Origin of the sequence: Leisingera sp. UBA4491 (assembly GCF_002388965.1) — a bacterium.
Taxonomy (GTDB): Bacteria; Pseudomonadota; Alphaproteobacteria; order Rhodobacterales; family Rhodobacteraceae; genus Leisingera; species Leisingera aquaemixtae.
Map to the genome: position 1 here is coordinate 1 of NZ_DGNN01000019.1, position 47,796 is coordinate 47,796.

General features: G+C 61.8%; 46 protein-coding genes, 2 tRNA genes and 1 riboswitch. Of the genes, 25 read left to right on the forward strand and 23 right to left on the reverse strand.

What is annotated here, in order from left to right:
• Positions 1-112: 112 nt before the first annotated feature.
• Positions 113-1,291 carry a DUF6538 domain-containing protein gene (locus B2P87_RS10375; protein ID WP_244940784.1) on the reverse strand — a complete coding sequence of 393 codons (1,179 nt, stop codon included), beginning with the start codon at positions 1,289-1,291 and terminating at the stop codon, positions 113-115.
• A gap of 229 nt (positions 1,292-1,520) precedes the next feature.
• Between B2P87_RS10375 and B2P87_RS10380 the strand changes: the two genes are divergently transcribed.
• The 5 genes from B2P87_RS10380 (at position 1,521) to B2P87_RS20055 (ending at position 9,506) form a co-directional block, all read left to right on the forward strand.
• Positions 1,521-2,717, forward strand: coding sequence for a tyrosine-type recombinase/integrase (locus B2P87_RS10380; RefSeq protein ID WP_141889879.1), 1,197 nt, complete (start codon positions 1,521-1,523; stop codon positions 2,715-2,717).
• A gap of 537 nt (positions 2,718-3,254) precedes the next feature.
• On the forward strand, positions 3,255-3,449 hold the full coding sequence (locus tag B2P87_RS10385) for a helix-turn-helix transcriptional regulator (protein WP_167510242.1): 195 nt from the start codon (positions 3,255-3,257) through the stop codon (positions 3,447-3,449).
• 145 nt (positions 3,450-3,594) lie between these two features.
• Positions 3,595-4,515 carry a hypothetical protein gene (locus tag B2P87_RS10390; RefSeq protein WP_141889881.1) on the forward strand — a complete coding sequence of 307 codons (921 nt, stop codon included), beginning with the start codon at positions 3,595-3,597 and terminating at the stop codon, positions 4,513-4,515.
• Positions 4,516-4,793: 278 nt separating this feature from the next.
• Positions 4,794-8,312 carry a hypothetical protein gene (locus tag B2P87_RS10395; RefSeq protein ID WP_141889882.1) on the forward strand — a complete coding sequence of 1,173 codons (3,519 nt, stop codon included), beginning with the start codon at positions 4,794-4,796 and terminating at the stop codon, positions 8,310-8,312.
• Positions 8,313-9,119: 807 nt separating this feature from the next.
• Positions 9,120-9,506: a terminase small subunit gene (locus B2P87_RS20055; protein ID WP_141889883.1), complete on the forward strand. Its 387-nt coding sequence runs from the start codon at positions 9,120-9,122 to the stop codon at positions 9,504-9,506.
• Between the two features lie 229 nt (positions 9,507-9,735).
• Here B2P87_RS20055 and B2P87_RS10400 read toward each other — a convergent pair whose 3' ends face one another.
• From B2P87_RS10400 to B2P87_RS10420, 5 genes are all read right to left on the reverse strand, one after another.
• Positions 9,736-11,598, reverse strand: coding sequence for a hypothetical protein (locus B2P87_RS10400; RefSeq protein ID WP_141889884.1), 1,863 nt, complete (start codon positions 11,596-11,598; stop codon positions 9,736-9,738).
• The gene (locus B2P87_RS10405; protein ID WP_141889885.1) at positions 11,591-14,077 is read right to left on the reverse strand and encodes a sensor histidine kinase; all 2,487 of its coding nucleotides are present in this window, start codon (positions 14,075-14,077) and stop codon (positions 11,591-11,593) included. The genes B2P87_RS10400 and B2P87_RS10405 overlap by 8 nt, the downstream gene beginning before the upstream one ends.
• 5 nt (positions 14,078-14,082) lie before the next feature.
• A complete protein-coding gene (locus tag B2P87_RS10410; protein ID WP_141889886.1) occupies positions 14,083-15,468 on the reverse strand; it encodes a hypothetical protein in 1,386 nt (461 codons plus the stop codon).
• A gap of 367 nt (positions 15,469-15,835) precedes the next feature.
• A tRNA-Thr gene (locus B2P87_RS10415) sits at positions 15,836-15,911 on the reverse strand.
• Positions 15,912-16,122: 211 nt separating this feature from the next.
• Positions 16,123-16,611, reverse strand: coding sequence for a hypothetical protein (locus B2P87_RS10420; protein WP_141889887.1), 489 nt, complete (start codon positions 16,609-16,611; stop codon positions 16,123-16,125).
• 168 nt (positions 16,612-16,779) lie between these two features.
• Between B2P87_RS10420 and B2P87_RS10425 the strand changes: the two genes are divergently transcribed.
• A complete protein-coding gene (locus tag B2P87_RS10425) occupies positions 16,780-17,769 on the forward strand; it encodes a hypothetical protein (protein WP_141889888.1) in 990 nt (329 codons plus the stop codon).
• A gap of 149 nt (positions 17,770-17,918) precedes the next feature.
• On the opposite strand, the gene thiD is transcribed toward B2P87_RS10425, so the two are convergent.
• The 7 genes from thiD to thiC are packed head-to-tail and all read right to left on the reverse strand — an operon-like array spanning position 17,919 to position 23,892.
• Positions 17,919-18,623: a bifunctional hydroxymethylpyrimidine kinase/phosphomethylpyrimidine kinase gene (gene thiD / locus B2P87_RS10430; RefSeq protein WP_141889889.1), complete on the reverse strand. Its 705-nt coding sequence runs from the start codon at positions 18,621-18,623 to the stop codon at positions 17,919-17,921.
• Positions 18,620-19,588 (reverse strand): HesA/MoeB/ThiF family protein, encoded by a 969-nt coding sequence (locus tag B2P87_RS10435; protein WP_141889890.1) that lies wholly within the window; start codon positions 19,586-19,588, stop codon positions 18,620-18,622. The genes thiD and B2P87_RS10435 overlap by 4 nt, the downstream gene beginning before the upstream one ends.
• Positions 19,585-20,178 carry a thiamine phosphate synthase gene (locus B2P87_RS10440; protein WP_058284489.1) on the reverse strand — a complete coding sequence of 198 codons (594 nt, stop codon included), beginning with the start codon at positions 20,176-20,178 and terminating at the stop codon, positions 19,585-19,587. Before B2P87_RS10440 ends, B2P87_RS10435 begins: the two co-directional genes overlap by 4 nt.
• Positions 20,178-20,945: a thiazole synthase gene (locus B2P87_RS10445; protein WP_141889891.1), complete on the reverse strand. Its 768-nt coding sequence runs from the start codon at positions 20,943-20,945 to the stop codon at positions 20,178-20,180. The genes B2P87_RS10440 and B2P87_RS10445 overlap by 1 nt, the downstream gene beginning before the upstream one ends.
• A 1-nt stretch (position 20,946) precedes the next feature.
• Entirely contained in the window at positions 20,947-21,144 is a 198-nt protein-coding gene (gene thiS / locus B2P87_RS10450) for a sulfur carrier protein ThiS (RefSeq protein ID WP_141889892.1), read from the reverse strand.
• The gene (locus tag B2P87_RS10455) at positions 21,113-22,081 is read right to left on the reverse strand and encodes an FAD-dependent oxidoreductase (protein ID WP_141889893.1); all 969 of its coding nucleotides are present in this window, start codon (positions 22,079-22,081) and stop codon (positions 21,113-21,115) included. Before B2P87_RS10455 ends, thiS begins: the two co-directional genes overlap by 32 nt.
• Positions 22,078-23,892, reverse strand: coding sequence for a phosphomethylpyrimidine synthase ThiC (thiC, locus tag B2P87_RS10460; RefSeq protein WP_141889894.1), 1,815 nt, complete (start codon positions 23,890-23,892; stop codon positions 22,078-22,080). Before thiC ends, B2P87_RS10455 begins: the two co-directional genes overlap by 4 nt.
• Positions 23,893-24,030: 138 nt before the next feature.
• A riboswitch (TPP riboswitch) is annotated at positions 24,031-24,159 on the reverse strand.
• Positions 24,160-24,372: 213 nt separating this feature from the next.
• Between thiC and bioB the strand changes: the two genes are divergently transcribed.
• The 12 genes from bioB (at position 24,373) to B2P87_RS10520 (ending at position 36,800) form a co-directional block, all read left to right on the forward strand.
• On the forward strand, positions 24,373-25,350 hold the full coding sequence (gene bioB, locus B2P87_RS10465) for a biotin synthase BioB (protein WP_058284384.1): 978 nt from the start codon (positions 24,373-24,375) through the stop codon (positions 25,348-25,350).
• Positions 25,350-26,489 carry an 8-amino-7-oxononanoate synthase gene (locus tag B2P87_RS10470; protein ID WP_141889895.1) on the forward strand — a complete coding sequence of 380 codons (1,140 nt, stop codon included), beginning with the start codon at positions 25,350-25,352 and terminating at the stop codon, positions 26,487-26,489. Before bioB ends, B2P87_RS10470 begins: the two co-directional genes overlap by 1 nt.
• On the forward strand, positions 26,486-27,112 hold the full coding sequence (bioD, locus tag B2P87_RS10475) for a dethiobiotin synthase (protein WP_141889896.1): 627 nt from the start codon (positions 26,486-26,488) through the stop codon (positions 27,110-27,112). Before B2P87_RS10470 ends, bioD begins: the two co-directional genes overlap by 4 nt.
• Positions 27,109-28,407: an adenosylmethionine--8-amino-7-oxononanoate transaminase gene (gene bioA, locus B2P87_RS10480; protein ID WP_141889897.1), complete on the forward strand. Its 1,299-nt coding sequence runs from the start codon at positions 27,109-27,111 to the stop codon at positions 28,405-28,407. Before bioD ends, bioA begins: the two co-directional genes overlap by 4 nt.
• A 3-nt stretch (positions 28,408-28,410) precedes the next feature.
• Entirely contained in the window at positions 28,411-29,028 is a 618-nt protein-coding gene (locus tag B2P87_RS10485) for a pimeloyl-ACP methyl esterase BioG family protein (protein WP_141889898.1), read from the forward strand.
• Positions 29,029-29,033: 5 nt separating this feature from the next.
• Positions 29,034-29,816, forward strand: a complete 783-nt coding sequence (locus B2P87_RS10490; protein ID WP_286852457.1) for a methyltransferase domain-containing protein — start codon at positions 29,034-29,036, stop codon at positions 29,814-29,816.
• Between the two features lie 182 nt (positions 29,817-29,998).
• Positions 29,999-30,967, forward strand: coding sequence for an ABC transporter substrate-binding protein (locus tag B2P87_RS10495; RefSeq protein ID WP_141889900.1), 969 nt, complete (start codon positions 29,999-30,001; stop codon positions 30,965-30,967).
• 400 nt (positions 30,968-31,367) lie between these two features.
• Positions 31,368-32,333: an ABC transporter substrate-binding protein gene (locus B2P87_RS10500; RefSeq protein WP_141889901.1), complete on the forward strand. Its 966-nt coding sequence runs from the start codon at positions 31,368-31,370 to the stop codon at positions 32,331-32,333.
• A gap of 10 nt (positions 32,334-32,343) precedes the next feature.
• Positions 32,344-33,396, forward strand: a complete 1,053-nt coding sequence (locus B2P87_RS10505) for a quaternary amine ABC transporter ATP-binding protein (RefSeq protein ID WP_141889902.1) — start codon at positions 32,344-32,346, stop codon at positions 33,394-33,396.
• On the forward strand, positions 33,396-35,432 hold the full coding sequence (locus B2P87_RS10510; protein WP_141889903.1) for an ABC transporter permease: 2,037 nt from the start codon (positions 33,396-33,398) through the stop codon (positions 35,430-35,432). The genes B2P87_RS10505 and B2P87_RS10510 overlap by 1 nt, the downstream gene beginning before the upstream one ends.
• 124 nt (positions 35,433-35,556) lie before the next feature.
• Complete coding sequence (locus B2P87_RS10515; protein ID WP_141889904.1) at positions 35,557-36,219, forward strand: NnrU family protein; 663 nt, start codon at positions 35,557-35,559, stop codon at positions 36,217-36,219.
• A 62-nt stretch (positions 36,220-36,281) separates the two neighbouring features.
• Positions 36,282-36,800, forward strand: coding sequence for a DUF2478 domain-containing protein (locus B2P87_RS10520; protein WP_141892044.1), 519 nt, complete (start codon positions 36,282-36,284; stop codon positions 36,798-36,800).
• 133 nt (positions 36,801-36,933) lie between these two features.
• Here B2P87_RS10520 and B2P87_RS10525 read toward each other — a convergent pair.
• Positions 36,934-37,017: transfer RNA gene (locus tag B2P87_RS10525), tRNA-Tyr, on the reverse strand.
• A 120-nt stretch (positions 37,018-37,137) separates the two neighbouring features.
• Here B2P87_RS10525 and rlmB point away from each other — a divergent pair.
• The 3 genes from rlmB to B2P87_RS10540 all read left to right on the forward strand — a co-directional run bounded on the left by rlmB (position 37,138) and on the right by B2P87_RS10540 (position 39,159).
• Positions 37,138-37,914 carry a 23S rRNA (guanosine(2251)-2'-O)-methyltransferase RlmB gene (gene rlmB / locus B2P87_RS10530; RefSeq protein WP_141889905.1) on the forward strand — a complete coding sequence of 259 codons (777 nt, stop codon included), beginning with the start codon at positions 37,138-37,140 and terminating at the stop codon, positions 37,912-37,914.
• 98 nt (positions 37,915-38,012) lie between these two features.
• Positions 38,013-38,483 carry a YHS domain-containing (seleno)protein gene (locus B2P87_RS10535; protein WP_141889906.1) on the forward strand — a complete coding sequence of 157 codons (471 nt, stop codon included), beginning with the start codon at positions 38,013-38,015 and terminating at the stop codon, positions 38,481-38,483.
• Between the two features lie 205 nt (positions 38,484-38,688).
• Complete coding sequence (locus B2P87_RS10540; protein WP_141889907.1) at positions 38,689-39,159, forward strand: CoA-binding protein; 471 nt, start codon at positions 38,689-38,691, stop codon at positions 39,157-39,159.
• A gap of 232 nt (positions 39,160-39,391) precedes the next feature.
• Here B2P87_RS10540 and B2P87_RS10545 read toward each other — a convergent pair whose 3' ends face one another.
• Positions 39,392-39,709 (reverse strand): phosphoribosyl-ATP diphosphatase, encoded by a 318-nt coding sequence (locus B2P87_RS10545; RefSeq protein WP_141889908.1) that lies wholly within the window; start codon positions 39,707-39,709, stop codon positions 39,392-39,394.
• An 11-nt stretch (positions 39,710-39,720) separates the two neighbouring features.
• The gene (gene hisF, locus B2P87_RS10550; protein ID WP_141889909.1) at positions 39,721-40,482 is read right to left on the reverse strand and encodes an imidazole glycerol phosphate synthase subunit HisF; all 762 of its coding nucleotides are present in this window, start codon (positions 40,480-40,482) and stop codon (positions 39,721-39,723) included.
• Between the two features lie 211 nt (positions 40,483-40,693).
• Here hisF and B2P87_RS10555 point away from each other — a divergent pair, with 211 nt between their 5' ends.
• Positions 40,694-41,140 (forward strand): DUF302 domain-containing protein, encoded by a 447-nt coding sequence (locus B2P87_RS10555; protein ID WP_141889910.1) that lies wholly within the window; start codon positions 40,694-40,696, stop codon positions 41,138-41,140.
• Positions 41,141-41,142: 2 nt separating this feature from the next.
• On the opposite strand, the gene B2P87_RS10560 is transcribed toward B2P87_RS10555, so the two are convergent.
• On the reverse strand, positions 41,143-41,430 hold the full coding sequence (locus tag B2P87_RS10560) for a hypothetical protein (RefSeq protein ID WP_244940785.1): 288 nt from the start codon (positions 41,428-41,430) through the stop codon (positions 41,143-41,145).
• 35 nt (positions 41,431-41,465) lie between these two features.
• Positions 41,466-42,188, reverse strand: a complete 723-nt coding sequence (gene hisA, locus B2P87_RS10565) for a 1-(5-phosphoribosyl)-5-[(5-phosphoribosylamino)methylideneamino]imidazole-4-carboxamide isomerase (protein WP_141889911.1) — start codon at positions 42,186-42,188, stop codon at positions 41,466-41,468.
• 135 nt (positions 42,189-42,323) lie between these two features.
• On the opposite strand from hisA, the gene B2P87_RS10570 reads away from it, so the two are divergent.
• Entirely contained in the window at positions 42,324-42,710 is a 387-nt protein-coding gene (locus B2P87_RS10570; RefSeq protein ID WP_141889912.1) for a DUF2147 domain-containing protein, read from the forward strand.
• A gap of 18 nt (positions 42,711-42,728) precedes the next feature.
• Here B2P87_RS10570 and B2P87_RS10575 read toward each other — a convergent pair whose 3' ends face one another.
• Both B2P87_RS10575 and B2P87_RS10580 read right to left on the reverse strand, forming a co-directional pair.
• Positions 42,729-42,980, reverse strand: coding sequence for a WGR domain-containing protein (locus B2P87_RS10575; RefSeq protein ID WP_141889913.1), 252 nt, complete (start codon positions 42,978-42,980; stop codon positions 42,729-42,731).
• A 110-nt stretch (positions 42,981-43,090) separates the two neighbouring features.
• Positions 43,091-43,627 (reverse strand): peroxiredoxin-like family protein, encoded by a 537-nt coding sequence (locus B2P87_RS10580; protein WP_141889914.1) that lies wholly within the window; start codon positions 43,625-43,627, stop codon positions 43,091-43,093.
• 100 nt (positions 43,628-43,727) lie between these two features.
• Between B2P87_RS10580 and B2P87_RS10585 the strand changes: the two genes are divergently transcribed.
• The gene (locus tag B2P87_RS10585) at positions 43,728-44,459 is read left to right on the forward strand and encodes an AraC family transcriptional regulator (RefSeq protein WP_141889915.1); all 732 of its coding nucleotides are present in this window, start codon (positions 43,728-43,730) and stop codon (positions 44,457-44,459) included.
• 66 nt (positions 44,460-44,525) lie between these two features.
• Here B2P87_RS10585 and hisH read toward each other — a convergent pair whose 3' ends face one another.
• Together hisH and hisB are read right to left on the reverse strand one after the other, a co-directional pair.
• Positions 44,526-45,164, reverse strand: coding sequence for an imidazole glycerol phosphate synthase subunit HisH (gene hisH / locus B2P87_RS10590; RefSeq protein WP_141889916.1), 639 nt, complete (start codon positions 45,162-45,164; stop codon positions 44,526-44,528).
• A gap of 1 nt (position 45,165) precedes the next feature.
• On the reverse strand, positions 45,166-45,753 hold the full coding sequence (hisB, locus tag B2P87_RS10595; RefSeq protein ID WP_141889917.1) for an imidazoleglycerol-phosphate dehydratase HisB: 588 nt from the start codon (positions 45,751-45,753) through the stop codon (positions 45,166-45,168).
• Between the two features lie 203 nt (positions 45,754-45,956).
• On the opposite strand from hisB, the gene B2P87_RS10600 reads away from it, so the two are divergent.
• Positions 45,957-46,196, forward strand: coding sequence for an Lrp/AsnC family transcriptional regulator (locus B2P87_RS10600; RefSeq protein ID WP_058284408.1), 240 nt, complete (start codon positions 45,957-45,959; stop codon positions 46,194-46,196).
• A gap of 75 nt (positions 46,197-46,271) precedes the next feature.
• Here the strand turns inward: B2P87_RS10600 and B2P87_RS10605 are convergent, their stop codons facing one another.
• A complete protein-coding gene (locus tag B2P87_RS10605; RefSeq protein WP_286852458.1) occupies positions 46,272-47,630 on the reverse strand; it encodes an aminotransferase in 1,359 nt (452 codons plus the stop codon).
• Positions 47,631-47,796: the final 166 nt, after the last annotated feature.

Here is a 47,796-nt window from a genome sequence, read left to right on the forward strand (position 1 = left end):
GAACTACCGTGTGGGGGCACCACCAATTTTTCTAAAGCATTGTGCCGCATCAGCTTTTGCAACGAGCAAGGCGAGGCGTAGTCGTCAGCCGGAGACGTACTGCTCCAGCCGTCTAAGGTGCAATTCTATCCAGCCACTTTCTGAGGACTTCCAGCGGGTACCCTCTGCCGTATCCCTGACCAACCCCATCCGTGTGCCACCCGCCAATTTGGTCAGCAACATCCGCTGGGCATTCCACTGCACGGAGCCGGTCTCGCATGGAGTGGCGGAACCCGTGCATAGTAGCCCCCTTTGGCACATAGGCCTTTAGCCACTTGTTCAGGGCGGCGCTGGCCGAATTGGCGCTGGTCTTGTCTGAGGTGTTGTAGCGGGGAAAGGCGAACTTGTTTCCGTCCTGCTGGGAGTGGATGCGCCGGGCTGCCCACTCTGCAGAACCAGCCAGCGGAACAACCCTTCTGCTGCTGTCAGTCTTCAGGCTTCTCCACGGGTGCGGGGTAATCTTGGCCGCCCATCTGCCATCCTCCAGCTGGAAAATGTCTTCACGCAGCAGACCTGCAGCCTCCGCCAGCCGCATTCCGGTGTCGGCCACCAGCGCCACCAGCCAGCGCATTTCATCGTCCATCTGGTAGCACTGCTGTTGCACGGCACGGACAACATCCACTGGGATGGGGCTGCGGAGGGCCACGCCTGCACTCCGATCATAATAGACATTGGCAAAGGGGGAGGAGATGGAAAGCCCTTCTTCCGCCACGGCAAAGTTGAACACGGCGCGGACAGTGCCGAAGATCCGGGTAATGCTGCTCCCGGCAAGTCCCTTCTTGATCAGCGCATCCCGGAAGGCATTAGCGTCTGCCTTGGTGTAGTCCGGCAGAGGTTTGTCTCCGCAGACGTCGATTACATAGCCGCACGAGCGGTGTGCAGCCCGGCGGAAGGTCTCCGGCCTGCCAAGTCCTTTCAGGCGCAGGTATGTCAACACAGCCTCAGATAACTTCAGAGCATCAGTGGTGACATCTTGCCCGTCTCCCGGCGTCGGCACGGGACGGGGGAGGCCATGGCGCAGAAGATGCTTGCCGGGAAGGTCCGCGTCCTGGGTCCGCAGGTGGTACCAGTATTCGTCCAGCTTGAATGCGGCGCTGGCCGCTCTTGCCAAGGCCACAGGACGCGATCTGGTTCTCAGGGAATAGGAGATCCTGGCGGAGGAATAGTGCTTCCGAAGGTCCGCCGGGACACGCCGGGTGAAGTAAAAGATGCCCTCTTTCACGAAGACATGCTGGGAAGATTTGTACTCCAAAATGTACTACGCCTCGCCTTGCCAAGTGCAAAAGCTGATGCGGCACAATGCTTTAGAAAAATTGGTGGTGCCCCCACACGGCATATGGGAATCTAACAACAAAACCAAACAACACGAAAGTATAAATAAATTCAATATTTTGAACTTGCAGACAGGCCCAACTAGCTCCATGTTGGCACAGCCAAATTGCGGGCAAATAGCGTAACAACATTTGAGGGGGCGGCTAAAGATGCCGGGCATCCACAGGCTAGGTAAGAAAGAGGTTGAGCTTGCAAAACAGCCCGGGCAGCGCCTCGGTGACGGCGGCGGTCTCTTCCTGCACGTTAGGGAAAAGGGGGCGAAGTATTGGTCGGTGCAAGTCACCATCAAAGCCGCTTTTGGGCGCGGAAAGCGGGTGGAACTCGGCCTCGGCCCCTATCCAGACGTAACACTTGATCAAGCCCGCGATTTGGCAGCGGCAGCGCGGGAGCTGGCCCGCAGCGGCACTGATCCGCGTGAAGAGCGGCGCAAGCAGCTCCAAAAAAGTCAGACCTTTGAGGAAGTATGCGCGCTCGCATTCGAAGCCCGCAAAGCAGAACTCAAAGGCGACGGAGCCGCCGGGCGCTGGATGTCGCCCTTGAACCTCCACGTGATCCCCAAAATTGGGGACCGTCCAATCACCGAGATCACCCAGAACGACATTGTGGATGTACTGAAACCGCTCTGGCACACGAAGGCCGATACCGCGCGCAAGGGCATGAACCGTATCGGTATCGTAATCAAGCATGGCGCTGCGATGGGCTTAGACGTAGATCTTCAGGCCACCGACAAAGCCAAGGCACTTCTTGGAAAAAGTCGCCATGTTGCGAAGAATATGCCTTCAATGCCGTGGCAAGAGGTTCCCGCCTTCTATGGGAGTTTAGGTGAGGCGACAACAGAGCTTGCTTTGCGCCTGCTAATCCTAACCGGTGTTCGCAGCGGACCATTGCGCACGATGCACGAAAACCAAATTGACGGTGACGTATGGACCATTCCTGCCGAGGACATGAAAGGCAACAAGGGGAAGACCCAAGCCTTCCGCGTCCCACTCAGCGCAACCGCCCAGCTTGTTGTTGCCAAAGCACTGGAAGGCAGCCGGGACGGATACCTATTCCCCAGCCCGCGCAAGGGCGTGATCAGTGACATGTCCATGACTCAATTCATGAAGCGCCAAGGTCTTGAAGCGCGTCCCCACGGATTTCGCACCAGCCTCCGGACATGGCTGAACGGCACCGACGCCCCTTATGAGGTTAAGGAAATGGTTTTATCTCATAAATTTGGGAACTCCGCCGCTAAGGCGTATGACCGCGACGACTTCCTTGAGAAGCGTGCTGTATTGCTAGAACAATGGGCCAACCATGTGACGGGCGGCACCGGGCAGAAACTTCACTTGGTGGAGGCAGGCTGATGGTCGCACTGCCTTTTACATTCAGCGCCGAGGCTGGCGGCTTTGTGTACCCAACTGACCCCAAAGAGTTTGCACACCGCCTTTGGCAGTTCGTAGACGCAGAAAACGATCTATTTGCTGCTTGCGAACTGGCACATAGTGACCGCGAATATTATGACGAGCTACGGAGTTGGGCAACTAACTGCACCGACCTAGAAGGCTTCCCTCCGACCGCCTTAGCCACGCTGTGCAGGACGCTGGCCGCCCCAAGGCCGCCCCTGTGCAAAGGCCCGAAGCAACGGCGGAACGCTCGTTTGCAGGCAGTGTGGAAAGCTCTTTGTCGTGAATTCCCGGACCACCCTCGAAAGGCCCCCGGCGGCTTGGCAGACATCGTGGCTAGCTTGCCCGGCGTCCATGGCTCTGCTGATAGCCTCTACAATAACGTTCTTACCAAGCCGCAATAAATGCGGCTTGCGCTTATTGCTTACCAGCAAAGCCCAACACCTTAAGCCTGTGCCTGCCAACGCCAAAGCGGCATCAAACAGGAGGCTTAAGGCCATGAAGTATCTCAATATTCATCAAGTCTGCGAAAAACTTGGCGGTCGGTCCGCCAACTCCATCTACACGGATATCGGGCGCGGCCAGTTGCCGAAGCCCATCAAGCTCGGCAACCGTAATGTCTGGCCTGAAACTGCCATTGATGAAGCCATGGCGAACCTTGCCGAAGAACAGGGCGTAGATCTGCCCGTTTGATTTAGCAAACGCTGCTGAAACGGCATACGCCCTACTGGGGCACCCCGATCAACCATTCATCGCTATAGCAACAAAGGCTTTGCGGCAGCGCCCCGCAATACAGTTACGCTATTTGCCTTCAATTCAGGCCACAAAGGCACGTTCCATGGACGATAAGTACAACACCCTTCGCAGCATGAAAGCTGCGAATGCGCTGGCCATGTCAGCGCAAGAACTAACAGATGCGGCCGAGCGCGGCGAAACAATCGTGACGTCTGGTCTTAAGCTGCTTGAAGTTTGGGAGACCACCCCAGAGGTGTCGCCAACTATTTCAATAGACACAGGCGGCAAGAAGCATATTTTTGCACTCCCCGTTGCCGAACGCCACGTCGAAACAGTAATCGAAACCAAAGTGGATCACAGTAAGTTTGTGACAAAAGAGGGGGCTGGCGGCTTGCCTTGGGTTTGCCTTCCGGTCGAAAATGGTCAAGACATCCCGCTGGTCCCAATCATGCCCGGCACGGACGGTCTAGCGACTGCCAAGCGTCATGCGGTCGAGGCACTGCGCACAGTATTGACAAAAACCACGACCGCCAAAACAGCGCCGCCCAGCGCCACTATTGCCCCCGCGCCCCCACAGCCCCCGGCAGCGCCGCAAAAGCCACCAGCGGCCAGCACAAGGCCTGCCAGCACGGGCGCAACAGTACCGCCCCCGGCAGCACCGCCGCCGCCAGCCGCACCGATAGCACCCCTGCCGACCCAGAAAGGCATCTACAAGGTCGCAGCAACCGCCATTCACGGCCCGGCCCCCTCAAGTGACCAGCAATACCTTCACGTGACGCTGGTGAGCGACGACGACGAAACCGACAAGGTGGTGCTCCGTTTCTACCGCAACGCTAAGGGCGACTTGGCCCAAAAGTGGGACAATCTGCTGGCGCAGTTCTTGATCAAGCTTGGCATCCCAGAGATCAACGATACAGAGCAATTGCATGGGCGGGAAATCGCGCTGCACTGCAACTTCGGTAACCGCACCACCATCGCAGGCTTGGACACAGTAGCAGCTACGCTGGGCGTTTCGGCACACTGAGCGCCCTCAAGGGATTCAAAATCATTAAATATCAAAGCCTTAAATAAGCGCCGTACTTGCAAACCCGCCCGGCCTGTGCTAACTGTGGTGCGTTCCAAAGCGTTCTGGGTGTTGGCACAAAGGACTGGCGGCTGTCTACCGCCAATGTTCTGCCAACACCCGGCGATTTGCCTCGCTTGGAACCGGGAATGCAGCGCCCGCAAGACACAAAAGGAGTGAACTCACCGCCAGCCCTAGACAGGTTGGTTTCTTGCAACGCTTAGGAACGAATACCCCCAATGCTACCGACCACGACCCAAGCTGCTCAGGCGGCAAACAATACCGGCTTGCCTGCTTCTGTCACCCTCGTTCGCTCGACAAAGGGCGATCTTAACAAACGTATCGAACTACTGGCTGACGGGACAGTTAAGAAAACGCACCCCCTCCCTATGTCCGAAGGCTGGTCGAGTTGGCACGCGGCCCCTGATGGCGAGGCCCTTGCCGCTCTGATCTCGGATATGCCCAAGGATCATGCACTAATCCTTGGGCAACTGAAAAATACAACGCAATATCAATTCCCCGTACTGTCCAAGCGTAAGGCTCTGTCATTCTTGGGCCCGTCTGTTGTGCGTTCCAAAGAGTTCTTCCACTTCGACAACACCCAAAACTCTTGGGCACTGCTGGACCACGACACGAAGGACATGCCCGCCAGTGTGCAGGCCAACATTGAGCGCGCCGGGGGCTGGCAGCAGGCCGCGTTGCAACTGTGGCCTGACTTGGCGCGCGCCGAGGCAGTAGATACAGCTTCAAGCTCGAGTCACATTACAAAGCCTGACGGTCAGTCCTTGCAAGCGGCTGCCTCGCACAAATACGTGCTGTATTGGCAGCGCAACCTTTCGCAGAAAGATCTACTGGCCGACCTGCTCCTCCGCGGGTGGCTTCACGGCCTCTCCTACTGGGTAGTCGGAGCGGCAGGGCAGCTCCTAGAACGAGGGCTATTTGACGCCGCTGTGGGTTCGCCAGAGCGGCTTTCGTTTGAGGCACCTCCCACACTTTCCGGAGGTCTCACACGGTGTGCGCCTGCGCCTACCGTTACCAGAGGCGAGGCGGTCGGATATGCTGTCCTAGCGCCCAAAGAGCGAGCAAAGGCCCTCAAGACCCGCCGTGTCGCGAAAGACGCCATGCGGGCGGAAGCGGCGCGGGTAAAGGCAGCGTGGGTGGAGGACCGGGCGCGTGAACTTATGGCCGAACGGGGGCTTACCTACGATCAAGCCATGGCCACGGTTCGCGGGCTGTTCCAGCGCAAGGGTCAGCTCTTCGGCGAATACAATATCCAGCTTTCGGACTACACGTGGGTCACGGTCAATGACATCCTAGACGATCCTCACAAGTACCATATGGTTGACGGCCCCGGCATTCTTGACGGGGTGGAATACGGCATGTCGCGTATTCAGATTGTAACGCTAGGCAAGGATGGCGACCCGCTGAGACGGCCTCATGTTATCGACTACGCTCACGGCATCAATGCCCGCTATGAACTGGTGGGGGTGAACAAAACGCCCTCCGTAACACTGAACCGGCCTGCCCGATTCAGCTTTGCCACCAGCGCCACGAACCGCGCCGAAAGCTGGGAAAAACAGAAGGCGAAACTAGATGCTCGCAACCAATATCAGTTCGATCAGCAGATTCACTTGTGGCGTACGAAAGGGTTGCCGTTCCTGGAAGGCCGCAAACGAAAGCCGCGCACTACGGGCGACACCGAAAAAGACACCGAACAACTGGGCCGGTGGCAGGCAACTGAAGACGCTCGCACACCGCCTGTCTGGTGGGATGCAAGCCAGACAGGTGTGGGGAAATCCTATGCTCGCGATAAGTTTGTCCGCTGGATTGTTTCGGACCCGCATAGCGGCTGGAACCGCAAGAAGCACGGCCCGGTGGTGATAGTGCTAGAGCGCCACGAACAGATTGAAAAAGCGCTAGACGTGCTTGACGGGCTGAACGTTGTGGCCACCGTTGGTCGGGCGAAGGTGTGCAAATTCCCGAAGCAGATAGCAGCGCTCAGCGGGCTGGTATCGTCTGTGGAGCGCTCCGCGTGCGACAACTGCCCTCTACGGGAGCATTGCGAATATTACGAACGTCGGGACGCTGCCCAGACAGCCGACGTGGTAATCATGCCCCGCGAGCAGGCGTACTACAAACCTGAGAACATCGTCGGTAAGAAGGTCGCTTTGTGGCTGTTTGACGAAGACCAAATGGATGTTCTGCTAAGCGAAGAACTGCACATTACGCAAGCCGACCTCACAGTTACGCAGCTTCTTGACGCACTCCCGCCGCCCCTCCAGGCGATGGTGCAGCTTCCAAATGTGTCACAGACCTTAGCAGCACTAAGCGCGTCCATCCCATGGCCGTCCCGTGGTGCGGCGATTGCGCCAGTGAAGATTGAGCACGCTGAGGAAGTGCTAGGGTATCTTCAAAAGCCGCAAACAATCAACGTCACAGCAAGCGAAGATGCGGAGGAGTTTGAAAGCCTGCTGGGCGAGGCGGTGACTCGCCATGAGTGGGGCAGCCGGTGGTGTCAGCGAGTAGCTGCACTGCTGCGGGCTGTTATGCAGTCTCAGGGGCAGAACCACCTCATTGGTTGCACCATGAGCACCACAACGTCGCAGGGTATGATTCCCGCCTCTTGCGTCACCGTCAGCACCAGACAGGACATCAGCGGGTTCAACACCTGCCACAAAGCACCCCGCGTCTTGTACAGCGCCACGGCAGACCAGACCCTGAATAAGCTAGGGCTGGATTTCGGCGCGCCCGACCGGGACAACATTTCACTGCCTGCCTATGTCACCATACGGTATATGGACTGCCACACGGGTTCTGCGAACAGCCTTACCGACCACAACGGGCCAACGGCGCTGTCTCTGAAACTGGCGGCGCATTTCAACGATCAGGCAGCGGATGGCCCCGGCCTTTGGGTATCGCAGAAGGCGGTCAAGGAGGCGGTCCTGCCGCATCTCTCTGCGGAGACCCTGACATTGCACTATGGCGCTGTCACCAGCGTCAACGCGGCGGCGGGTGTGCCGTACACTATGATCTGCGGGCGCCCTCTGCCAAACCCTGGCGTTTACGAAGCACAGGTGGAGGTGCTACTCGGGCGCTGCGTCCAACGTCTCCCCGCTGGCGAATATTGGCCGCTAGCTGATGGCTACGTCCGATGCGGCGCATACCACGAACTAAGCACACGGGTTTATACGCACCCTGACCCGCACGTGAACCATTATCTGGGCTACAAACTGCGGACGCATGTTGAGCAGGCAATCGGCAGGCCGCGCGCCATCCGCGCAGAACATCCGATGGTTATCGACGTGTTCGGCAATGTCCCGATCGGTTATCCCGTGGACCAACTCGGCGCGCTAGATGAATTTGCAGCAGGGCCGGAAGAGCTGATCTGCCGCAAAGGTCTGGTGCCGCTCACCGGTGAGGCGGTTAACAAATTGGCACCGCTGCTGTTCCCGGACCTTTACCGCAACGCAGCGCAGGTTCAGAAGGCACGCGAGTATGTGGCGACCCACGCCAAGGCAGAGGCGGATCAGGCCCGCGACCGTGAAAGGGCGGGCTTGAATGCACTGTTACGCCTAAACCCGCCCGTGGGAGGACACCTACCTGCCGATGCTGTGGAATGCCAACTGACACACGCGCAGTTTGGAAAACGTGCCGTCAAGGTCGGTGTTGCCGACATTGAGGCTGCTCAAGCAGTTTTGGCTGGAATTTTGCCGGGTTGCACCCTGAAAAAGTCCCGTAAACGGTACGGAGCAAAATAGCCAAAGCACCCTAAAACCGTATAGGTATCTATGTAGGCAATTGGGGTACTTTGGCTATGCAGGTTTAGCATTTACGCCGCAATGCCGCACACAAGCCAAATGCCTCGTCCACCACGCGGGGAGCAGAACCCGGCACAGTATTACCTCCGGCCTGAGGCACCCAAAACTGCCGAGCACAATTTTACGAGCACAGGGTCGCCATTGGCCGCCGGCACATGTTGGGCCGCGCCACACCCAAGCAAGCCCCTGCTCCCACCACAGCGGCGTGCAGGCACATTTCCGGGCCGTCGCCACCGCACCACTTCCAGGCGGGCAGCAATACCCGCTGCATCACCTGCCATCAACCGCGCGTCAATCATCACCGCCATCAATATGCGAACAAGCGACCTCAACGCTTTTTGATTGCAAAACTCAAACTGGATAAGGGTGTTAAACTAGCGAGCAGGACTTTTCCGAACAAAGCAAAGCACACGAATTTAGCGTAACAGTCACAAATAAATCAAAACATTTTGCTACGCTATCAATGAGGTAGCCTAGAAACATAGTGCCTTAAATGGGCACCAAGGCGCATTACCCTTCAATTCTCCGTCGAGCATCGTGCAGTTGCATTGCCGACACCAAGCGGAAGCAGCCTAGGCGTGTTGCTCTCACCCTTACCACCGGCCTCAGCAGAACATAGCCCAACTACGCTGGAAGCAAATTTGACCGCAAAAAAGTAGCCAAATAGCTTGCTTCTGCGGCGCTACCCCTTGCTTAAGCCCCCTTAGCGGCCCATGCTTACCAAGTGCAAAAAAAGGGGGTAACCATATGAAAAGTAACAGAGCGCAACCACTCAATCCGCCCTGGAGACCCCGCAAGATCAAAGCGCCCCATCATCTAGGGGAGCGTTTTGTCGAGTATGCTGAGCACGTGGAAAGTAATCCACTTTTCGAGAGCAAATTGTTCAGAACTGCAAACGGAACGATGATCGCAAAACTGCGGAAAGATCGACCAATGACAATCGCTGGATTCTGTTTGTTTCTCGGAATCACAACACAGACATGGCGGCACTGGCGAAAGAACAGGAAAGATCTAGTCGAGACAATGGAGCTCATTGAAAATGCTGTGTTTGCGCACAAGTTCGAGCGATGTGCTGCAGGCATTTTCAAAGCCAATATCATTAGCCGGGAATTAGGCCTTATGCGAAAGGCTTGAGCTAATAATCCTTTGCTCCACTTGTCCGAAACGATCTGTCCGCTTTCATCAATTGACCTATATGATGAATGACTACGCGACCCGCTGCAAGAGACTGGGAATAAACGGTTCCTGAAAGAAATCGGAAGCTAAGTCACCCTGCTTACCAGTAGGCCAATTCACTGTTGCAGCAACCATAGCAACTTCGCATCGAGATCCAGTACAGGTTATAGAGATTGATTTCCAAAGCCTAACCTGCTTTCGAAAAGTCGTGCTCATAGGCATCCCTCGCCAAGAAACGACTGTAAGCCGAAAGCAGCGATGTAGCTAATGGGTCCCGGATTCGCCCGCAACGACGGATAGAATAAGTGAATGAACCGTCATCGTAAGAGCCGTATTGAGAAAACGACTTTTTTGGCGCCGCCCGAGGAATGACTGCGTTGGCCAATAGTTTGGCAACTTGGTCTTTGTGAACCCTCCGAGCGTCTTCAATCTGCTTGGAAAACTTTCCAAAGTGCTTTCTCAACACGTCATCCCGATTCTCCCAAGCCCTACTCGGAAGGTTGAGGTTCGAGTCAGGAGAGGCTGCAAGATGGCAACGCCCGTCTTTGTTGAAAACTGCTAGGTCGAGAACCTGCAAGTTCGCTGGTGTTGCATCTGCGAAAGGAACGACAGCAGACTGAGCGCCACCATGATCGTAGTGCTCCAAAAAAAATCGTAACCCGTCCTTAGCACCCGCCTCCTTTCCAAGAGGCCTGCTCTTAACAGGTGCCAGAACCGCAACTTTGAAGTTTTCTTCGCGTACACGCTTGCCATCGCTCCGAACCATGAGATCGCAAGGCTGTGCAATGAGCACCCATAGTTTCGTTTCCCTACCCTCGCCGATCTCGAACAGGTCGCCGTTTCGGAGGGGGTCGTTGTAGTTGTTTACGAGCTGTTCGCTTTCGTAGAGTTCCTCACGGCGAAGCTGAAATAGACGTTCTTGCGAAGTCGAGGACATATCACGGCCGACATCGGCGATTTCTTTTACCGTGCGCGCAGCAGAGGTAAATTCGCCGACCCTCTTCTCTTGAAGTATCTGTGATTTTACCTGGTCTTTCTGAATAATCCCGTACAGGCGTATCAGCGTTTCCAACTCCGAGACACCCTCCATCTCAGAAGACTTCACCACCATGTGCTCAAAGTCGATCGGATCTAGACCAGCAAATTGCTCTAACGCATCATTCAAGGCCTCCTTGAAAGCGGCCTGAGCCAGTTTTTTCATTGTCTGGCTGTAGGTAGTGATAAGGGTACGATATACAGCTCCGTAGAAAGTAGTCTCTTCGTCTAAGGCAGTTTTGGCGATCGGCATAAAGTACTGGAGATCAAGTCTCTCTGATTTCTCCAATTCCAGCCAAGCTTCGACTTCGCTTCCCAGCGAAACGGTATGTGTTAACATTCCGCAGAACCAGCGTGTTCCAAAACCGGCTTTTTCTTTCTTAATCAAGTCACGAATGATATCGGAGCCCTTGGAGAATCCCAAAGTTGCCTGATCAGCCTCTAGTTCCTGGTCGAAAAAGAATAAAGTACGTCGCTCTTCTGTGCACTCTTTGATTAATGCATCCCTTTGTTCGAACCATTCGTGTGGTGTTAGCAAATGAATGACAGCCTTCTTAGGCACCAGGTCCTGTAGACGTACTAGAGCCTCACGCTCGTGGACTTCCTCGCTGTGAGCCGATAGCACCTTGCCTAGTTCCAAAAGCTCTTCGCGTTCGAGCTCCCGCAGCTTGAAGTCCAGCTGCTCCATAAGTGCGTCGTTCTCAATGGACAGCTCAATACCTTGGAAGAATTCTGCTAAGGACTCCTTAGAAGCATCGTTCTCTATCAAAACTGTATATACAGTTCCAGCATCAATTTGCGGCTCGGCCTTGTCGTCAACAAAGACGACTTTAACAATATTCAATTTTTCAAAGAGTTGGGCAAGCTTACCGTCGAAGCTATCCACAGGATGCCTATCTTCCTCTTTAGTTTCTGCTTCAATATCAGGCTTAGCCGGGAGAGAAGCAGCGGCCAAATTATCTTCAATCGATGCATCTGCGGCAATCGAATTATCAGGCATTGTTGTCTTATCCATCCACGATCCCCGAAAGATCCAGTTCAAAAATGTACCTACGGTTGTGTTCATTGCGTACATTAAGAAGCGAAATAGTGCCACCCATTGACTCCAGAATTTGAGCGCAGATAAATAGACCCAATCCTCGCCCTTCCCCTTTCGGCTTAAGTGTGATGAAGGGTTCGAAAAGCGCGTCTTCAACAGCGGGATCAATTCCACCTGCATTATCCCAAATTTGCAACCTTGGTGGCTTGTAGCTGATATTCAGTCTAGGGGAAAAATTTGGATTATTGGCTTGCGCTTCCTTGAGCCAATACTCAGCATTCAATACGATGTTGTCGACTACCTGCGTCAATCTCCCGCGATTAGTTTTTACAGAGAAATCAGCGCTATCAAGTGCAATATCGGTTTGAATGCCGGTTTCAGCCCATCGGTCTTCAAAGTGCGACCGAATATCCTCTATGAGCCTAGAAACTGGAAATGTCTCGATCTTGTCGCGCTGGTACCGCAGCGAAGGAGATAGGTGACCAATCTGCCGACGCAGAGCCGCCGCCGCCGTAGTGACTTCCTGTCCTAGGACTAGGAGATCCACATTCGGGGGGGTTGTTTTTTTGGCGCGCGCCACAGCCTTTGAAGCCTTTTGCATCAAGCGATCGGTTTGGTTTTGAACTTCATGTGAAAGTGCCTCAGCCAGCAGCCCCAATCCAGCAAGTTCCGAAAAATCCTGTAGTTGGTCGGACAAAACGTCCAATCGCGGCGAAAGCACGGTAACAATATCCGCGAGATCCTTGGCCTCTGCTGCGTATTTAGTAAGGTCAGAAAATAGTGCCTGAGATTCTTCAAGTGCTTGTTGCGCGTCGGTGAGCAGCTCCGCCATTTCCCGTTCTGCGGAACTTGTCAGTAGGGGTGTTTTCTGGATGCGGCTAGTCACGGTTGCAATCTTCTGCCGGGCGACAGCTGTGTTGGCGTCAAGCGACTTGGCAGTATTGCTGTAACTCGCCAAACGACTTGCTACATTCTCGGCATCGGCAATCGCCTTGCGCCCGCCTTTGAAGGGCTTAGAGTTCTCCGGTCGGTTTGCTTTAAACGTATTAAAATTTCGCCTGGTCCATTCATAGAAGCTACCGATCATTTCAGTCGCGTGGGTTACTAGGCGTCGGAAGTTCTGAGAATACGGATTGGAAACAAAACCTTCCCTGTCCGTCTTCTCCTTTAGGTTGCCATTTTCCGCCTCACTAATCGACACGAACCCAATTACATTCTGGGGGCGCAATCCGTACCAGGAACTTCCGCTCGTTTGCTGAGCGCTTAGGCGAAGCCAATCTTCGCCATTTAAACCATAAGGTTTTATTGCGAAGCCGTCGCGGAATACTTTTATACCCGCATGTAGCTTTACAATCTCTCTGACCTCGTTTGTGTTTGCAAGCCCGCCAAGCTTGGCTCCAATCTCATCACCGCGCAGCATAAATTCATCGATTTCAGCGTGAAAAGGACCAGGATTGGCATTAACCAGCGGAGCGTCTGGTTCGTTAGATGGCTCTTTTTCTGCGCCACCGAGCGCTGACAGTGGAACACGATAGTCAAACTCAATGAAGAAGTTCGGGTCATCACTAAGTTTAAAGTTAACCGGTGCCTTCTTGCTCTTTAAGTAATCAAAGAATGAGCGCCCATTATCTCTTGCTAGCAAATTCTCGTAGGAATCATGATCCTGGTTTCCGCGGAGCTTCATGAGCCGGAATTTTCCGGTCATCGCTAGCGCTCCGTCAGCGAAATCAATGTTGAACTTGGCCACCGCCGCGCCACGGACCTTCGAAGAAACCTGCCCCAAGTCAATCGGGCGCCCATTAATGCGTAGCGTCACCAAGAAAGGGCGAGCTTCAGCAAAGGGGGAAATGACCTGCGAAAGATCAGCGATTAGCTTTTCGACCGCTCTCCCGCCCCAAACCTCGGCATTTCGCAACCCAGAGACAACTAGCTTTGTACCTTTATTTCGTGTAGATGTTTTCGCTGTGTCAATTGATACCGGCACTTCGCTTAAGCTTTTGTCATCGGTAAACGCGTCCCAAGCAAATGCGACGTGCAACGTATCATCTTGTCCGTCCTTGCGCGTATAAAGCTCCAGGTTTTGACCCAGTTTCTGGGTGCTTAGACGCCCCAAGCCTTTATCACCCAAAGGCGTTCGCCCCTTAGGTGTCTTGCGCCCGGAAGCCTTCATGATCCGCTTTCCTGATAGCGAAATCATTAACCAACCACGTTCGATATCGGCGCGGTTCATTCCCATGCCGTCATCTTCAATTGCAACGTAGCCGACGGCCTCGGAAAACTTACTCCCCTCACCGGGCGGCGCGTCAGTCGTGTTTACAACAACGTGTGCGTAAGTCGCGTCGGCATCGTAACAATTCTTAACGAGTTCAACAATCGCCGTGACTTCGTCTGACACCAGTTCGTCACCCAATTGACGGACGACAGCCGCGCTGATGTCGAAATGCGGATTGGCCATACGGGTTAAACCTCAGCCTTGCGGATCAAGAGAATTTTCTCTTCCCGCATAGTCGTCGAACTGGCGTTCCTATCAGGCATACGCTTGTGATGAATTCGCCGTGTCAATGTTGTGACCACCTTGCAATTTAGACCTTCAGCAAGTTCGCCGAGGACGAGATCAGTTGGAACTTGCTGTCCGGCAATGCTACGATTTCCGACAGTCCAAATCATGTAACTATCGAGCTTCATCACATCTAGGATGCTTTCCAAGCTTGCTCCTACATCTTTATAGAAGCGGACCAGCCTGGCACGCCCATCCGTTGGCTTCGCTGGCAATCTATCAGCAAAACGTGCCAAGCGAGGTGAAGCTTCAAACAACTTTTCTTCTGTCCATACGTTGTCGCTGGTGGCGCCTCCGAGGCTACGCCGATCGATTTCTTGGGTCGTACGAAGGGTCGCTTCGTCCGCAGCCGGATCAATATCTTTAAAGTCGATCCAGTGCAGTGGAAGGTAGGAATGCTGCCCATAGGTGACTGTAGTCAGATTGTCTCCATATGGGGGGGAGGTCATTAGCAGATCGAATGGCGCAACATCCGCCCAGTGATCCTTTGCACTGCGCGTATCACCTACACGTACAACAGTATCTGCGACGTACTTACCATCTTTAAGTCTACCGGCGTCATCGAGACGTTGCCTGAAGGAAGAGAAGCTTGCAGAGTTCTCACGCGCCAGGTCGCGGAAAACTGCGATTGGTGACAACTTTCGTTTTGCGATTTCCGACAACGGGCGAGCATGAAGTTTATAGGTCGAAGTTCGATCGTTGCTGGTCAGCCGGACAGTTTCGGCCAGTGTAACCCAAAGGAATTGCCGAACCCAAAGATCTTTACATTTGCGAATTGCGCGGCGCAAACGGGACAGTTCCAAAAACACCCCCTCCTGGAACCACTTCTCTAAGTTGGCCATGGAAGTTTCAATAGTGTTCCTCGGATCAGCAGCAGCATCGTTTGCTACTTGCTCAGCAAAGACGCCTACTTCTGGCTCAATTATTCGGGCAGTTCGAACCCGTCCGATCAAAATCGCCAAGGGGTTTATGTCATTCCCGTAGGTCTGCAAGCCATAGTGCATCCCGCTAACCAGCGAGGTACCAGACCCCATAAAAGGGTCATAAACTGATTGGATATCTGGCCGAGCCTCCAACACTGCACCAAGCAACCGGCGCTGGACAAGCGGAACCATCATCGCAGGGTATTGGAAGATGCTATGGGCGCTGTCGGACCTATCTCGATCCTTAGATGACCAAAAGTCGGGGTCTACCCCTCTGGAATCTAGCAACTTAATGAGCTGCGCATCAACATTCTGCGGTGATTTCATCTTAAGCGGATCAGGATCGGTGCGCGCTACAAGAGGCATTTAGCGCTCATCCTCCGCTAGAGCTAAATCTTCACAGTTCATGTGATGCGAGCGACATGCTAAATCAGAAGCCTTGCTCGTAACCACCATATCTTGTGGTGTAGCTGTATCGTTATTCCATAGGTTCGTAAAGGCGTATTCTCCTCTCTGATTGCGGCACATTCCGCAAGCCACAGGTCCGCTTCGAATTGTCAGCCGTTCTCACCACCAGGTGGCATGGCACGCAAAATCAACGAACCATACCGCTGAATCCCCCCCTAAAAAGCCAGGCGCTGCCCCCCCCCAAGCGGTTTGCGTGAAAATAGCGTAAGAAGCCCAGATGGGCTGGGGGTAAGGATTTGATTTTGAGTGATTTTTTTAGTGCAAATGGTGCCCCCACACGGACTCGAACCGCGGACCTACTGATTACAAATCAGTTGCTCTACCAGCTGAGCTATAGGGGCACTTAGCTGTGAAACCGCGCTTAACATCCTTCGCGGGTCCCTCGCAAGAGGTCTTTTCAGCAAAAGAACAGGCTTGCGGGCAAGCAGGGTCTCAGCGCGCTTGGCGGGTGCTGAAGGGCCCCGGTCCAAGGGGGCTTTTTGCAGCCGTGCCGGTATGGCCGGACAGCGGCTGCACAGCACCCGGCGGACAGGCCGCAAGGCCGGTTCAGGCTTACTGCAAGGGCTGGCCATTGCGCCCGAAGGTCAGGGTTTCGCGGCTCAGGTCGTCGTATGTCACCTCAACGGCAACATGCTGGATCGAGCCCGGCGGATAGCTGCGGTACGGCATCCCGTCCTCAGCCTTGATCATGTTCGGCAAGCCTTCGTCCAGATGGCACTCCGGCAGCGGCCAGAGTTCCGGCGCGGCGCCGTTTACCCCCAGCCTGACCTGCGCCAGGCCGCAGCGCCAGGACCACAGGTGGGTGACATACAGCAGGTCCTGGCCGCCGAACTCGCGCACGTGGATCCAGCTGGCCCGGGTTGCCGCCAGAATCGGCTTCACCTCGGCTGCGGTGGTGAACCGGCCGGCGGCCTCCTGCGGCTCCGCTGCCAGCACGGGGGCGGCCGGGGCAGGCGCAGACAGCGCCGCAGCCTCGGGCGCTGCGCCGCCCTGGCCCGGCTGTGCCGATGCGGCGATGATCGTCAGGATCACGTCAATCATGTTCTCGCTCCATTTGAGGGCCCGCGCGCTGACACAGGGGCGCCCGAAATTCCCAACGGCCTGTTGCACGGCATCCTGCCGCCTTGTAGCTACCTTAGCAGGCAGGTCTGCCTGCGGCCTTAACAGGCAGTCCTAACCGCCCGGCAGAGACGGAAAACGGGGAAAACAATGGCAAATGCCCCCTTCAGCGTGATGATCATCGGCCAGGCGGGCCGGCTGCAGTATGAGGCCGTGCTGTTTGCCGCCTCGCTGCGCCGCTGCTCCCCCGGATTTTCCGGCCGCCTGTTTGTGGCGGTGCCGCAGCCGGGGCCCCTGTGGGACAAGGATCCCAGCATCCGCAATCCGGAGGTGCTGCAGGCGCTGGCGGAACTGGATGCGGAAATCCTGCCGTTTGAGAACCAGGTGTTCGGCGCCGCATACCCCTATGGCAACAAGATCGAGGCGCTGCAGGCCCTGCCTGAGGGGGAGCCGTTTGTCTTTTTCGACACCGACACACTGATCACCGGCGAGCTGGCGGAGGTGCCGTTTGATTTCTCCCGGCCCTCGGCGTCCCTGCGGGTCGAGGGGACCTGGCCCGAGCCGACGCTGTACGGGCCGGGCTATACCGGCATCTGGCAGTCGCTTTACACCCGTTTCGGCCTGGATTTCCCGTCCAGCCTCGACCTCAGCCAGCCGGATGAATACTGGAAGCGCTACCTTTATTTCAACGCGGGCTTTTTCTACGGCGCCTGTCCGCGGGCCTTTGGCGCGCGGTTCCTGGCCTATGCGCAGTCGGTCCGGGACGATCCGCCAGCCGAACTGACCGGCCAGAGCCTCGACCCCTGGCTCGACCAGATCGTGCTGCCGCTGGTGATCCATTCCTTCGGAGGCGGCCGCGACGCGCTGCCCGCGGGCTATCTGGATGGCGGAACCAGCTGCCACTACCGGCTGTTTCCGCTGCTTTACGCGCGCGAGAGCGACCGGGTGGTGGAGCTGCTGCACGAAATCACCGCGCCGAACCGGATCAAGAAAGTGCTGAAAGCCTATGAGCCGATCAAGCGCATGGTCTATCAGGGCCGCGGCGCGAAGGTGCGGGCGCTGTTTGACCGCGAAAACCTGCCGCGGCGCGAGCAGGCAATCCGCAACCGGATCAAAAAGGAAGGCTTCTGGATGCGCTGAGGCCGGCGTGTCTTTCTGCTCACTGAAATGCGCGCCACATGCCGCGGGCATATGGCAGCAGCCGGTCCGCCGAGGCATTGGGGAGGGGCGCCGGGGAGGTTCCGTCCCGAAACCGGCCCTAAAACCGTCTGCCAGCGGCCCTTTGCGCTTCAGCGGCGCAGCCAGCGGTGCACGTCTTCTTTGCCGTTGCGGCAGGCTGCTAGCAGGCTGCTGCCCTTGGCCAGATGGCAGGCGACGGCCGTGGCCAGGCTGCAGCCCGTGCCGCGTTTGGACACTGCCAGCCGCGGCGCGGCATAGGCGAGGGGCGGGCCATCTGGGGTGAACAGCAGGTCGGTGCTTTCCGCCCCGGTGCCATGGCCGCCTTTGACCAGCACCGCGCGCACCCCCAGCGCCAGCAGCGCAGCGGCCTGCGCCTCAGGGCTGCCCAGCACGCCGGACAAGACCTCCAGCTCCGCCAGGTTCGGCGTCACCAGCGCCGCCCGGCGCAGCAGCACGCCAAAACCGTCTGCCGCCATCAGCGTGCCGCCGGAACTTGCCTTCAGCACCGGGTCCAACACGATGGGCAGTCCCGCAGGCAAAGCCGCGCCCGCCGCCTCTGCCACTGCGGCGGAGCCCAGCATCCCGATCTTCACCGCACCGGGCCGCGGCGGCGTTGCCAGGGCGGCGCGCGCCTGGTCTGCAACACTCAGTGCGGGGCAGGGGTGAACGGCCAGCACGGCCTCATTGGTCTGCACCGTCACGGCTGTCACCACCGGGCGCACGGACACCCCCAGCGCTGCCGCCATCGCCGTATCGCGGCTCAGGCCCGCACCGCCGCTGCTGTCGGTGCCGCCAATCGCCAGGATCCAGGTCATCCGCCGTCCCCAGCGGCCAGCAGCGCCAGGTTGCCGTATCCCGCCTGCTGCAAGTCCTGCGCCGCGCCCCAGGCCCGCAAACCCGTGCGGCAGCACAGCACGATCCGGCCCGCGCGCGGCAGCTCTGCCGCCAGCAGGCCGGCGCGGGCCATCCGGCGGGCCTGCGGCACAGGCAAGCGCGGGGCTTCGGCGGCCTCGCGCAGCTCGATCACCGTATCGTCAGGGCGGATATGAGACGCCGCAATGAACGGCAGGGCATCCTCCGGCTCCGCGGCATCATCAAAGCGGAACGAGCTGACCTGCAGGTCCTGCAGCCGGAAAATAAACAACTGTCCCCGCGGGGACGGCTGGTGGTTGAGCAGCGCCTTCAGGGCAAGCTGCGCCTGCAGCGCGCCGATTAGGCCCACGGCAGGCCCCATCACACCCGCGGTTGCGCAGGTCGCGGACTGCGCGGGCAGATCCGGGAACACCGCGCGCAAGGACGGCCCGCCGCCGCAGAAGCCCCCGGCATACCCCGACTGCCCCAGCGCCGAGGCGGAGATCAGCGTCTTGCCCTGCTGCCGGCACGTGTCCGAGAGGATGTAGGACACCGCAAAACTGTCCGCGGCATCCACCACCAGATCGGCCTCCGCAACCATCGCCGCGGCATTGGCGGCGTCCAGCGGCTGCACAAGGGCCGTCACTTGCAGATCCGGGTTGGCCGCCAGCAGATGCCGCCGCGCGGCCTCCGCCTTGGGGCGGCCGAGATCGGCCATGGAATAAAGCACCTGCCGGTGCAGGTTGCTCTCCTCCACCGCGTCGCCATCCATCACCGTGATGCGCCCGGCGCCCGCGCCGCCCAGATACTGCAGCACCGGGCAGCCGAGGCCCCCGGCGCCCACCACCAGCACATGCGCCTTGGCAAGGCGTTCCTGACCCCCGGCACCGACTTCGGGCAGGATCATCTGGCGCGCATAGCGGCTCATGTGCGGCAGGCCTCCACCCATTCGCGGGTGCGCGCCTCAGGGTCCTCTGCCAGCTGGATATCGGTCACCACCGCCGCACTGTCGGCCCCTGCGGCAAAGACCCCTGGCAGCCGCTCCGGCGTCAGCCCGCCGATCGCAACCAGGGGGGTGTCTCCCGCCATCCGCTTCCAGCGCGCCACTTGCTCCAGCCCCTGCGGCCCCCATTTCATCTTCTTCAGCAGCGTCGGATAGACCGGCCCCAGCGCGACATAGGCCGGCCCGAAGGACAGCGCGCGCTCCAGCTCTGCCTCATCATGGGTCGACAGCCCGAACCGCACACCGCGGCGGCGCAGCGCGGCAAAGTCTGCGGTGTCCATGTCCTCCTGCCCCAGATGCACGAAATTGCAATTCAGCTCCAGCGCCGCCTGCCAGTAGTCATTGACCACCAGCTGCGCGCCGTGCACCGCGCAAAAGTCGCGCGCGCGCGCAATCTGCCGGCGGACTTCCGCCTCGGGCTGATCCTTGATGCGCAGCTGCACCAGCCTCGCCCCCTGCGGCACCAGCAGCTCCAGCCGGCCGACATGGCCGGTGATCAGATAGAACCGTTCCATCATGCAAACTCCGCCAGGCCCAGAACCGGGGTGGAGGGCACCGCCATATCGCGCCGCTCCATCGGATCGGCCTCATACCCAAGGCGTCCGGCCTCAACCGCCAAGGCCATCGCGCGGGCCATCCCGGCAGGGTCGCCTGCCTTGGCCACTGCGGTGTTCAGCAGCACCGCATCCATGCCCAGCTCCATCGCTTGCGCCGCGTCCGAAGGCCGCCCGATCCCGGCATCCACGATCAGCGGCACGTCCGGGAAATGCGCCCGCATCGCCCGCAAGCCATCCGGGGTGCGCAGCCCCTGGCCGGAGCCGATCGGCGCGCCCCAGGGCATCAGCACTTCACAGCCCGCCTCCAGCAGCTTCTCCCCCGCCACCAGATCGTCGGTGGTATAAGGAAAGACCTGGAACCCCTCGGCGCTGAGGATCCGCGCCGCCTCCACCAGTCCGAACACATCCGGCTGCAGCGTGTCGGAATGGCCGATCACCTCCAGCTTGATCCAGGGCGTATCAAACAGCTCCCGCGCCATATGGGCCGTTGTCACCGCCTCCTGCACCGAATGGCAGCCGGCGGTATTGGGCAGGATCCGGCAGCCGGTCTCCCGCAGGCTGTCCCAGAACCCGGCGCCGGAGCCATCGGCGGTTTCGCGGCGCAAGCTGACGGTGATGATTTCCGTGCCGCTGGATTTCACCGCCGCCGCCAGAACCGCGGGCGAAGGATATTGGGCCGTCCCCAGCAGCAGACGCGAGGTGATCTCTGTTCCGTAAACGCGCATCTCACCCTCCCTGCATCGGCGCCAGCACTTCCAGCCGGTCGCCTTCACACAGCTGCACCTCTTCCCGCTGTTCGCGGGCCACAAAGGTGCCGTTCAGCGCGGTCGCAACCGCCGAGCAGGCAAAGCCCAGCTCGTGCAGGACCGCCTGCAGATCGGTTGCCGACACGTCACGCGGTTCGGCGTTCACGATAATCTTCATCTGTCGTCTCCTGGAGCAGGCGGCGGGCCGCGGCTTCTGCCATCGCGGGGGCAAGCAAAAAGCCGTGGCGGTAAAGCCCGTTGAGGTAAAGCGTGCCGTCCTGTTCGGTCAGCCGCGGCAGGTTGTCGGCGAAAGCCGGGCGCAGCCCTGCGCCGGTCTCCGCCACGCTGGCCTCCGCAAAGCCCGGGTGCAGGGCGAAGGCAGCGCTCAGCAGTTCACTGAGCGAACGCAGGGTGATGCCCCGGCCGGAGCTGCTCTCGATCATGGTGCCGCCGATCATGAAAAACCCGTCCCCGCGGGGCACCAGGTAAAGCGGCATCCGCGGATGCAGCAGCCGCAGGGTGCGGGTGATCTCCACCTCCGGGCAATGGAGGACGGCCATCTCGCCGCGCACCGGGCGCAGGCCGGGCAGTGGCGCCGCCATGCCGGTGCAGTCCAGGGTGACACCGGCCGGAGCGGGGGAGCCATAGCGGATCTCCACGCCCATCGCCTGCACCGTGGCGCTCAGATCGCGCAGCGCCCGCCGCGGGTCCAGATGCGCTTCCTGCTCAAAGAACAGCCCTTGCGCAAACCGCCCCGCCAGCGCCGGTTCCAACTCCGCAATCTCCGCCCCGTCCACGCCGCGGTGGCCGGTGGTGCGGCGGGCAAAACGGGTCAGCTCTGCCCGGTCGCGGGCAGGCGCCACCACCAGCGTGCCGCGCCTGTGGACCGGGGTGATCCTGGCCCACCAGCCGGCGGCGCGGCTGCCGAGGGTGATGACGTCCTCCTCGGCGCTTTCGCGTTCGCACCAGGGCGCCAGCATGCCGCCCGCAAAGCGCGCGACGCTGCTGTCTCCGGGCGTTTTCCCCCGTTCATAGACGGTGACCGCCGCCCCGCGCTGCGCCAGCTCAAAGGCGCAGGCGAGGCCGGCCAGGCCCGCACCGGCGATGGTGATCATTCGGCCAGCTCCGCAGCCTCGGCGGCAGGCACATAGAGTTCGCCGCCTTCCCGGAACTTGGCGGCCATGGCCTCCATGCCTTCCTTCTGCGCCTCGGCGCGGATGTCGTGGCTGATCCGCATGGAGCAGAACTTCGGCCCGCACATGGAGCAGAAATGCGCCACCTTGTGCGCCTGTTTCGGCAGGGTCTGGTCGTGGAATTCGCGCGCCGTGTCGGGGTCCAGCGACAGGTTGAACTGATCCTCCCAGCGGAACTCGAACCGGGCACGGCTCAGCGCATCGTCGCGGCGCTGGGCGCCCGGCAGCCCCTTGGCAAGGTCGGCAGCATGGGCCGCGATCTTGTAGGTGATCACCCCGGTTTTCACATCGTCGCGGTCCGGCAGGCCCAGGTGCTCCTTCGGCGTCACGTAGCACAGCATCGCGCAGCCGAACCAGCCGATCATCGCCGCCCCGATGCCGCTGGTGATGTGGTCATAACCCGGCGCGATGTCGGTGGTCAGCGGCCCCAGCGTATAGAACGGCGCCTCGTGGCAGCACTCCAGCTGCTTGTCCATGTTCTCCTTGATCTTGTGCATGGCGACATGGCCCGGCCCCTCGATCATCACCTGGCAATCCTTGGCCCAGGCGATCTTGGTCAGCTCACCCAGGGTTTCCAGCTCGGCAAACTGCGCCTCGTCATTGGCGTCGGCGATGGAGCCGGGGCGCAGCCCGTCGCCCAGCGAGAAGGAGACGTCATACTGGCGGCAGATGTCGCAGATCTCCTCGAAATGTTCATAGAGGAAGCTCTCCTTGTGGTGATGCAGGCACCACTTCGCCATGATCGAGCCGCCGCGCGAGACAATCCCCGTCACCCGGTTCACCGTCATCGGCACCATATGCAGCCGCACACCGGCATGGATGGTGAAATAATCGACGCCCTGTTCCGCCTGCTCAATCAGCGTGTCGCGGAACACTTCCCAGGTCAGGTCCTCGGCGATGCCGTTTACTTTCTCCAGCGCCTGGTAGATCGGCACCGTGCCGATCGGAACGGGCGAGTTGCGCACGATCCATTCGCGGGTGTTGTGGATGTTGCGGCCCGTGGACAGGTCCATCACCGTGTCGGCGCCCCAGCGGATCGCCCAGACCAGCTTGTCGACCTCTTCCTCCATCGAGGAGGTGACGGCAGAGGTGCCCATATTGGCGTTGATCTTCACCTTGAAGTTGCGGCCGATGATCATCGGCTCGATTTCCGGGTGGTTGATGTTGGCCGGGATGATGGCGCGGCCGGCGGCGATCTCCTGGCGTACGAACTCCGGCGTCACGTAATCAGGGATGTTGGCGCCGAAATCATTGCCGTCGCGATTTGCATGGCAGGGCGACAGCTCGCGCAGCTGGTTTTCGCGGATCGCCACGAACTCCATCTCCGGCGTGATTAGCCCTGCACGCGCGTAGGCCAGCTGGGTCGGCGCCTTGCCATCCTTGCCGCGCAGCGGCGCGGGTTTCACCGGGAATTCCGGCGTCAGCCGGTCGCCCTCGACAAAGCCGTTGTCCTCCGGCTTCACGTCGCGGCCCTGATAGCGCTCAACGTCGCCGCGGGCGAGGATCCACTGGTGGCGCAGCGCGGGCAGGCCCTGGCGGATGTCGGTCAGCACGTCCGGGTCGGTATAGGGGCCGGAGCTGTCATAGACCGGCAGCGGCGCCTCGGCCGCGGTGGGGTGGGTGGAGATTTCCCGCATCGGCACGCGGATGTCCTCATGGACCTCGCCGCTGACGTAGATCTTGCGCGACGCGGGCAAGGCACCTGTGGTGATTTTCGGGTTGGGGACGTTCATCTGGTGTTCCTCCGGGCCTTCGGTTCAAAAACACCAATTGAGCCGGGACGGAGGAAAACGGGCAGGGGGGTGTACAGCCGGTGTACGGCCGGTGCACGCATGCTGCCTGTTCGAAACACGGGTTGCCGCAGGGGGCGCCGCACCATGTTTCTTGCTTCCTACGCCAGTATCAACTGGGTCAGGTTCAAAGGGTCGCGCCGCCGGTCCGGGTTGCCCCGCACCATGACGCCTCTCAGTCCCTTGGGCGGGACTCCCCTGCGTGCCTATAGGGCTAGGGGAGGTGCGGGGTTCGCGTCAACCGGAATCTTTGTAGATATTTTTTATCCCTTTGAATCATGGGTTTCGGTGGATTATTGCTGAAAACCCGGGGCAAATCGCTGCAGCGCGGCTTTGGTGCTTGATCGGCGCTTGCAAAATTATCTATAAAAATCCGCAACGCCATCCGCGCATGGCCAACAGGTATAGAGAACAGGAGACAGCATGCTGGACGCTGCACCCATCCGCACCGACTGGACCCGCGAGGAAGCGGAAGCGATTTACAATAAGCCTTTCATGGACTTGCTGTTTCAGGCGCACACCGTGCACCGGCAGTATTTCGACCCCAACCAGGTGCAGAAATCCAAGCTCCTCAGCATCAAGACCGGCGGCTGCGCCGAGGATTGCGCCTATTGCTCGCAGTCGGCGCGCAATGGCGCGCAGCTCTCGGCCTCCAAGCTGATCGAGGTGCAGCGGGTGATTGCCGAGGCCAAGAAAGCCAAGGAAGGCGGCGCGACCCGCTACTGCATGGGAGCCGCCTGGCGCTCGCCCAAGGACCGCGACATGGCCGCGCTTGAGGCGATGGTGCAGGGCGTCAAGGACCTGGGCATGGAAACCTGCATGACGCTGGGCATGCTGGACGAGGAGCAGGTGTTCCGCCTCAAGGACGCAGGCCTCGACTATTACAACCACAACATCGACACCTCGGAGCGCTACTACTCCGAGATCATCACCACCCGCACCTTTGCCGACCGTATCGACACCCTGAACCGGGTGCGCGAGGCGGGTATCAAGGTCTGCTCCGGCGGCATCGTCGGCATGGGGGAGAAGCAGCTGGACCGCATCGACATGATGCTGGCGCTGGCCACGCTCGAGGTGCATCCAGATTCGGTGCCGGTCAACATGCTGATTCCGATTGCCGACACGCCGCTCGCCAATGTCGAGAAACTGGATCCGATCGAATTCGTCCGTTCCGTGGCTCTGGCCCGGATTTTGATGCCGAAATCCCATGTGCGCCTCTCCGCAGGCCGCACCGATATGTCGGACGAGATGCAGGCGATGTGTTTCTTTGCCGGCGCAAACTCGATCTTCGTGGGCGACACGCTGCTGACTGCGGACAACCCCGAAGAGGACAAGGACCAGCAGCTGTTTGACCGTCTGGGCATCACCGCGATGGCGGCAGGCTGCGACGGCAGCCGCTGATGGCGGGCGCCTTCCCCCGGCATGAGAAATCGCTGGAAGCGCTGCGCACGCGCGGGCGCTACCGGCAGCTGATGCCGCGGGACGGGCATGACTTTGCCTCCAACGACTACCTTGGTCTGGCGGGCAGCGACGTGCTGCGCGCCGCCGCCGCCGCTGCGCTGGCGCGCGGTGTGCCGGTCGGGGCCGGCGGTGCGCGCCTGTTGCGCGGCAATGACGCGGAGCATCAACTGCTGGAGGCCGAGGCGGCCGCGTTTTTTGGAACCGAGGCCGCGCTGTTCATGGGCGGCGGCTTCAATGCCAATCAGGCGATCTTCTCAACCCTGCCGCAGCAGGGCGATCTGGTGCTCTATGATGCGCTGATCCACGCCAGCACCCATGACGGGATGCGGCTGGGCCGGGCCGAGACCCGCAGCTTCGCTCATGGCGATGCGGAGGATGCCGCACGGGTGCTGAAGACATGGCGTGCTGAGGGCGGCACAGGGCAGGCCTGGATCGCGGTTGAGGCGGTCTATTCCATGGACGGCGACCTGGCGCCGCTGGACGCGCTGATGGCGCTGGCGGATGCCGAAGGCGCGGTGCTGGTGGTGGATGAGGCGCATTCTTCCGGCGTGTTCGGCGATCTGGGCCGCGGGCTGGCACACGGCATCGCCCACCGCCCCAACGTCCTTTCCTTACACACCTGCGGCAAGGCGCTGGGCGCCTCGGGCGCGCTGATCTGCGGCCAGAAGGTTTTGATCGAGACGCTGATCAACAAGGCGCGCGGGTTCATCTTTGCCACGGCGCCGTCACCCTTGAACGCGGCACTGGTGCGGGCCGCCTTGCAGGAGCTGCAGCAGAACCCGGGCCGCCGCGAACGGGCGTGGCAGGGGATCACCCATGCCCAAGACGAAGCCAAACGCCTGTGCGGGCTGGAGGGTTTCCAGAGCCAAATTCTGCCGGTGGTGATCGGCGACGACAAGCGCACCATGGCGCTGGCCTCAGCCATGCAAGGCCATGGCTATGACATCCGCGGCATCCGCCCGCCGACGGTGCCGCGCGGCACTTCGCGGCTGCGGCTGTCGATCACGTTGAATACAGCGGCAGAGGTCATCACCGCGATGTTCGAAGACCTCGCCCGGGAAATGGAGAGTGCAGCATGAGCGCGCTGATCGTCACCGGAACCGATACCGGCATCGGCAAGACCATCTTCTCCGCCGGTCTGGTGCAGGCGCTGGGCGCGACCTATTGGAAGCCGGTGCAATCCGGGCTGGAGGAGGAGACCGACAGCCAGATCGTCGCCCGCCTGTCCGGCCGCCCGGCGCTGCCGGAGGGATACCTGCTGCAACTGCCCGCCTCGCCGCATCTGTCGGCGGAGGCCGAAGGGGTGGAGATCGACCCGGACGCGCTGCCGTTGCCCGAAGTGGACGGCGTGCTGGTGGCCGAGGGGGCAGGCGGCCTGATGGTGCCTTTGAACCGCAAGGTGCTGTATCTCGACCTGTTTGCCCGCTGGGGCGCGCCGGTGATCCTGTGTGCACGCACGCAGCTGGGGACGATCAACCACACGCTGCTGTCTCTGAATGCCTTGCGCGATGCAGGCTGCACGGTTGTCGGCGTGGCCTTCATCGGAGATCCGGAACCTGCGGTGGAGGAAACCATCTGCCAGTTCGGCCAGGTGGCGCATCTGGGAAGGCTGCCGGTGCTGGACGCGCTGACCTCTGACGCCTTGGCCGTGGCTTTTCAGGCCAGCATCCGGTTGGACCTGATTAGGGAGGCACTGTCATGAGCGCCGCAGGCCTCACCCAGCTCGAATTCGACCAGCAGCACCTCTGGCACCCTTACACCAACGTGGCCAAGCCCGGGCCGACATTTGTGGTCAAGGAAGCCGAGGGCGTGCATATCACACTGGACGACGGAACCCGGCTGATCGACGCCATGTCATCCTGGTGGTGCATGATGCACGGCCACAGGAACCCGGCAATCACCAAGGCGATTCACGACCAGCTCGACACCCTGCCGCATGTGATGTTCGGCGGGCTGACCCATGATCCGGCCATCGACCTCGGCCGCAAGCTCTTGGAGATCACGCCGGACAGCCTCACTCGCATCTTTTATTGCGACAGCGGCTCGGTCTCGGTTGAAGTGGCGATGAAGATGGCGGTGCAGTATCAGCACGCCATCGGCCAGCCAGAGCGCAAGGAGTTCGCCACCATCCGCTCCGGCTATCACGGCGATACCTGGAAGGCGATGAGCGTCTGCGACCCGGACACCGGGATGCACCACCTGTTCCAGGGCGCGCTGAGCGTGCAGCATTTCGTCTCCCGCCCGCCGATCCGCATTCATGAGGACTGGAACGACAATCCGGCGCAGAACGGCCTGGGTGAGCTGCGCGCGGCCTTGGAGGCCAACGCGCAGAAGATCGCTGCCTTAATCCTGGAACCCGTGGTGCAGGGCACTGGCGGCATGTATTTCTACCACCCGGAGTATCTCAATCAGGCGCGCGCCCTTTGCGATGAGCTGGGCATCCTGCTGATCTTCGACGAGATCGCCACCGGGTTCGGCCGCACCGGAGAGCTGTTTGCCACCAATTTTTGCACGGTTGAGCCGGACATCATCTGCCTCGGCAAGGGGCTGACCGGCGGCCATATCTCATTTGCCTGCACCATGACCAATGACCGCGTGGCCCAAGGCATCGGCGGCGGCAATCCGGGGCTGTTCATGCATGGGCCGACTTACATGGGCAACCCGCTGGCCTGCGCCGCGGCCAAGGCCTCGCTGGACCTGCTGACGGGGCAGGACTGGCGCGGCACCGTGGCGGCCATCGGTGAGCAGATGCAGGCCGAACTGGCCCCGGCCCGCGATCTGCCCAATGTGGCGGACGTGCGGGTGCTGGGCGCCATCGGGGTGATCGAGATGAAACACCGCGTCTCGGCGGATGAGGCCCACGCCCGCGCGCACGAGATGGGCGTGTTCCTGCGCCCCTTCGGCACCAATATCTACACCATGCCGCCCTTCATCACCTCGCCGGATCAGCTCAGCGAAATCACCGCGGGCATGCTGCGGCTGGCGCGGGAGCTGTAGGCCATGGAGTTCCGCTGGCTCAAACAGAACAGCGCGGCCGAGGCCATCGTGGTCTTCGGCGGCTGGGCTGTAGGGCCGGAGGTGTTCTGGCATCTGGATGGTCCGCAGGACATCCTGTTTGCCAGCGGATACGGCGACCTGGGCGCGGATCTGCCGGATCTGTCCGGTTATGAGCAGGTCAGCCTGCTGGCGTGGTCGTTTGGGGTTGCGGCCTATGCGCACTGGCAGCAGGGGCGGCCAGACCCGTTCCGCCGCAAGGTGGCGGTGAACGGCAGTCTGAAGCCGGTGAACCGCAGCGCGGGCATTCCGCCTGCGGTCTTCCGCAAGACAGCCGAGACGCTGAGCCTGGAAAGCTTTCAAAGTTTCCTGACCCGCGTCTTCGGGCAGCCGCAAACCCCCGAACCGCTGGATGTAGAGGCGCGCCGGTCTGAGCTTATGGCCGTCGAGCGCCGCGGTGACGCGCCGCAGACGCGGTTTGACCGGATCTGGATCAGTTCCGGTGACAAGATCTTTCCGCCGGCCAACCTGCAGCGGGCCTGGGCAGGGCAGGCGGTCCGCCTGATCGACGCGCCGCATGCGCCGTTCGGCCAGTTCGCGACGTGGGAGGCGCTGCTGCAATGAAAGACATGACGCCTCCTCAGCTGGATCAGTCGCGGGTGCGGCAAAGCTTCCGGCGCGGGCTGCTAAGCTATCATCGCACCGCTTCGGTGCAGGCGGACATTGCCGCCCGGCTGGCAGAGCTGCTGCAGGCCCAGGGCGCGCCGGAGCGGTTTGAGGCCGCCCTGGAATTCGGCTGCGGCACCGGCCATCTGACCCGTCAGCTGGTGCAGCGGTTCGGGGTTGGCAGCCTGCTGCTGAACGATCTGGTGCCGGAGGCGGCATCGGCATTGCAGGAGACAGGCGGCGCTGCGCCTGTGCAGGCCCGGTTCCAGGCCGGGCCGGTCGAAAGCCTGCCGCTGCCGCACGGGCTGGACCTGATCGCCTCGGCCTCCACCGTGCAATGGATTCCGGACCTGCCTGCGCTGACGGCGCGGCTGGCGGCGCGGCTCAACCCCGGCGGCTGGCTGGCGCTGTCGGGCTTTGGGCGCAGCCAGTTCCGCGAGCTGGCGGCGCTGGGCTCCGCCGCGGCGGCGCCCAGCTATCTGGATGCCGGGGAGTGGCGGGCGGTGCTGCCGCAAAGTCTGGACCTTCTGGCGGTCACCCAGACGCCGGTGGTGCTGGAATTCGACACCGCACTGGCGCTGCTGAAGCATCTGCGCCAGACCGGTGTCAACGGCCATGCCCAGCAAAGCTGGTCGCGGCGGCATCTGCGGGACTTCGAGGACGCCTACCGCGTGCGGTTCAGCCGTGGCGGCAAGCTGCCGCTGACCTATGACCCGGTGCTGCTGGTGGCCCGCCGCAGGGCCTGATCCGCTGCTTCTCTTCCTTCGGCGCCATCCGCGCTTGAAGCAAGTTTTAGGCTTTTTTCTATCCTTTCACGCCGCCGCTCTGCCGCGGCGTTAATCTTTGTCAATGCCGTCCTGTTATGCCGGATCCGGAGCTGCGCCTGCGCGCGGCATTTCGCAAGACTGGCAGTACGGGAGTGACGTCAATGAAAGTGAAAGCGTTTGCGGCAGCGCTGGCGGCGCTGGCGGTTTCCGGGGCCGTTGAGGCCGCGGATATGGGGGATGTGGAAACGCCCATCCGCCTGTCGCTGAACAACTGGACCGGCCAGCGCCTGTCGACCTATATCGCGGGCGGCATGCTGGCAGAGGCGGGCTACAAGGTCGAATACGTCGAAGCGGATCTGAACGCCCTTTATGAGCAGATCGCCACTGGCGAGGTTCATGCCATGATGGAAATCTGGACCACCAGCGACCCTGAGGACTATATCTCCGTGCGCGATGCGGGCCGGGTGGAAGAGCTGGGCGACTTGGGGCTGGATGCGCGCAACGGTGTGGTTTACCCGCCCTATGTCGCGCAGATGTGCCCGGGGCTGCCCAACTGGGAAGCGCTGCGCGACTGCGCCGGTATCTTCTCCGAAGACGGCAACGGCAAGCGCGGGCGCTACTTGGCCTATCCGGAATCCTGGGGCTCTCCCGGGGCAGACCGGATCCGGGCGCTGGATCTGCCGTTTGACGTGGTCGCGGCTGAGTCCGAGGCGGCGATGATCGAGGAATTCCAGCAGGCCTACAAGGACAAGCGCCCGGTGATCGCCACCTTCTGGGCGCCGCATTGGGCGATGTCCTCTTATGCGCTGCAATTCGTGCGCCTGCCCAAGCCCGAGCCGGCCTGCTATAGCGACCCGTCTTGGGGGCCCAACCCCAAGGCCGCCGGCGACTGCGACTTTGCCCGCGGCGGCGTGGTCAAGGCCAGCTGGTCCGGGTTTAAGGAACGCTGGCCCGCAGCCCATGAAATCCTCAAGAACTACGAGCTGAGCATCTGGGACCAGCAGCCGCTGATCGGGCTGGTGGACGTGCGGGGCGAGACGGTTCAGGGCGCCGCCCGGGGCTGGCTGGCGGTGAACCGCGCCAAATGGGTGCCGACTGTCGAGGAGGCCACCGGCAAGGGCCGCTCCTGATCCGGGCTCACCTGGGGCTAACTGCGGACCAATTAGCGCAACAGCGCCCTTCGCGATGCGGGGCGCTGTTTTGCGCGTTTGGCCCTGCGGCTTGCGGCGGCGGGCGCAGCCGCGTAAGCCCGGCGCGGGCGGGAAAAGTGATTCCGGAAGTTGTGCGTTTGCACAAAAACTTGAACCGTCAATCAGAATATTTTGCGGTTTGCGGCGCAATTGCTCGACAAAGCGTCGTAATATGTTCCAATACTTGCATTATCCCCGGCCACACTTGGCTCATGGGTGCCTGCTGACAGCAACAGGGCCGGCTGACAGGCCTGGCAGGCGCCGTGAACCGCCGGGTTCCAAATGACGCGCCACAGCCGGAAACAGGCGGCGCAAACGGATAATGACAGGGAGTATTGAGATGACTTTTAAAGGATATGCGCTGGCACTGAGCGCCGCCGCAATGACGGTGGCTGCGGGCATCGCCTCGGCCGCGGAACTGGGCGACACCAGCAAGCCGATCAAGCTGGCGGTGAATGAATGGACCGGCCAGCATGTGACCACCCACATCGCGGGCGAGATGCTCAAGGCCGCGGGCTATGACGTGGAATATGTCTCTGCCGGGATGATGAACCAGTTCCAGGCGATTGCTGATGGCGATATCCACGCGACGCTGGAAATCTGGTCTTCCAACGTGTCCGACGAATACGGCAAGAAGATCGAAGAAGGCACCGTGGTGGAGCTGGGCGACCTTGAACTGAACGCCCGCGAAGGCATCGCCTATCCCGCGCATGTGGCCGAGATCTGCCCCGGCCTGCCGGCCTGGGAGGCGCTGAAGGACTGCGCGATGCAATTCGCCACCGCCGAAACCCTACCCGAAGGCCGTCTGGTGGACTACCCCGCGGACTGGGGCACACCGGGCGCGGACCGCATGACCGGCCTGGGGCTGCCCTTCAAGGCGGTGCCCGCAGGATCTGAGGCAGCGCTGATCGTCGAGCTGCGCGCCGCGACCGAGCGCAAGACACCGCTGCTGATCACCTTCTGGCAGCCGCATTGGGCGATGTCGGCCTATGACGTGAAATTCGTCGACCTGCCGCCGGGCGAAGAGGCCTGCTTCAGCGACCCGGCCTGGGGCCCGAACCCGGACGCGGTGAACGACTGCGACTTCTCCCCCTCGCGCATCTTCAAGGCCGCCTGGTCCGGGATGGAGGAAACCTGGCCCGCGGCGTATGAAATCCTGTCGAACTACACCCTGGCCGTTGAGGATCAGCAGCCGATGATGGGCGCGGTCGACGTGGACGGCGGCAAGGTCGAAGAGGTGGTTGCCGAATGGATGACCGCCAACAAGGACAAGTGGCGCCCGGTTGTCGACGCCGCCATCAACTGAGCGCAGCCCTGTGACTGGCTCTGACACGCCTGCCATCACCTGCCGGAATGTCTGGCAGGTGTTTGGCAACAACGCAGACAGCGCCTTGAAAGAGGCGCTGTCGCGGCACGAAACCTCAGAAGCGGCAGCGCTGGAGCTGCGCGGCAAGGGGCTGATCCCTGCGGTGCAGGATGCCTCCTTTGATGTGAAGGAGGGCGAGCTGTTTGTGATCATGGGGCTGTCGGGCTCCGGCAAATCCACCCTGATCCGCTGCATCTCGCACCTGCTGCACGCCACCGGCGGCGAGATCCGCATCGACGGTGAAAACATCGTCGAGGCCAGCCCCAAGCGGCTGATCGAGTTGCGCCGCAAGAAGCTGGGCATGGTGTTCCAGCACTTCGGCCTGTTCCCGCATATGACCGTCGCCGAAAATGTCGCCTACCCGCTGCGGGTGCAGGGGGTGAAGAAAAAGCAGCGGCTGGCCAAGGCGCAGGAGGTGATTGATCTGGTCGGCCTCGGCGGGCGGGAAAAGAACTACCCGCGCGAACTCTCCGGCGGCCAGCGCCAGCGCGTAGGTATTGCCCGTTCGCTGGTGGCCGATTGCTCGGTCTGGTTCCTGGATGAGCCGTTCTCGGCGCTTGACCCGCTGATCCGGCGGCAGCTGCAGGATGAGTTCCTGGAGATCCAGGCCAAGCTGAAGACTACCATCGTCTTCATCACACATGACATCAACGAGGCACTGAAGCTCGCCGACCGGATCGCGATCATGCGCGACGGCAAGGTGGTGCAGATCGGCACCCCCGCCGACATCGTGCTGCGCCCGGCCGATGACTACGTGCGCGAGTTTTCCAAGGACGTGGCCAAGGGGCGGCACGCGCATGTGTCCTCTGTGATGCTGCCGGGCGAGCACCATGTCTATGGTGCCGACGATCCCGGCTTGCGCCAGGATATGACGCTGGACGCGGCGCTGGCACGCTGCATGGAACTGTACGAACCCGTGCCGGTGCGAACGCCCGAGGGCAAGCTGGTCGGCGTTGTGAACCCGGCCGATCTGGCCGCGGCCTTGCAGGTGGAGCAGGGGTGATGGCGGGTCTGTCGAAAGGGGCCGGGGCCGCGTTGATCGCGGCGGCGGCCGGCGCGCTGTGCCTTCTGCTGGAAAGCAGCCTGCCGTGGCTGGTGAAATTCCCCGCTGCCTGGGTGCTGCCCGCAACCGACTGGGTGGGCGCCGTCATGGAGTGGTTCCTGGCGCTGATCAAGCCCGCCGCGCGCAGTTTCTCGGCGCTGATGTATTACCCGATGGAAGCGGCGAACTATGTGCTAAGCAACACGCCCTGGCCGCTGGTCATCTGCGCCACCACGGCGCTGGCCTGGACATTGGGCGGCGTGCGGATGGCGCTGATGGCGGTGGTGGGATTGGGTTTTGTGCTGGCCTCGGGCTATTGGCCCGAAAGCATGAACACCCTGGCGCTGGTGGCCGTCTCGGTTCCCTTGGCGCTGATCATCGGCGGCGGTATCGGCATTTTGGCAAATGAGTACCCCCGCATCCGCCAGCCGGTGCAGGCATTGCTGGACGTCATGCAGACGGTGCCGACCTTCGCCTATCTGACGCCGTTGCTGGTGCTGTTCGGTTTCGGTCCTGTGGTGGGCCTCATCGCCTCTGCCATCTACGCAGCCCCGCCGATGGCCCGCAACGTGCTGCTGGGGCTGGAGCGGGTGGAGCCGGAGATCAAGGAAGCTGCCGTCATGTCCGGCGGCACCCGCCTGCAGCAGTTGTTCCAGTGCGAGATCCCCTCCGCCGGTCAGCAGATCATGGTTGGCGTCAACCAGTGCCTGATGGCGGCGCTCTCGATGGTGATCATCGCCGCCGTGATCGGCGGCTTTGACGATATCGGCTGGGAGGTTCTTCTGACCATGCGCAAGGCGCAGTTCGGCCAGAGCCTGCTGGCCGGTCTGGTGATCGTGATCTTCGCGATCCTGATCGACCGGATGAGCGGCACCCTGACCCAGGACCGGCGCCAGAAGCACGACCCGCGCGTCGCCTGGGGCATCCTGGCGCTGGGCGTTCTGGTCAGCGCGGTCTTCTGGGGCAGCGTTCAGCAGCCCGGCACCTATGCCCTGTTCAACCCGGTGGCGGACAGCGTGGACCGTGGGCTGTCGGCCTTCACTAGCGCCAATGCGGAGTTTCTGACCGCGCTCAAGAACAACGTGATGTTCTACGTGCTGCTGCCCATCCGCATCGGCCTGGATCAGGCGGTGCTGCCCTTCACCTGGGGCTTTGCCTGGACCCCGGCGATGAGCCTGGCGCTGTTTGCAGCCGGTGCTGCGGCGGCGGTGGTCTTTGCGGTGCGCGGACAGCTGGCGCTGGGCGTGATGCTGCTGATCGCGGCGGGAATGCTGGAAACCGGCATTTCTCAGCTGCCTTGGCCCTTTGTGCTGGTGGGCGCAGGCGCGCTGGCTTGGGTTGCAGGCGGGCGCGGTCTGGCGATCCTGACCGTGGTCCTGCTGGGCACCATCCTGCTCTCCGGCCTGTGGGAGCGGGCGCTCCTGTCGCTTTACCTCTCCGGCGCGGCGGTCTTTGCCTGCGCGGTGATGGGCGGCGCCATTGGCCTCGTCTCGGCGGTATCGCCCGGTGTCTGGCGGGTGGTGCGCCCGGTCTGCGACATGCTGCAGACGATCCCGCTGTTCGTGTTCCTGATCCCGGTGCTGATGGTTTTCCAGATCGGCGAGTTCTCCGCCTTCCTGGCGATCATCGCCTATGCCATCGTGCCGATGATCCGCTACACAAGGCACGGGCTGGTCTCGACGCCCGACGAGATGATCGAGGCCGCGACTGCCTCTGGTGCCACCAGGTGGCAGATGCTCAAGGACATCCGCGCACCTTATGCTGCGCCCTCGATCCTGCTGGGCCTCAACCAGACCATTCTCTACGCCTTTGCGATGCTGGTCATCGCGGCGCTGATCGGCACCACCGGGCTGGGCCAGTCGATCTATCTGGCGCTGGGGCAGGCGGATGTGGGACTGGGGATTTCCGCGGGTGCAGCCATGGCGATCCTCGCCCTGATTGCCGACCGCATGGTGCAGGGATTCGCCGAGGAACGGCGCAAGGCCCTGGGGCTTTAGCGGCCCGTAAATCCAAAACAGAAGGGCGCCCCAGCGGCGCCCTTTTTTGATCTGGGGCAACGTTATAGACCGCCAGCCCGCCTATAGCTGCACAGAAGACTGATCTATACCCGGAGAGACCCCGATGGGCTGGCTTGAATTCACCGCCGCGCTGATGCTGTTCCTGGCCAGCCACGCCATCCCCGTGCGCCCGCCGGTGCGGCCCTGGCTGGTCAGCCGCCTGGGGCTTCGCGGCTATTTCATCGCCTACAGTGTGCTGTCTCTGGCGATCTTGGCCTGGCTCGTCGTGGCCGCCGCCCGCGCGCCCTACGTCGGCGTTCTGCCCTACTGGGAGGGGTTCCGCTGGGTGCCGCTTCTGGTGATGCCGCTGGCCTGCCTGCTGGCGGTGGCCGGCATGATGCGGCAGAATCCCCTCAGCTTTGGCGGGCTGGGCGTGCGCGCCTTTGACCCGGCAGACCCCGGCATCCTCGCCGTCAGCCGCCATCCGCTTTTGGCGGCGATGGCGCTATGGGCCGGGGCGCATCTGCTGGCCAACGGCGACCTGGCGCATGTGATCCTGTTCGGCCTCTTTGCGGGCTTTGCCTGGATGGGTATGGCACTGATCGACACGCGCAAGCGGCGCCAGATGGGGCAGGGCGAATGGCGCCGCCTCAGCCGCAATACGGCACGGCTGAACCTGCTGCGCCTGCGTCCCACTGCCAGCGAGGCGGGATGGGCGGCTGCGGTGTTCCTGGCTCTCTTGATCCTGCACGCCCCTGTTATCGGCTACAGCCCGCTGCCCTGGTAGGGGTTGACCGCAGCCGCCGCATGACCACCTATGAAATCAGACGAGACTGGAGAGACCGACACATGCACCTGGCCTATGTGATGACCGAAGAACGCGGTGCCACCGACCGCCTGCTGAGCGAACTGGCCGAACGGCTGCAGGCCAAAGGCCTCCGCCTGGCAGGCATCGTGCAGACCAATGTGGAATGCTATGACAAGGAGCTGTGCGACATGGATGTGCGGGTTCTGCCCGACGGCGAGACCATCCGCATCTCGCAATCCCTGGGCGCGGGCGCCCGCGGCTGCCGCCTGAACCCCGAGGCGCTGGAACAGGCGGTCGGGCAGGTCTCTGCCACCCTGCAATCGGACCCGGCGCCGCAGCTGCTGATCGTCAACAAATTCGGCAAGCACGAGGCTGACGGGCGCGGCATGCGGCCCATCATCGGCGAGGCGCTGGCGCTGGGCATCCCGGTGATTTCCGGCGTCAACAAGATGAACGTGGAGCCGTTCCAGGCCTTCGCCGATGGCCTGGCCGTGGAGGCAGGCCCCGATCTGGACGCGCTGGCCGAATGGGCGGAGCAGGCCGTGGCCGAAACGGCCTGACCCGGTGATTGCCGTGTGAAAACAATTGGAAGGCCCGCGCAGCTCACGCGGGCTTTTTACCGTGCAGAACGGGTTGGCGGCCTGTCCAGCCTGTTGCTGAACCACCATCGTCTGATCTGAGAAAGAGAGAAAATGGTGGGCGACCCTGGAATCGAACCAGGCGTGCGTCTCCGCGAGGGAGTTACAGTCCCCTGCCACACCTTGCGGCCTGTCGCCCACTGTCAGTTGCATGTTGCACCTGATGTGGAGGCGTGATTACTAGCAGGCCAAACGGGCGTCAACAGGAAAATCGCAAGTTTTTCGCGCGCCCCGCAAATTCTTTCTGCCGGAGAGCAAAATGTCCAAGAAACCCAAATGGGTCGTCGAAAAAGAGCAGTCCAAACGGGCTGCTGCCGCGGAAACCGTATGGCTGTTCGGGCTGCATGCGGTGCGTGATGCGCTGCTTAATCCCAAGCGCGAAAAACTGCGCCTGATGGTGACCCAGAACGCGCAGGCGAAACTGGCGGACGCCATCGCAGACTCCGGCATCGAGGCAGAGGTCATCGACCCGCGCAAGTTCAACCCGCCGATCGACCCGCAATCGGTGCATCAGGGCGCCGCGCTGGAAGTGAAGCCCTTGAACTGGGGCGGGCTGGCCGAAAACTGCATCGGCCGCGAAGCCCCTCGCGTGCTGCTGCTGGACCGGGTCACCGACCCGCATAACGTCGGCGCTATCCTGCGTTCGGCAGAGGTGCTGGGCGCCAGTGCGGTGATCGGCACCCGGCATCATTCAGCGCCGGAAACCGGCGCGCTGGCAAAGACCGCCAGCGGCGCGCTGGAACGCCAGCCCTACCTGCGGATGCGCAATCTGGCCGATACCATCGCCGAACTGCAGAACATGGGCTTTATCGTGCTGGGGCTGGACGGCGAGGCAGAGCAGACCATCGAGACGGCGCTGGAGGGCAAGCAGCACCTGCCGGTGGCGCTGGTGCTGGGCGCCGAGGGACCGGGGCTGCGGCAGAAGACCAAGGAAACCGTGGACGCCCTGGTCAAGATCGGCGCCGCGGGCGGCTTTGGCTCGCTCAATGTCTCCAACGCCGCGGCGATTGCGCTTTACGCCTCGATTGCGCGCTAGGCGGGCCCGGCCCGTCACGGGGTGATCACATCTGCGTATCCTCCCTTTGCAACAGCACGGCGCTGCGGCAGAGTCGGCAGGCTGCTGAGAGAATGTGAATGGAGAACAACTTGGCTCTGCGCCTGCTGTTTATGGCCTTTGCGCTTATGCTTCTGCCGCTGTCCGGTGCCGCCCGGGCAGAGACGGCGGGCGCGGCTGTCTACTCCGCCCGCGCAGGGGTCGCCATTGGCGGCTATGATCCGGTGGCCTTTTTCGAACAGGGCGCGGCACAGCCCGGGCGGCGCGGTCATGCGGTGATGTGGAAGGGGGTCGTCTGGCGCTTTGCCACCGCCCGCAACCAGGCCCGGTTCGAGGCCAACCCCCGCGCTTATGCACCGGCCTTCGGCGGCTATTGCGCCTTTGCGATGTCGCAGGGCAGGCTGATGCATGGCGATCCGCTGCTTTGGGCGATTGTCGATGGTGAGCTGTACTTGCTCAACAATCCGGACGCCCGGGATTTCTGGGCGGCCCGCCGCGGCGAGCTGATCGCCCGGGCACAGCTGCACTGGCCGGTGATTCTACAGAAATAGCCCGTCACCTCACGTTTTCGTGAGGTGGCCTTTTATTTTTCCGACTGTGACCCATATTCAATACAGACTGCGGAATGGAACCACCGCAGATCTTTTTCACTGTCCCTCGTTCCATACCTCGCGCCCGGTTCGTCCGGGCGCATTTTTGTATGCAGGCAGCAAATCGCGCTTTGCGCCCGCACGCAGCGCGGCTAGGGTGCGCGGCATGACAGAGTACAGCGATGAGCATCTGAAAAAGGTCCTGCAGCGCACCAAGGTGGTGGCTGTGGTCGGCGTTTCAATGAACCCGGTGCGGCCCAGCTATTACGTGGCGCGCTACCTGGGTCTCAAGGGCTACCGGGTAATCCCGGTGAACCCGGGCCATGCGGGCAAGATGCTGTTCGGCGAGACGGTGCGGGCCAGCCTGTCAGAGGTTGATGCGCCGGTGGACATGGTCGACATTTTCCGCCGGTCCGAAGCGGTGCCGCCGATCGTGGATGAGGCGCTGGAGGCGTTCCCGAAGCTGCAGACCATCTGGATGCAGATCGGAGTGGAGCACGCGGAGGCCGCCGCCAGGGCCGAGGCGCGCGGCGTCACCGTGATCCAGAACCGCTGCCCCAAGATCGAATACCAGCGCCTGTTCGGCGAGCTTCGCATGGGCGGTTTTGCCACCGGGATCATTTCCTCGAAACTGTGACGCCTGCGGCCGGGCAGGGCGCTCCCGCCCGCTCCAGCCGTCCTGCCGGACGGCCTGCACGGTTGGGCCCGGCGCCGCTGTGCGGCGCAATCTTAATTGCTGAGACGCCCTTGAAGGGCAGGTGTGCCCTTCAAGGGCCTTGCCGATTGTAATGGTTCTTTGCGCGTCAAGGGCAAGCCGCGCGTGCCGCGCGGAGGCTGCGCCTCCCTTGACCCGCCGCCCGGCCTGGAATTCAGCCCTTGGGGCGGCCGGCCTTCTCCGCAATGCCGCTGAGGCCCTGGCGTTCGGCCAGCACCTGCAGCACATCGTCCAGAGCAACATCGCGGGCGGCCAGCATCACCAGGAAATGATACAGCACATCGGCCCCTTCGGAGGCGAGCCCTGCCTTGTCGTCCTTCACCGCCTCGATGATGGCCTCAATGGCCTCCTCGCCAAATTTCTCGGCACATTTCTCCGGCCCTTTGGCGAGCAGCTTGGCGGTCCAGCTGGTGTCCGGGTCTGCGCCCTTGCGGGACAGGATGGTGGCTTCGAGATCGTGCAGCAGGCTCATCACATGCCCCTTCAGTTCAGCCGCATCGGGATGCCGGCAGCAGCCATGTGTTCCTTGGCTTCCTGGATGGTGAATTCCCCGAAGTGGAAGATCGAGGCCGCCAGCACCGCGCTGGCGCCGCCCTTGGTGACACCTTCCACCAGGTGATCCAGGGTGCCGACGCCGCCCGAGGCGATCACCGGCACGTCCACAGCATCGGAAATCGCCTTGGTCAGCGGCAGGTTGAAGCCCGATTTGGTGCCATCCCGGTCCATCGAGGTGAGCAGGATCTCCCCCGCACCCTTGGCGGTCACCAGCTTGGCAAATTCCACCGCGTCGATGCCGGTCGGCTTGCGCCCGCCATGGGTGAAAATCTCCCAGCGGCCCGGCGCCACCGTCTTGGCGTCGATGGCGCAGACGATGCACTGGCTGCCGAACTGATCCGCGGCCTCGGCGATCACATCCGGATTGGCCACCGCAGCTGAATTGAAGGAGACCTTGTCGGCCCCTGCCAGCAAGAGCGCGCGCACATCCTCCTTGGTTCTGACCCCGCCGCCCACGGTCAGCGGCACAAAACACTGTTCGGCTGTGCGCTGCACCACGTCGAACATGGTGCCGCGGTTTTCGTGTGTCGCGTGGATGTCGAGAAAGCAGATCTCATCCGCGCCAGCCTCATCATAGGCCTTGGCCGATTCCACCGGATCGCCCGCATCGCGCAGGCCGACGAAGTTGACGCCCTTGACCACGCGCCCGTCGGCGACGTCGAGACAGGGAATGATACGGGTCTTCAGCATCGATCGTGCCTTTCAAACTGCTTGGCCCCGTGGGTACGCAATGCCCGCGGTAAGCGCAACAAATATGGCAGAGTCTGCGCGTTTTGGTCCGGGCGGGCGGTTGCAGTCTGCGCGAAACCGCCGGAACCGTGCAGTCTCGCAGTTGTGAATTGCCTGGCCGGAGCAGTTGCCCCGATCATGATTGGACGTCCCTGAATTTGGAGCAGCTGTTATGACAAAGAGCCTTTTCCTCGCCGGTGCCATCACCCTCGCCGCCGCCCTTCCCGCCGCCGCGGAGCTGGTGACCGTGCAAAGCCAGAAACCCGTGGCCGAAACCATGGACGCGCTGCAAGCCGCTGTAGAGGGCGCGGGTGCCACCGTCTTTGCCCGGGTGGACCATGCCGCAGGCGCGCAGACCGCCGGGATGGAGCTGCCGGGCTCTCAGCTCCTGATCTTCGGCAACCCCAAGCTCGGCACCCCGGCGATGCAGGCGGACATGCGGGCAGGGCTCTACCTGCCGCTCAAGGTGCTGGCTTATGAGGATGCGGACGGCCAGGTCTGGCTCACCTATCAGGACCCGGCAGAAATGCTGTCGGGCCTTGATATCCCGGCCGATGCGGAATTCATCGCCAAAATGCAGGGGGCCTTGGGCAAGCTGACGTCCAAGGCGGCCGAATAGGCTCAGCGCCGCGAGGCCAGATAGCGCGACAGGGCATTGGCGATGCCCCACAGCAGCCCGGCCCCGAGGGAGACCGGGCCAAAGATCAGCGGCCCCCAAGCGGCCAGGACACCCGCGGTATAGGCGGTTTCACCCACGTCCTGGCCCAGCACCACGCAGGGGTTGGCAAACCCCTCGTGGATTTCGCAGCCGAAGCCGAACCCAAGCAGCAGCACAAAGGCAATGCACATCAGCCACAGGACGATGGGCCCCAAGGTGAAGGTCGCAAGGATTCGGCGGACTAGGCGCATAAAGGGTTCCTTCGCCGGATCAGACCGGGGCGGCGTTAGGCTTTCAGAACCGCCAGCGCCTCTTTCAGGTCGATGGCGCCATCATAAAGCGCGCGGCCCGAAATCGCACCATTAAGCGGCGCGCCGCAGGTTTTCAGCGCCCGCAGATCGTCCAGCGAGGACACACCGCCCGAGGCAATCACCGGGATGCTGACGGCATTGGCCAGATCGGCGGTGGCCTCGACATTCGGGCCTTTCATCGCGCCGTCGCGCAGGATGTCGGTGTAGATGATCGCGGCAACGCCCGCGTCCTCGAAGCTCTTGGCGAGGTCGGTGACCATCACGTCGGTTTCCTCGGCCCAGCCCTTGGTCGCGACCTTGCCTTTGCGGGCGTCGATGCCGACCGCGACCTTGCCGGGGAATTCCCGCGCCGCCTCGCGCACCAGGCCGGGGTTTTCAACCGCTACGGTGCCCAGGATGACCCGCGCCAGGCCTTTATCAATCCAGCGCTCAATGGTGGCCATATCACGAATGCCGCCGCCCAGCTGCGCGGGCACCTTGGTCTGCTTCAGGATCTCCTCGACCGGGGCGGCATTTACCGGCTCGCCGGCAAAGGCGCCGTTGAGGTCCACCAGATGCAGCCACTCGCAGCCCGCTTCGACAAACTCCAGCGCCTGGGCGGCGGGGTTGTCGTTGAACACGGTGGTCTTGTCCATCTCGCCATGCAGCAGGCGCACGGCCTGGCCGTCTTTGAGGTCAATCGCGGGGTAGAGGATCATCCGGGCGGTCCTTCGTGAAATCAAGCTGGCGGTGTTTTGCACAAGCGCGCCCTGAATTGCAACGCGACCCGAAGTCAACCTTGCCAGAAGGGCCGCATCAGGGACAGGCTGCCTGAAAAACAGGGAGGAAATGGAATGAAACATCTTCTGGCAGGAATGGCTGTGGCCTTGGGGCTGGCGGGCGCCGCATCGGCGGACCCGGTTCTGGGTGTCTGGAAGACGCAGCCCGACGACGGCTCCTATGCCCATGTCCAGATGGCCAGATGCGGCGCCGCGGTCTGCGGCAAGATCGCCCGCACCTTCAACAGCGAGGGGGAGTACAAGTCCCCGAACCTCGGCAAGACGCTGGTGATCGACATGGTCCCGAACGGTGACGGCTCTTACGAGGGCAAGGTCTGGCGGCCGTCCAACAACAAGATCTACATCGGCAAGATGGATCTGGCGGGCAGCTCGCTGGCCCTGCGCGGCTGCGTTGCGGGCGGTCTGATCTGCTCGAAACAAACCTGGACGCGGGTTCAGTAAGCCCCTGAGGGGCTGCGCCTAAAGCAGCCCCAGCTGCACCGGGATCGGCGCATAACCGCGTTTCAGCTGCCGGTCCCGGAACCCTTCGAAAATCGCCAGCGCCTCCGCATGACCGGCGAAATAGGTCCGCTTATGTGCCCCGCCGGGCGCGTTCAGCGGCCCGGACACACGCTCAACACACCAGTCGCCGAACAGCGTCGGCGTCAGGCTCAGGAGGCAATAGCGGTGCTTGCCTTCGGCGTGGTCGTATTTCTCGAAACGGATGTGCAAGGGAGGGGCTGCCGCGGTGACAAAAGGTCCGCACCGTATGCCCCGAAGCGGACCCCTTGTCTATTGTTCAATCCGGCGAATTGCACCGGCCCCGGCGTCTGCTGTGACGCTCACACCTCACCGGTGTATTCGCCGCGCGCCGGGTAGTTGTTGGGGATCGCGAAATCCAGCGCCGCCACCAGTTCCGCAAAATGCGGGCGCACAAACGGCATGGTCTGAACCGAGCCATAGTACAGCGTGCGCTCAGGCGTCACCATGAACAGGCCGGGTTCGGCAAACAGCGCCGGTTCCTCGATCCCGATCGAGGTCTTGCCGCGCGAGGTGGAGATATAGAGCCCCCAATCGCGGGCCGCAGACAGCGGCAGGTCATAGCCGAACCGCAGCGCCTTGGCCTCGATCTTGTCCGCCATGGCGCGGGTGCGCTCTTCGCCGTCGGTGCTGATGGCTATGGCGCTGACGCCGCGCTCTGCGAAGTCCGGCACCTTCTTTTCGAAGTCCTTCAGATAATTGGCGCAGATCGGGCAGTGCAGGCCGCGGTAAAAGCAGATGACGGTGCCGCGCTCGGCCGTTTCCGCGGACAAATCAAACGCGCCGTGGTCCAGCGTCGGCAGGGTCAGGTTCGGGGTCTTCTGGCGGGGGATCAGCATGTGACGGTTCCTTGCAAGTGGTGTGAGGGGCGGTTGCCGGGAAGTGTCGCGCAGTTTACTGTCGCATAAATCCGAAAAACCTGACGGGAACCCCGAAATCATGGACCGCCTCACCACCTTGATGGACCGCTTCCAGCTGGCGGTGCAGGCCGCACAGCCGGGGCAGGCCAATCTGATCGCGCTTGCGGACAGCGGCGGCGTGCCGGTGCGTATCCGCTACTGCACCAAGGGCGCGGTGGAGCGGCTGGACCCGGGCGCGGTCATGTGGGCGGCACAAGTGGAATGGTCGGGCCAGAGCAACCCGTTTCTGGCCGCGCTGCCGCCGGTGGTGGACTATGACATCACCAGCAACGCCGAGGCGCAGGGGCTGGTGCGGCTGATGCAGGAGGAGGCCGAGGGCCAGCACTGCGGCGCGCAGTCGGTGATCAACCGGCTGGGCGAGGTGCTGATGGTGCGCCTCCTGCGCAACCAGATCCAAAAGGGCGCGACCGAACCGGGTCTCTTGGCGGGCCTCGCCGATCCGCGCCTCAGCCGCGCCATCGTGGCGATGCATGACCAACCGGGCAGGCTGTGGACCAATGCCGATCTGGCACAGCAGGCAGGGCTGTCGCTGTCGCGCTTTGCTGAGCTGTTCGCTGCCGAAGTCGGGGAAACCCCGATCGGCTACCTGCGCCGCTGGCGGCTGATCCTGGCGCATCAGGACCTTATGCGCGGCGACCGGGTGGAGGCGGTGGCGCGCCGCTACGCCTACGCCAGCCCCGAAGGCTTCACCCGCGCCTTCCGCAAGGCGTACGGCTTGGCGCCGGTTTCAGTGCGCACCGCGGCGGCCTGAACACCTCGCTTTCATCTTTCCTGAAAATACTCCCGCCGGAGGCAACTGCGCGCCAGCGCCGTCCCCTTACGGCTTCCAGGTCAGGAAATTGCCGATCATCCGCAGGCCTGTCGCCTGGCTTTTCTCAGGGTGGAACTGCATGCCCACCATCGTGTCACGCCCGATAACAGCGGTGACGTCGCCAGCATAGTCCACATGCGCCAGCCGTTCCGCCGGGTTGGCGACGCGGAAATGGTAGGAATGCACGAAATACACGTGATCGCCGCTTTCGATCCCGTCAAACACCGGGTGCGCCTGGTCGATCACCAGATCGTTCCAGCCCATATGCGGCACTTTCAGGGCGGGGTCCGCCGGCGTGATCTTCACCACATCGCCGCCGACCCAGCCAAGGCCCGGAGTCTCTTGATACTCATGCCCGGTGGTTGCCATCAGCTGCATGCCGACGCAGATGCCCAGGAACGGGCGGCCCTTCTGCTCAACCGCTTCGACCATGGCGTCATAGATGCCCTTGTGGCCGCGCAGCTCTGCCGCGCAGGCGGGAAAGGCGCCGTCGCCGGGCAGCACCAGCCGGTCGGCGCGGGCCACCACATCGGCGTCAGAAGTCACCACAACTTCACCCGCATCCATTTCCCGCGCCATGCGCTGGAACGCCTTCTCGGCGGAGTGCAGGTTGCCGGATTCGTAGTCGATGATTGCGGTCAGCATGTCAGAGTGCACCCTTGGTCGAGGGAATCGCATCCGCCTTGCGCGGGTCGGTCTCCACCGCCAGACGCAGCGCGCGGGCGGCCGCCTTGAACGCCGCCTCGGCGATATGGTGGCTGTTGAACCCGTGCAGCTGGTCGATGTGCAGGGTGATGCCGCCATGGGTGCTCAAGGCTTGGAAGAACTCGCGCACCAGTTCGGTGTCGAATGTGCCGATCTTCTGGGTTGGAAGCTCCACATTCCAGATCAGGAAGGGGCGCGCCGACAGGTCCAGCGCGCAGCGCACCTGGGCGTCATCCATCGGCAGGTGGCACTCGCCGTAGCGGCGTATGCCCTTCTTGTCCCCCAGCGCCTGCACCAGCGCCTGACCCAGCGCGATGCCGGTGTCCTCCACCGTGTGGTGGTCGTCGATGTGGTAATCGCCCTTGGCGCGGATGGTCATGTCGATCAGCGAATGGCGCGCCAGCTGGTCCAGCATGTGGTCGAAAAAGCCAACCCCGGTCTGGTTGTCGTAAACCCCGGTGCCGTCGAGGTTGATCTCAACCGAAATCTCGGTTTCCGCGGTCTTGCGGGTCACTTTAGCGGTACGCATCAGCGGCTTGTCCTTCGTCATGCTGCAAGAAATTTAATTCTGCCTGGGCGCTTATAGGGCGGGCAGGGGGGCTGGCTCAAGTGCGGCATTGTGCAAGCGGGGCAATCTGTTGCAGCAATCCCGGTCCCATCCCGGTCTCTTGCACCCGGATGCGCCGCGTGCGAGCTTGGGCGCAAATTCCTGACCATCCAAAAGGGCCGCCCATGTCCATCTGCGTTTTTGTCCAGATCCGCTGCAAACCCGGCACCACCTACAAGGTGGCCGAGGAGATTGCGCTGCGCGAAATCCACTCCGAGCTTTACTCTACCAGCGGCAATTTCGACCTGCTGATGAAGCTCTACATCCCGACCGGAGAGGATGTCGGCAAGTACATCAACGACCAGCTGCTGCAGATCGAAGGGATCGAGCGGTCGCTGACCACGATGACCTACAAGGTGTTCTGAACGGCCCAAGGCAGAGCCGGCAGACAGCAAAACGCCCCGCAGCGCGGGGCGTTTTTTGTTTCCGGCGGCAAAAGATCAGGCGGCAATCAGCCCCTTGTCCTGCAATTCTGCATAGGCGGTGTCGACGGCGGCTTTCATCCGGGCCAGCATGTCGTCCACCTCTGCCTTGGTGATGATCAGCGGCGGGCACAGCGCCAGCGCATTGCCGGCAACCGCCCGCAGGATCAGCCCGTTGTCCTGGCAGGCTTTCTGTGCAGCGGCACCCGCGGCGCCCTTGTCAAAGCTCGCGCCGGTGGTCTTGTTCGACACCAGCTCCAGCGCTGCGATCAGCCCCTTGCCGCGCACCTCGCCCACCAGCGGGTGATCGGTGAAGATCTCGCGCAGCTGCGCCTGCATATAGGCGCCCACCTCGGCGGCATGCTCGAACAGGTTGTCGCGCTCGTAGATTTCCAGCGTCTTCAGCGCCGCCGCACAGGCCGCCGGGTGGCCGGAGTAGGTGTAGCCGTGGCCGAACACGCCAACCTCATTGGTCTGCGCGATCATCGCCTCATACATCCAGCCGGGAATGACCGAGGCCGAGATCGGGAAATAGGCCGAGCTCAGCTGCTTGGCAAAAGTCATCAGGTCCGGCTTGATGCCCATGGTGGTGCAGCCAAAGTCCGCACCGGTGCGCCCGAAGCCGCAGATCACCTCATCGGCCCAGACCAGGATGCCATGCTTGCGCAGCACTGCCTGCAGCTTCTCGTAATAGCCCTCCGGCGGCACGATCACGCCCGATGCGCCCGTGATCGGCTCCACGATCATCGCGGCGATGGTGTCGGGGTCTTCCGCCAGGATCTGCTCTTCCAGGTTATTGATGATCCGGTCGACAAACTGCTCCTCGGTCTCGTTGCCCCGGCGGCCGGTGTAATAATGCGGCGCGTCCGAGCGCAGGATGTGCAGCGCCTCCAGCGGCGCGTCGAAATGCGCCAGATTCGCGGGCAGGGACGTCAGCGAGCCGGCAGCAACAGTCACCCCGTGATAGCCGCGCTCGCGGGTGATGATCTTGCGCTTCTCCGGCTTGCCGATGGCGTTGAAGTAATAGCGCAGCATCTTGTAATGCGTGTCATTGGCGTCCGAGCCGGAGTTGCCGAAGAAGATATAGGCATCCTCCACCGGCACCATCGCCTTCAGTTTTTCGGCCAGCTCCATGATCGGCTTGTGCGTCTTGCCGCCAAAGGTGTGGGTGAACGGCAGCTTGTGCAGCTGCTCGGTGATCGCGTCCATCACCTCGGTGTTGCTGTAGCCCAGCGAGGTGCACCACAGGCCGGCCAGGCCTTCGATGTATTTGTTGCCGTCCGTATCATAGACATAAATGCCTTCGCCGCGGTCCAGGCAAAGCTGTTCGGTCGCGGTGAAATTGGTGGTGGGATAGATGACTGGGGCCATGTCCAAACTCCTGTAATGAGCTGCCGCACGGGCTGTTTGGCAGTAGCTTTGGCGCGTTTTGCAACGCACGTCAAAAGGAATTTGATCAAATTTACAAAGCGGAGTGGAAAAAGCGAAAAGCCGCCCCGGAGGGCGGCTTTTTCGGTTCCGGATGGAGCGGGCGATGAGATTC

What these genes read in the sequence shown, in the direction of transcription:
- B2P87_RS10515 (WP_141889904.1), top strand. Translation starts at nt 35,557, where the DNA reads ATGGGCTGGCTTGAATTCACCGCCGCGCTGATGCTGTTCCTGGCCAGC.
- B2P87_RS10510 (WP_141889903.1), top strand. Translation starts at nt 33,396, where the DNA reads ATGGCGGGTCTGTCGAAAGGGGCCGGGGCCGCGTTGATCGCGGCGGCG.
- B2P87_RS10380 (WP_141889879.1), top strand. Translation starts at nt 1,521, where the DNA reads ATGCCGGGCATCCACAGGCTAGGTAAGAAAGAGGTTGAGCTTGCAAAA.
- B2P87_RS10500 (WP_141889901.1), top strand. Translation starts at nt 31,368, where the DNA reads ATGACTTTTAAAGGATATGCGCTGGCACTGAGCGCCGCCGCAATGACG.
- B2P87_RS10410 (WP_141889886.1), bottom strand. Translation starts at nt 15,468, where the DNA reads ATGCCTCTTGTAGCGCGCACCGATCCTGATCCGCTTAAGATGAAATCA.
- B2P87_RS10405 (WP_141889885.1), bottom strand. Translation starts at nt 14,077, where the DNA reads ATGGCCAATCCGCATTTCGACATCAGCGCGGCTGTCGTCCGTCAATTG.
- B2P87_RS10440 (WP_058284489.1), bottom strand. Translation starts at nt 20,178, where the DNA reads ATGGAACGGTTCTATCTGATCACCGGCCATGTCGGCCGGCTGGAGCTG.
- B2P87_RS10545 (WP_141889908.1), bottom strand. Translation starts at nt 39,709, where the DNA reads ATGAGCCTGCTGCACGATCTCGAAGCCACCATCCTGTCCCGCAAGGGC.
- hisB (WP_141889917.1), bottom strand. Translation starts at nt 45,753, where the DNA reads ATGCGTACCGCTAAAGTGACCCGCAAGACCGCGGAAACCGAGATTTCG.
- B2P87_RS10570 (WP_141889912.1), top strand. Translation starts at nt 42,324, where the DNA reads ATGAAACATCTTCTGGCAGGAATGGCTGTGGCCTTGGGGCTGGCGGGC.
- bioA (WP_141889897.1), top strand. Translation starts at nt 27,109, where the DNA reads ATGAGCGCCGCAGGCCTCACCCAGCTCGAATTCGACCAGCAGCACCTC.
- B2P87_RS10540 (WP_141889907.1), top strand. Translation starts at nt 38,689, where the DNA reads ATGACAGAGTACAGCGATGAGCATCTGAAAAAGGTCCTGCAGCGCACC.
- B2P87_RS10455 (WP_141889893.1), bottom strand. Translation starts at nt 22,081, where the DNA reads ATGATCACCATCGCCGGTGCGGGCCTGGCCGGCCTCGCCTGCGCCTTT.
- thiD (WP_141889889.1), bottom strand. Translation starts at nt 18,623, where the DNA reads ATGACCTGGATCCTGGCGATTGGCGGCACCGACAGCAGCGGCGGTGCG.
- B2P87_RS10600 (WP_058284408.1), top strand. Translation starts at nt 45,957, where the DNA reads ATGTCCATCTGCGTTTTTGTCCAGATCCGCTGCAAACCCGGCACCACC.
- hisA (WP_141889911.1), bottom strand. Translation starts at nt 42,188, where the DNA reads ATGATCCTCTACCCCGCGATTGACCTCAAAGACGGCCAGGCCGTGCGC.
- B2P87_RS10490 (WP_286852457.1), top strand. Translation starts at nt 29,034, where the DNA reads ATGACGCCTCCTCAGCTGGATCAGTCGCGGGTGCGGCAAAGCTTCCGG.
- thiS (WP_141889892.1), bottom strand. Translation starts at nt 21,144, where the DNA reads ATGAAGATTATCGTGAACGCCGAACCGCGTGACGTGTCGGCAACCGAT.
- B2P87_RS10535 (WP_141889906.1), top strand. Translation starts at nt 38,013, where the DNA reads ATGGAGAACAACTTGGCTCTGCGCCTGCTGTTTATGGCCTTTGCGCTT.
- thiC (WP_141889894.1), bottom strand. Translation starts at nt 23,892, where the DNA reads ATGAACGTCCCCAACCCGAAAATCACCACAGGTGCCTTGCCCGCGTCG.
- B2P87_RS10420 (WP_141889887.1), bottom strand. Translation starts at nt 16,611, where the DNA reads ATGATTGACGTGATCCTGACGATCATCGCCGCATCGGCACAGCCGGGC.
- B2P87_RS10385 (WP_167510242.1), top strand. Translation starts at nt 3,255, where the DNA reads ATGAAGTATCTCAATATTCATCAAGTCTGCGAAAAACTTGGCGGTCGG.
- B2P87_RS20055 (WP_141889883.1), top strand. Translation starts at nt 9,120, where the DNA reads ATGAAAAGTAACAGAGCGCAACCACTCAATCCGCCCTGGAGACCCCGC.
- hisF (WP_141889909.1), bottom strand. Translation starts at nt 40,482, where the DNA reads ATGCTGAAGACCCGTATCATTCCCTGTCTCGACGTCGCCGACGGGCGC.
- B2P87_RS10425 (WP_141889888.1), top strand. Translation starts at nt 16,780, where the DNA reads ATGGCAAATGCCCCCTTCAGCGTGATGATCATCGGCCAGGCGGGCCGG.
- B2P87_RS10520 (WP_141892044.1), top strand. Translation starts at nt 36,282, where the DNA reads ATGCACCTGGCCTATGTGATGACCGAAGAACGCGGTGCCACCGACCGC.
- B2P87_RS10560 (WP_244940785.1), bottom strand. Translation starts at nt 41,430, where the DNA reads ATGCGCCTAGTCCGCCGAATCCTTGCGACCTTCACCTTGGGGCCCATC.
- B2P87_RS10390 (WP_141889881.1), top strand. Translation starts at nt 3,595, where the DNA reads ATGGACGATAAGTACAACACCCTTCGCAGCATGAAAGCTGCGAATGCG.
- B2P87_RS10585 (WP_141889915.1), top strand. Translation starts at nt 43,728, where the DNA reads ATGGACCGCCTCACCACCTTGATGGACCGCTTCCAGCTGGCGGTGCAG.
- B2P87_RS10555 (WP_141889910.1), top strand. Translation starts at nt 40,694, where the DNA reads ATGACAAAGAGCCTTTTCCTCGCCGGTGCCATCACCCTCGCCGCCGCC.
- B2P87_RS10445 (WP_141889891.1), bottom strand. Translation starts at nt 20,945, where the DNA reads ATGCGCGTTTACGGAACAGAGATCACCTCGCGTCTGCTGCTGGGGACG.
- rlmB (WP_141889905.1), top strand. Translation starts at nt 37,138, where the DNA reads ATGTCCAAGAAACCCAAATGGGTCGTCGAAAAAGAGCAGTCCAAACGG.
- B2P87_RS10400 (WP_141889884.1), bottom strand. Translation starts at nt 11,598, where the DNA reads ATGGATAAGACAACAATGCCTGATAATTCGATTGCCGCAGATGCATCG.
- B2P87_RS10495 (WP_141889900.1), top strand. Translation starts at nt 29,999, where the DNA reads ATGAAAGTGAAAGCGTTTGCGGCAGCGCTGGCGGCGCTGGCGGTTTCC.
- B2P87_RS10435 (WP_141889890.1), bottom strand. Translation starts at nt 19,588, where the DNA reads ATGAGCCGCTATGCGCGCCAGATGATCCTGCCCGAAGTCGGTGCCGGG.
- hisH (WP_141889916.1), bottom strand. Translation starts at nt 45,164, where the DNA reads ATGCTGACCGCAATCATCGACTACGAATCCGGCAACCTGCACTCCGCC.
- B2P87_RS10470 (WP_141889895.1), top strand. Translation starts at nt 25,350, where the DNA reads ATGGCGGGCGCCTTCCCCCGGCATGAGAAATCGCTGGAAGCGCTGCGC.
- B2P87_RS10485 (WP_141889898.1), top strand. Translation starts at nt 28,411, where the DNA reads ATGGAGTTCCGCTGGCTCAAACAGAACAGCGCGGCCGAGGCCATCGTG.
- bioB (WP_058284384.1), top strand. Translation starts at nt 24,373, where the DNA reads ATGCTGGACGCTGCACCCATCCGCACCGACTGGACCCGCGAGGAAGCG.
- bioD (WP_141889896.1), top strand. Translation starts at nt 26,486, where the DNA reads ATGAGCGCGCTGATCGTCACCGGAACCGATACCGGCATCGGCAAGACC.
- B2P87_RS10580 (WP_141889914.1), bottom strand. Translation starts at nt 43,627, where the DNA reads ATGCTGATCCCCCGCCAGAAGACCCCGAACCTGACCCTGCCGACGCTG.
- B2P87_RS10395 (WP_141889882.1), top strand. Translation starts at nt 4,794, where the DNA reads ATGCTACCGACCACGACCCAAGCTGCTCAGGCGGCAAACAATACCGGC.